41 protein-coding genes and 1 pseudogene (1 of these 42 running past the window's edge) are annotated in these 57,671 nt (G+C 41.3%); 3 read left to right on the forward strand and 39 right to left on the reverse strand.

Annotated features, from left to right (window positions below):
* From CC97_RS03240 to CC97_RS03275, 8 genes and pseudogenes are all read right to left on the reverse strand, one after another.
* Positions 1-255, reverse strand: the beginning of a protein-coding gene (locus CC97_RS03240; RefSeq protein ID WP_044973692.1) for an ATP-binding protein. It extends 1,050 nt beyond the left edge of the window; 255 of the gene's 1,305 nt are visible here — the first part of the coding sequence; it begins with the start codon at positions 253-255; the stop codon falls past the left edge of the window.
* Positions 256-428: 173 nt separating this feature from the next.
* Entirely contained in the window at positions 429-1,388 is a 960-nt protein-coding gene (locus CC97_RS03245) for a hypothetical protein (protein ID WP_044973693.1), read from the reverse strand.
* A gap of 22 nt (positions 1,389-1,410) precedes the next feature.
* Entirely contained in the window at positions 1,411-2,322 is a 912-nt protein-coding gene (locus CC97_RS03250; RefSeq protein WP_044973694.1) for a ribonuclease Z, read from the reverse strand.
* A 92-nt stretch (positions 2,323-2,414) separates the two neighbouring features.
* Positions 2,415-4,793 (reverse strand): endonuclease MutS2, encoded by a 2,379-nt coding sequence (locus CC97_RS03255; protein WP_044973695.1) that lies wholly within the window; start codon positions 4,791-4,793, stop codon positions 2,415-2,417.
* Between the two features lie 100 nt (positions 4,794-4,893).
* Positions 4,894-5,646, reverse strand: a complete 753-nt coding sequence (gene recO / locus CC97_RS03260) for a DNA repair protein RecO (RefSeq protein WP_044973696.1) — start codon at positions 5,644-5,646, stop codon at positions 4,894-4,896.
* Positions 5,647-5,718: 72 nt separating this feature from the next.
* Positions 5,719-6,618, reverse strand: coding sequence for a GTPase Era (gene era / locus CC97_RS03265; protein ID WP_044973697.1), 900 nt, complete (start codon positions 6,616-6,618; stop codon positions 5,719-5,721).
* Positions 6,619-6,633: 15 nt separating this feature from the next.
* Positions 6,634-7,140, reverse strand: a complete 507-nt coding sequence (gene ybeY / locus CC97_RS03270) for an rRNA maturation RNase YbeY (RefSeq protein ID WP_044973698.1) — start codon at positions 7,138-7,140, stop codon at positions 6,634-6,636.
* Between the two features lie 3 nt (positions 7,141-7,143).
* A pseudogene (locus CC97_RS03275) lies at positions 7,144-8,119 on the reverse strand (PhoH family protein).
* 339 nt (positions 8,120-8,458) lie between these two features.
* Here CC97_RS03275 and CC97_RS03280 point away from each other — a divergent pair.
* On the forward strand, positions 8,459-9,757 hold the full coding sequence (locus CC97_RS03280; RefSeq protein ID WP_044973699.1) for a hypothetical protein: 1,299 nt from the start codon (positions 8,459-8,461) through the stop codon (positions 9,755-9,757).
* A gap of 205 nt (positions 9,758-9,962) precedes the next feature.
* On the opposite strand, the gene CC97_RS03285 is transcribed toward CC97_RS03280, so the two are convergent.
* The 23 genes from CC97_RS03285 to feoB all read right to left on the reverse strand — a co-directional run bounded on the left by CC97_RS03285 (position 9,963) and on the right by feoB (position 46,208).
* Complete coding sequence (locus CC97_RS03285) at positions 9,963-11,141, reverse strand: iron-containing alcohol dehydrogenase (protein ID WP_044973700.1); 1,179 nt, start codon at positions 11,139-11,141, stop codon at positions 9,963-9,965.
* A 118-nt stretch (positions 11,142-11,259) separates the two neighbouring features.
* A complete protein-coding gene (locus tag CC97_RS03290) occupies positions 11,260-12,021 on the reverse strand; it encodes an SDR family oxidoreductase (RefSeq protein WP_044973701.1) in 762 nt (253 codons plus the stop codon).
* Positions 12,022-12,401: 380 nt separating this feature from the next.
* Positions 12,402-13,292 carry an AraC family transcriptional regulator gene (locus CC97_RS03295; protein ID WP_044973702.1) on the reverse strand — a complete coding sequence of 297 codons (891 nt, stop codon included), beginning with the start codon at positions 13,290-13,292 and terminating at the stop codon, positions 12,402-12,404.
* Between the two features lie 287 nt (positions 13,293-13,579).
* On the reverse strand, positions 13,580-13,777 hold the full coding sequence (locus tag CC97_RS03300; RefSeq protein ID WP_044973703.1) for a hypothetical protein: 198 nt from the start codon (positions 13,775-13,777) through the stop codon (positions 13,580-13,582).
* The gene (locus CC97_RS20810) at positions 13,764-14,321 is read right to left on the reverse strand and encodes a hypothetical protein (protein WP_044973704.1); all 558 of its coding nucleotides are present in this window, start codon (positions 14,319-14,321) and stop codon (positions 13,764-13,766) included. Before CC97_RS20810 ends, CC97_RS03300 begins: the two co-directional genes overlap by 14 nt.
* Positions 14,322-14,547: 226 nt before the next feature.
* A complete protein-coding gene (locus tag CC97_RS03310; protein ID WP_044973705.1) occupies positions 14,548-16,872 on the reverse strand; it encodes a leucine-rich repeat protein in 2,325 nt (774 codons plus the stop codon).
* On the reverse strand, positions 16,847-22,699 hold the full coding sequence (locus CC97_RS03315; protein ID WP_044973706.1) for a leucine-rich repeat domain-containing protein: 5,853 nt from the start codon (positions 22,697-22,699) through the stop codon (positions 16,847-16,849). The genes CC97_RS03310 and CC97_RS03315 overlap by 26 nt, the downstream gene beginning before the upstream one ends.
* A gap of 298 nt (positions 22,700-22,997) precedes the next feature.
* Entirely contained in the window at positions 22,998-32,552 is a 9,555-nt protein-coding gene (locus CC97_RS03320; protein WP_044973707.1) for a leucine-rich repeat protein, read from the reverse strand.
* A 24-nt stretch (positions 32,553-32,576) separates the two neighbouring features.
* Positions 32,577-34,259, reverse strand: coding sequence for an ATPase, T2SS/T4P/T4SS family (locus tag CC97_RS03325; RefSeq protein WP_347493453.1), 1,683 nt, complete (start codon positions 34,257-34,259; stop codon positions 32,577-32,579).
* Positions 34,260-34,302: 43 nt separating this feature from the next.
* The gene (locus tag CC97_RS03330; protein ID WP_044973708.1) at positions 34,303-35,016 is read right to left on the reverse strand and encodes a prepilin-type N-terminal cleavage/methylation domain-containing protein; all 714 of its coding nucleotides are present in this window, start codon (positions 35,014-35,016) and stop codon (positions 34,303-34,305) included.
* A 38-nt stretch (positions 35,017-35,054) separates the two neighbouring features.
* Positions 35,055-35,480, reverse strand: a complete 426-nt coding sequence (locus CC97_RS03335; RefSeq protein WP_156036748.1) for a hypothetical protein — start codon at positions 35,478-35,480, stop codon at positions 35,055-35,057.
* A gap of 52 nt (positions 35,481-35,532) precedes the next feature.
* Positions 35,533-36,030 carry a hypothetical protein gene (locus tag CC97_RS03340; RefSeq protein WP_044973710.1) on the reverse strand — a complete coding sequence of 166 codons (498 nt, stop codon included), beginning with the start codon at positions 36,028-36,030 and terminating at the stop codon, positions 35,533-35,535.
* 85 nt (positions 36,031-36,115) lie between these two features.
* Positions 36,116-36,958, reverse strand: coding sequence for a hypothetical protein (locus tag CC97_RS03345; RefSeq protein WP_044973711.1), 843 nt, complete (start codon positions 36,956-36,958; stop codon positions 36,116-36,118).
* A complete protein-coding gene (locus CC97_RS03350; RefSeq protein WP_044973712.1) occupies positions 36,958-37,644 on the reverse strand; it encodes a PilN domain-containing protein in 687 nt (228 codons plus the stop codon). The genes CC97_RS03345 and CC97_RS03350 overlap by 1 nt, the downstream gene beginning before the upstream one ends.
* 13 nt (positions 37,645-37,657) lie before the next feature.
* Complete coding sequence (locus CC97_RS03355) at positions 37,658-38,542, reverse strand: pilus assembly protein PilM (protein WP_044973713.1); 885 nt, start codon at positions 38,540-38,542, stop codon at positions 37,658-37,660.
* 1 nt (position 38,543) lies between these two features.
* On the reverse strand, positions 38,544-39,803 hold the full coding sequence (locus tag CC97_RS03360) for a type II secretion system F family protein (protein WP_049962659.1): 1,260 nt from the start codon (positions 39,801-39,803) through the stop codon (positions 38,544-38,546).
* Between the two features lie 251 nt (positions 39,804-40,054).
* Positions 40,055-40,576 (reverse strand): type II secretion system protein, encoded by a 522-nt coding sequence (locus tag CC97_RS03365; RefSeq protein WP_049962660.1) that lies wholly within the window; start codon positions 40,574-40,576, stop codon positions 40,055-40,057.
* 365 nt (positions 40,577-40,941) lie between these two features.
* A complete protein-coding gene (locus CC97_RS03370) occupies positions 40,942-41,214 on the reverse strand; it encodes a hypothetical protein (protein ID WP_044973714.1) in 273 nt (90 codons plus the stop codon).
* A gap of 7 nt (positions 41,215-41,221) precedes the next feature.
* The gene (locus tag CC97_RS03375) at positions 41,222-41,689 is read right to left on the reverse strand and encodes a hypothetical protein (RefSeq protein ID WP_156036749.1); all 468 of its coding nucleotides are present in this window, start codon (positions 41,687-41,689) and stop codon (positions 41,222-41,224) included.
* Between the two features lie 286 nt (positions 41,690-41,975).
* The gene (locus CC97_RS03380; RefSeq protein WP_242848106.1) at positions 41,976-42,569 is read right to left on the reverse strand and encodes a hypothetical protein; all 594 of its coding nucleotides are present in this window, start codon (positions 42,567-42,569) and stop codon (positions 41,976-41,978) included.
* 20 nt (positions 42,570-42,589) lie between these two features.
* Positions 42,590-43,540, reverse strand: a complete 951-nt coding sequence (locus CC97_RS03385; protein ID WP_044973716.1) for a DHH family phosphoesterase — start codon at positions 43,538-43,540, stop codon at positions 42,590-42,592.
* A gap of 123 nt (positions 43,541-43,663) precedes the next feature.
* Complete coding sequence (locus CC97_RS19460; protein WP_081849961.1) at positions 43,664-43,813, reverse strand: FeoB-associated Cys-rich membrane protein; 150 nt, start codon at positions 43,811-43,813, stop codon at positions 43,664-43,666.
* Between the two features lie 46 nt (positions 43,814-43,859).
* Positions 43,860-46,208, reverse strand: coding sequence for a ferrous iron transport protein B (gene feoB / locus CC97_RS03390; protein WP_044973717.1), 2,349 nt, complete (start codon positions 46,206-46,208; stop codon positions 43,860-43,862).
* 175 nt (positions 46,209-46,383) lie between these two features.
* On the opposite strand from feoB, the gene CC97_RS20815 reads away from it, so the two are divergent.
* A complete protein-coding gene (locus CC97_RS20815) occupies positions 46,384-47,043 on the forward strand; it encodes a DUF1294 domain-containing protein (RefSeq protein ID WP_049962661.1) in 660 nt (219 codons plus the stop codon).
* A gap of 110 nt (positions 47,044-47,153) precedes the next feature.
* On the opposite strand, the gene CC97_RS03400 is transcribed toward CC97_RS20815, so the two are convergent.
* A complete protein-coding gene (locus CC97_RS03400) occupies positions 47,154-48,680 on the reverse strand; it encodes a family 16 glycosylhydrolase (RefSeq protein WP_049962662.1) in 1,527 nt (508 codons plus the stop codon).
* Positions 48,681-48,849: 169 nt separating this feature from the next.
* On the opposite strand from CC97_RS03400, the gene CC97_RS03405 reads away from it, so the two are divergent.
* Positions 48,850-50,010, forward strand: coding sequence for an FprA family A-type flavoprotein (locus CC97_RS03405; protein WP_044973718.1), 1,161 nt, complete (start codon positions 48,850-48,852; stop codon positions 50,008-50,010).
* 1 nt (position 50,011) lies between these two features.
* Here the strand turns inward: CC97_RS03405 and CC97_RS03410 are convergent, their stop codons facing one another.
* The 7 genes from CC97_RS03410 to CC97_RS03440 form a co-directional block, all read right to left on the reverse strand.
* Positions 50,012-50,866 (reverse strand): hypothetical protein, encoded by an 855-nt coding sequence (locus tag CC97_RS03410; RefSeq protein ID WP_044973719.1) that lies wholly within the window; start codon positions 50,864-50,866, stop codon positions 50,012-50,014.
* On the reverse strand, positions 50,859-51,716 hold the full coding sequence (locus tag CC97_RS03415; RefSeq protein WP_044973720.1) for an ABC transporter ATP-binding protein: 858 nt from the start codon (positions 51,714-51,716) through the stop codon (positions 50,859-50,861). The genes CC97_RS03410 and CC97_RS03415 overlap by 8 nt, the downstream gene beginning before the upstream one ends.
* Entirely contained in the window at positions 51,713-52,090 is a 378-nt protein-coding gene (locus CC97_RS03420) for a GntR family transcriptional regulator (protein ID WP_044973721.1), read from the reverse strand. The genes CC97_RS03415 and CC97_RS03420 overlap by 4 nt, the downstream gene beginning before the upstream one ends.
* A 295-nt stretch (positions 52,091-52,385) precedes the next feature.
* Complete coding sequence (locus CC97_RS03425; RefSeq protein WP_044973722.1) at positions 52,386-55,283, reverse strand: hypothetical protein; 2,898 nt, start codon at positions 55,281-55,283, stop codon at positions 52,386-52,388.
* Positions 55,284-55,302: 19 nt separating this feature from the next.
* The gene (locus CC97_RS03430) at positions 55,303-55,854 is read right to left on the reverse strand and encodes a hypothetical protein (RefSeq protein WP_044973723.1); all 552 of its coding nucleotides are present in this window, start codon (positions 55,852-55,854) and stop codon (positions 55,303-55,305) included.
* The gene (locus CC97_RS03435) at positions 55,839-56,603 is read right to left on the reverse strand and encodes a hypothetical protein (protein WP_156036750.1); all 765 of its coding nucleotides are present in this window, start codon (positions 56,601-56,603) and stop codon (positions 55,839-55,841) included. Before CC97_RS03435 ends, CC97_RS03430 begins: the two co-directional genes overlap by 16 nt.
* Positions 56,604-56,769: 166 nt before the next feature.
* Complete coding sequence (locus CC97_RS03440) at positions 56,770-57,345, reverse strand: hypothetical protein (protein ID WP_044973725.1); 576 nt, start codon at positions 57,343-57,345, stop codon at positions 56,770-56,772.
* Between the last annotated feature and the right edge of the window lie 326 nt (positions 57,346-57,671).

Raw genomic sequence — 57,671 nt, forward strand, 5'->3', positions numbered from 1 at the left:
TAATACATGAGCAGATGAAAGACGCACAAAATTCGACATATACGCAAAAGCTTTCAGCACATTTGTTTTACCGGACGCATTCCCACCGAAAATAACAGCAGATTTAATAAGTTCGTTGTCATCCTCAGGAAGTATTTTTTCACCTACATTAAAAGTATTGAGTTCACTAAACGTATCATCATCAGTTGCTCGCATAGAAAGCTCAGTTTCTTCATAAAACGAGCGACTGTTACAAAAACGAAAATCAATTAACATATTATTCTCCAAAAATTAACTATTATTATAAGCTACTTCTATTATTATATTTCAAATGTTTTAGTATGTCAAATTCTATTTTATTATACATTAATTTTGTTCCGTAAGAACAAACCGGACGCCTGCTAAGGTGTCCGGTTTTTCTATAGCATGCCGAAGGCATACCGATTCTGTCAGCCGTTTACCATGATAACGCCGTTGCGTCTTAAGTTACGCAGGAATACGAGGCGGGCATTGTCGCGGCATTCGGGTTTTATCATGTAGTAGAGATAATGTTCCATGAGATTGAAAAGATCGAAAGTACGTCCTTCGATCTTGAAGTTTGAAAATCCCATCGGCACGTATTTGTTCCAGATGTCGTCCGGTGAGATGTGTGTCGGAAGGTCTTTGATTTCAAAGATCGTTCTGTGTTCGCAGGTACATTCCAGAGCTGCCTTGTATTCGGAATGCTGCCTTGCAAATTTGTCCGGATCGTAAGGAACGTTTGCAGGATTTTTCTTCATGTGTTCGTTGATCGCTATCTGTTCAAGGCCGATCACTTTGTAGTGGTCGGACCTGTTCTTACAGGCAGGAACGCAGCACGGGTTTACAAGTATCTCGCACTTATCCTTGTTTTCTATTTTTTCTAGAACGTCGAAACGGTTGTTGAAATCATAGTCAAGGACTACAAGGTGATAGTCCCTGTCCAGCTCGTTATTAAGCTTTTCCGGGTCTGTTATACGCTTGCATGTTGAGCTTGTGATCTTCATTTTCGGATAGTTCTTTCTTATGTAGTCTTCAAGAAGATCTGAGGCAACGATACATCCGTTCATTCCGTTGTTTGCGTATGAAAGGATCATGTTGCAGAAAGGGTCAGAAAGATGCTTTTCCTCGATCATCGGATTGGTAAAGGTAAAGCGAAGCGGGATGCCCTTGTCGTTAAAATATTTAAGTATTCCTCTGACAAACTGCTTGTCGCAGTTACCCGGCATTACTCTTCCGCCGTTCCAGACGGCCGGAGGAAACACACCGTAGAAGGAGGCGATCTCAACGCCCTCCCTGAAAAACTCAGGGCTGTTTTCAAGCATTGCAAGGAATACCATGTTGAATTTTGAAAGTCTCGAAAAATCCGGTAAATGAAATTTTACGCTCATTGCTCATATCTCCTTATAATGATCAAAGTGTTATCTTCTGGCCGTCGGTACTTATTACAGCGGCCGGGAAGCGTTTTTTGATCCCCTTTTCGTAAGCTGACGGGTTGGTCATTGCGGGGCTGTAGTGGGTGAACCAGAGGCGTTCGGCTTCAGCTAATTCGGCCAGTCTTACGGCGTCGGAAATGAGCATGTGGCCCTTTTCCTTCATGCTCTGTTCGTGTTCGTCGTCGCCGTACATTCCCTCGCAGATGAAAAGATCTGCTCTGAAGGCCTCGTCAGCTATCGTATCGATTGGCCTTGAATCTGTTGCGTATGTCACCTTGACCGGCTTTCTTTCGCCGTCAGTGACCATTTCCGTTGTGTATGTCTTTCCTTCAAACTCAACCGTTCCGCCGCCGTGGAGCACCTTCCACATTGGTTTCGGAAGTCCGAGACTTTCTGCTTTCTGCGGATTGAAAACAGGTTTTCTTGAAAATACGAATGAGTATCCGAGACACGGAACACTGTGTTTTAACGGAAATGCCCTTACAGATATCATATCATCTATTTCAGGCACTTTGAAATCCGTAACTTCGTTTGTCGGAAATTCTGTTATTATCAGTTCGTAAGGGAGTTTCCCACAGATACACCTGAGACTGTTTACGATCTCCGTGGTTCCCTTCGGTCCGTAAATTTTAAGCGGTGTTGTTTTGGAATAGTTGCCAAGGGAAAGAAGAAGTCCCGGGAGTCCGGAAACATGATCAGCATGGAAGTGCGTGATAAGCAGAGTTTCCAGCTTGCTTAACTTGCAGTCAGCTTCGACAAGAGCTATCTGTGTGCCCTCGCCGCAGTCAATGAGTATTGCCTTTCCGTTGTATTCCATATAGCAGCAGGTAAGCCACCTGTTATGCAGCGGCATCATTCCGCCTGTACCTGCCAGACAAATATCTACCATTTTATATCATCCTTTTTTAAGAGTGTTGTACTGAAGGATGGTAATAAGCAGGAACGTTCCTGCACCGTGCACATTTTTCTTTTTGTGCGTCCTCAGTGTTTAAGTTCAACGATGGTAACACCGTCTTCGCCCTCACCGTAAACACCAAGTCTGAAGCTTTTTACAACAGGCATTTTCTTAAGTCTTGCATGCACGGCATTTCTGAGAATGCCGGTTCCCTTTCCGTGAATAACAGTGACCAGAGAAAGTCCCGTCATTACGGCGTGATTTATAAACATGTCAAGCTCCATTACGCCCTCATCAGCAGCAAATCCACGGATGTCGAGTTCCTGCTGCACCTGGCGTGAAGCCGTGTTCTTCTTCGGAGTAAACTTTGCCTTGTTATTTTTCTGCTCCTTAGGTTTTTCAGCGAGACGAAGATCAGTTATGTTCATCTTCATCTTCATCATACCCGACTGAACAAAGACAAATCCCTTTGCGTCCTGATTTGTCACAACAGTTCCGTTCTTGTTCATCGACGGTATGAATACGTAATCTCCTGTCTTAAGAGCACGCGGAAGCTTGTAGTCATCCGTCTGTTTTTTCTTAACAACAGGGTTTGCATTGTCGTACATATTGTTAAGGCTCTTTTTGCTGATACGTTCAGCATCAGATACCATGTTTTCAAACTTTGCCTTGCTCTTCTGCTTTTTGATCGACTGAAGCTCATCAAGAAGCTCGTTTGACTTCGCCTTGGTGTTCTCGATGATGTTCATGGAAATGCTTCTTGCCTTGTCAAGCTCAGCTTCCTTTCTGTCCTCGAGTTCCTTCAGTTCACTGCGGAGCTTTTCAGCGTTTTCCTCCGCTTCGCGTCTTAATCTTTCAAGCTCGGCATTCTGTTTTTCAAGTTCCGCCCTTGCGGCTTCAAGGTTTTCAATGACCTTTTCAAAGCGCATGTTTTCCGTACTTACCAGAGACTTCGCCTCATCGATAACGTCCGAAGGCATGCCAAGGCTCTGACAGATAGCAAAGGCGTTCGACTTACCCGGTGAACCCATAATGAGCTTGTAAGTCGGCTTAAGAGTTTCGATATTGAATTCGCAGGATGCGTTCAGCGTATCCTCCGACTCGATAGCATAGATCTTGAGTTCCTGATAGTGCGTAGTCACCATAAGCTTCGCACCGCTTGACTTAAGGCGCTCTATTACAGACACAGCAAGAGCCGCACCCTCGACCGGATCAGTACCGGAACCAAGTTCGTCAAGAAGTATAAGTGACCTTTCGTCAGCCTTTGAGATAATATCGATGACCTGATTGATGTGAGACGAGAAAGTGGAAAGATTCATCTCGATACTCTGGTTGTCACCGATGTCAACGAGTATGTTGTCGAATACAGATATACGGCTGCCGTCAGCACACGGGATAAGAAGTCCGCACATGGTCATAAGCACAAGAAGGCCTGTAGTCTTGAGTGAGACAGTCTTACCGCCTGTATTCGGACCGGTAATGATAAGGGCATTATATTCCTCACCTATTGAAATATCTACAGGAACGACCTTTTCAGGGTCGATAAGAGGATGTCTCGCCTTCTTAAGCTCAATAACGCCGTCATCTGAAATGACTGGTGCAGTTGCCTTTATCTTTGCCGCAAAGTTAGACTTTGCAAAATAAAGGTTCAGTATTGTACAGACTCTCCATCCTTCTGAAATGCTGTCAGCACTTAATGCGCACTCGGCAGTGAGGGCACGGATGATCCTGTCGATCTCCTCCTGCTCCTGACTTTCCAGAATGCGTATATCATTATTGCAGTCAACAATGGACATTGGCTCGATAAAGTACGTCTGTCCCGTTGCTGAAGTGTCGTGTACAAGTCCCGGAACGGCACCCTTGTATTCTGATTTTACCGGAAGAACGTAACGTCCGTCACGCATAGTGACAACAGCGTCCTGAAGACACTTCTGCATTGATGATGACTTAACCATTTTGTCGAGTGTTGAACGGAGTTTCGCGCCGGTCTGTCTTATCTTTCTTCTTATCGACGCAAGTTCCGAACTTGCACCGTCTGAAAGTTCCTCTTCTGAAAGAATGGAATTTTCAAGCTTCATAAGAAGCGCATCGTTAGGAATAAGATTGTTGAAAAGATAGTCAAGTTCCGTTTCCGTGTCCTCGCAGTGCTTGTACCAGTCATGAAGTGACTTTATCTGCTTTAAGACCGCAAGCACTTCAAGAAGATCCTTGAGTGACAGTCTTCCTCCTGACTTTGCTCTTCTCAAATGTCCGTTAACGTCATGAAAGTCCGAAAACGGAGGTGTTCCGAAACGTACGGAAAGTTCAAAAGCCTGTGACACCTTTTCTATTTCACGCTTAACTTCCTCACAGTCAGAAGACGGCCTTATATCAAGAGCCATCTGTCTGGTAGCTGCGTTTGAAGTGTGTGCCGCCAGCATTTCAAGAACTTTCTGAAGTTCAAGTGTTTTGTAGTATTTATCCATTTTTTATCTCTCTTTTATTTTACGTGCAGTCTGCGGAATTATTCCGTGATAACCCGCATCCGCAGATCACATCCCGTCCGGGACACGATCTGCGGATAACTTACACTAATGAATTGTAGAAATCAAGTGTTCTGAATCTGCTTCTTCCAAGATGGGCAAGCAGATATTTTTCTGATATCGCGGAAAGCTGTTTCATGCTCTCTCCGGTAAGCTTAAACTTAAAAAGCCTGTCAAAATCAGTCAGAACTATATGTCTTATCGCATGAAGCACAGAAGGACCAATACACACCGCATCACTGTTACGTACAGACAGAAAACAGTTTTCACAGTAAAGGTTTCCGCTCCCGACTCCAAAATACATTTTTTCGGTCTGGTATGTATTGCACACGCAGCAGCCTGCAACAGCCGGCATGTGTCCGGTCTCGGACATGAGTCTGAATTCGAAAATGGATTTCAGAAGTGCTTCTTCCCTCCCGCCTTCGGTAAGAAAGTGAAGAATATTTAAAAACAGCCTTAAAACCGTCCGGCTGTTCTCCTCATCGGGAAACTGACAGAAAGAGATAACTTCCGAAAAATATGAAACGAGAGAGAACCATTCGAGTTTCTCTCTTACCGCATAGAATATTCTGATGGTCTCAGCACTGTCAATATAGTAACGGTCACGCTTCCGGACAAGACAGAACTTAGAATAAGCATAGAGCTGCGAGGCTGCAGCGAAGGGACATGAATATTTTTTCACGCCCTTTGCCATAACCTCCACAACTCCATTGGTTTCTGTCAGAATATCAAGAAATTTATCATTGTCGCCGGACTGGCGTTCACGTATCACAAGACCGTTTACGTTTGTCAGCATAAGTTCACATCCTAATGAAACAGTGTTAAGCTGAGATCCAGCTTCGTACCGGAACACACGCTGATCGGTGTATCAGTAATTAGGGTCTGAAAGTCCGAGAGATCTGATAATAGCATCCCGGTTTCTCCAGTCTTCCTTGACCTTTACCCAGCACTGAAGATTAACTTTTATCTGGAAAAATTCTTCAAGCTCCTCACGGGATAAAGTAGCGGCTTTTTTGAGCATTCTTCCGCCCTTACCGATTACTATTCCCTTGTGTGATTCACGTTCGCAGAATATGGTGGCATCGATATCAAGAAGATCCTTATCGTCACGCTCTCTCATTCTTTCAACTGCAACTGCGATTCCGTGAGGAACTTCATCGTCGAGCAGTTCGAGCAGCTTTTCCCTGATTATCTCGCCGGCGATTATCTTTTCAGGCTGATCGGTAATAGCGTCATCCGGGAAGAAATGAGGTCCTTCGACAGCAAGCGACATTGCCTTTTCACGTACAAGATCAAGGCCGTCGTTTTCAAGAACGCTTATCGGGATTATCGCATCCAGATTAAATTCCGCGTCAAGTTCAGCCATTTTCTGAGCAAGAACAGTTTTATCCTTAAGAAGATCTATCTTGTTGAGCAGGAGCACAAGCGGAGTCTTTGAAGCTCCGACGGACTTAAGCATATCTCTTTCCTGATCACCGATCTTTTTGGTGCAGTCGGCCATGAAGAAAACTGCGTCGATGTCGGAAGCACTTTCCCTGACAGCCTTCAGCATGTATTCGCTGAGCTTGTTCTTCGCCTTGTGAAGACCCGGAGTGTCGATGAAAACGAGCTGTGTTTCATCGATGTTCACAACACCGGTTATCTTGGTTCTGGTGGTCTGGCTCTTGCAGCTTACGGAAGCGATCTTCTCACCTATAAGCGCATTTAAAAGAGATGATTTGCCGGCATTTGTCTTTCCTGCAATAGTGATAAAAACTGTTTTTGTCATTAAATATGTCCTTCCTTACTGAGCAGCCTTGGAAATGAATGTGGCATCTCTTGAAATGCCGAGCTTTTCGAGGACTGCTTCTTCCTTCTCTCTCATGATCCTTGCTTCAAGTGTGCTTGTTTCATGATCATATCCGAGAAGATGGAGCATTGAATGAACTGTAAGGAAGCCGATCTCTCTTTCAAGTGAGTGGCCGAAATTCTCAGCCTGCTTGATGGCAGTTTCAAGTGAGATAACGATGTCGCCGAGCATTACATACCCGTTTTCCTGATTGATGTCGTAGTTTCCGTTTTCACCAAGAGGGAATGAAAGAACGTCAGTTGACTTGTCCTTGTCCCTGTAGATCCTGTTTAAGTTTCTGATCTCCTTGTTGTTGATAAAGGAAACACTTACCTCAGTATCTCTCTTGAAATTTTCAGTGATGAGTACAGCCTGGCAGCAGCGTCTGATAAGAAGTCTTATACCGACCGGTACCTTCACCTCTGACTGAGAATTCTTTATGTAAACCTTAAGCTTTGACATGATTTATTTTTTCTTCCCTTCTTCAAAATATTTCTCGTATGCTTTGATAATGTCCTGAACGAGCTTATGTCTTACAACGTCCTTGTCAGAGAACTTCTGAATAGAAATGTCATCGACATTTTTAAGGACCTTTGTTACCTCAACAAGTCCGGATTTTTTGCTTGCCGGAAGGTCTATCTGGGTAACGTCACCTGTAATGACCATCTTGCTGTTGGTGCCTAGACGTGTAAGGAACATCTTGATCTGTTCAGATGTTGTGTTCTGTGCTTCATCAAGGATGATGAACGCATCATCAAGAGTACGTCCTCTCATGTACGCAAGAGGAGCAACTTCGATCGTTCCCTTTTCCATGTGCTTCTGGAATGCTTCCGCTCCCATCATATCGAAAAGTCCGTCATAAAGCGGTCTTAAGTAAGGATCGACCTTGTCCTGAAGATCGCCCGGAAGGAATCCGAGGCTCTCACCAGCTTCAACAGCCGGACGGGTGAGGATGATCTTTGTGATCTCGTGTGCCTTGAAAGCCCTGACAGCCATTGCAACGGCCAGATAGGTCTTACCGGTACCTGCAGGTCCGATTCCGATGACAATGGTATTTTTTTCTGATGGCATCAACATACTTCTGCTGACCTACAGTTTTAGGTCTGACCACCTTTCCGCTCGTGGTAATACAGAGGCTGTCGCCGACCAGTTCCTTGAGTTCCTTTTCAGCGCCTGATGAAACCATGTTTGTCACGTAACGGACAGACTGGTCATTGAGGTTTTCGCCCTTGCCTGCGTATTCAAGAAGTGCCCTTATGGCCTTTTCAGCTTCGGAAGTATTTTCTTCAGAACCGATTATCTTGATGTTGTTACCGCGGCTAATAATTACAACTCCGTACTTTTTCTGGATCGAATCAAGATTGGAATCACAGTTCCCGAGCAGTTCCTGTATCTGATCAGAATTATCTACATTAATTATCTTCTCTGTCTTTTCAGCCATAAATATCACTCTTTTCTCTTTAAGATTTGCCTGCAGTGGGTACAGACATATTTATCTGATATTATTATACCATATTCTGCGGAAGTTTTAAAGTACTCCGGACTATTTTTATTTATGAAATATGTAATAATTATACCGTACTTTTTGAGCATATTATCTATTTTTTTTATAAGACGATACTGATCATGCCGGACGCCGGGAATTAACACATAAACAATCTGAAAAATTATTGAAAAGTGTAAATAAATGTAGTATAATATAGTTGTTAATATCAGGTCAAAGGCTGAAAATATACATACAAATAACACACACTTTTTATATTCAGAGGAATGTCATTTAATGAACAAATTTGAAACACCCGAATTCAATCCTAATAATATTCCGCTTCCTTCAAATGATTTCTTTTCATTTCTCGATAAAGAGATCTACTACATAGGAGCATTACAGGATGGAGAATACAACAGGTTTATAAAAACAGGAGAAGAAGTCCTGACTTACGACGCTTTTCAGAAAACTAAATTTCTGTTCCGCTGGAAAGAATCCGGATATGTTATCTGCACAGCTGATGATCCTTCAATGGTCATCACACTGAGAAACTCAAATGAACCCGGCAAATTCTTTATTACACTCGAGCGTTACCAGAACAGAGCCGATCAGCTCTGGGACATTCTTCCGCACATCAACGAAAACAACCAGACCGACGGCATCTGTATCCGCTCTGAGAGAAAATACAGCGGAAACCATGTTTACATCGGCTGGGACAAGTATTCCGTAATTGCAGTCAAGGGTTCGGACAAAAGCACCAACCTTGCACTCTGCCCTCTTTCCGACTGGGTGACTTTCGGTCTTGCGTGCATGCAGTATCTCGGATGGAGCTATTCCACTGACAGTGACGTGGGACGTGCGCTCAACAACTACTACAGCAACATACGTCTCAACATCTCCACGGAAAACGCTTTGATGTACAACAATGTCGGCCTTATCGTAAACCAGGCAGGCGGTAATTTCAGTCAGCTGCGCTACGCCGATGTTTACATGAACGACGTTGCCTGTGAAGTAATTGCTGTATGCAATGCGATACGTCTTGCCAGCGGCGATTTTGATGAAATGAACCTCGACTTTTTCAAGCTCTCTCTTGAATTCGAACTCAGCGGTCTTTACAAAAATTCATTAAAGAAGCTCATAGTCAGCACCGGTTCAGCCTTCGGCATAAAGAAGCTCTCATCAATAAGCACAAAAGACGGCGGATGGGGCGGAGATCCTGACAGGATCGCAAGCTGTCTCGAAGGTCACAACATAAAGTTTGAAACCGTCCACAGCAAGGACAAAACTCCTTCAAAGGATAAAAAGACTGACGGAAACGTATTAAAGTGCGATGACCTCATCAGGAACTCACTGTGTGCTGTAATTTCATACAAGTTCTCCACTTTCCATCAGGCTATACATACTTTCGCATGTACCTATGACGGTCAGGAAATACAGACGTTTAACAGACACAGCGACCACACTCCTTCCAACAACTACCTCAACAGAGGTACAACAACTGTACAGCGCGGTATTTACGAAAACCTGTCCTCTCTGTTCTCATACGACAAGGACAGCAGATTCTACGTAGGATATTTTCTAAAGAAACACTGATTAAATCGGGAATTTACACGGCTTCGCCACGAAGCCTCACGCTGATTTATGAATAAATCAGCGTTTTCCTAAAAAATACACGAAGCACTGATCGAACAAAGGTCAGTGCTTTTTTTCGTGCAAAAAGCATCCGGCATGGTATGAAACCAGTGCCGGATGCCTCCTGTTTAGGTTATGAATCATGAATTATTCAGTAGAGATCATTTTAAATATCAGCGTGAGCAGCTATTTTATAGATCGCTGCTATGTCATCAGATGAAAGATGAACAAATCCGCCTGTACGTCCGTCGCCGAGGCCGAATTTTTCCACAAGTACAGGAATATCCTTCTCCTTCGCGCCGAGTTCCGCAAAGTTTATCGGCATGCCGATAGAACGCAGGAAGTATCTGAACGCCCTTATACCTGCAATGGCAGTGTTCTCCGGCTTTTCGAAGTCCATCTGGATGCCGAACACTCTTGTTGCCATCTGGCTGAAGCGTCTTACATTATGCTTGTAGACATATTCCATCCATGCCGGCATAATAACTGCAAGTCCTGCACCGTGGGCACAGTCATAAAGAGCTGAAAGCTCATGTTCGATACCGTGGCTGTTCCAGTCCTGCTCTCTGCCTACGCCTACTATGTTGGTGTGAGCAACAGTTCCCGCCCACATTATGTTGGCACGTGCTTCATAGTTGTCCGGATCAGCGATAACTCTCGGAGTTTCCTTTATCATGGTAAGAAGAACTGCTTCACAGAGTCTGTCTGTGATCTCGACTTCCCTTGTGTTTGTAAAATATCTTTCGAAAACATGTGCCATAATATCTGTAGCACCGCATGCCGTCTGATATGCCGGAAGAGTCTGTGTAAGTTCCGGATTCATTACTGAAAAGCGCGGTCTTATAAGATCCGAACCGGCGCCCCTCTTGAGCATTCCGTCTTCCTTCGTGATAACGGAATCGCCTGAGCCTTCACTGCCTGCAGCCGCAATGGTGAGTACAGTACCGACCGGCAGAGCTTTTTCCGGCTGCCTGCCGCAGTAGAAATCCCAGAAATCGCCCTCGTACGGCACGCCCATTGCAATAGCCTTGGCAGAATCTATTACAGAACCGCCTCCTACAGCAAGTATGAAATCAATGCCTTCCTTACGTGCAAGTTCTATTCCCTTGTACACAAGACCGTCACGCGGATTAGGCTGAACTCCGCCGAGTTCGCAGTACTGAATACCGCATGTTTCAAGCGAAGCCTTCACTCTGCCGAGAAGTCCCGACCTTATCGCTGAATTTCCGCCGTAGTGAAGAAGGACCCTGCTTCCGCCGTATTTCTTTACGTAAGCGCCGCATTCCTTTTCCCTGCCTTTTCCGAAAACAAATTCCGTCGGACTGTAAAAACTGAAATCATTCATTGCTGTATCCTCCTGTAGTGAGACTGTTAGTTAAGGAACCACTGATCAGCCCGTAAACATTCCTGTAAATCACGCGCTGATTTCTGTGTTTTCTTTAAAATATTCCGGTAAGATCAGATCAGAATCCGATTGATCCTGTATAATACGGTATATCCTTTTCTGCTTTTTCCACAGCTTCTTCAATTGTCATGCCGTAGAAATCTCCCGCAGCAAAGAGTCTGCCTGATTTTCTGTCATTTATAAAAGCACCGGTAACCACACCAGGAAGTGAGCTTTCCGGTGAATTAGGAGCATTCGGTCCGCCGAGATCTGTTCTGCACCAGCCCGGATCAGTAAGATTTATGCAAATATCTGTTCCGTTGTACTTTGAAGCAAGATCCATTGTTACCTTGTCAAGTGCAGCCTTGCTTGCGCTGTATCCGGCCTGCTCAGGTTCAAGTCTGATCCCGCTCGTAGTGTTCACTATTCTTCCGAAAGCTCTTTTTTCCATCTTCGGGAGGAAGTGATAAACTATCATCATCGGTGCTGTCGTATTTACAGTGAAACTCGTTTCATAATCCGAAGCCGGGGTCTCATTGTACTTTTCTCTGTAGGCTATCTGAAGTCCGGCATTGTTGAGTACGATATCAACATCGACTTTCATATCATCGATTGCAGCAAGCATAGCTTCAACCTGTTTCAGATCTGAAAACTCCGCGCCGACAGTACGTACTTCAACGCCAAGTGCTCTTGCCTCTTCTGCAGTTTTCGCACAGTTTTCAGCCTTTCTTGCCTGAAGAATAAGATTGCATCCCTTCGATGCCATAAAAAGTGCTGCTCCGCGTCCTATTCCTCTTGCAGCACCTGTTATAAATACCCAGCGTCCTTTTACATCCAACATTAGAATTCTCCTTTGCTTAAGGGAACGCTGATTTGTTCAAAAAACATCATGTGGTCCGGGGCGGTGCCCCGCAGATCTCACCTTCAGAAATCCGGCAAAGCCGGATTTCCTGTATAATCAGTGTTTCCTTAACGATCGTATTTTCAGTTTAAATGGTAACATAAACAGCGGTCACAAATCAATAACGCACCGTCACTATTAGAGATTTGTTCTATTTTTTAATTCAATTATTATACTTTTAAAAAACAGTTTTAAAAGAACTGCTGATTATCATTTCAGGGCTCTAAAGTAACGCTGATTTAGTCATAAATCAGCGTGGGTTCCGGGTCGATGCCCCGCAAATCCCACCTCCGGAAATCCGGCGAAACCGGATTTCCGGTTTAATCAGTGTTTCCCTGATCTGACCGTTTTTTCTGCATTCTGAACTGTTTCGGAGTAAGTCCCCTGTATTTTCTGAAACTGCGTATAAGATGACTGCTGTCCGCAAAGCCCGTCCTCTCACTGATGAATGTAAGATCGTAATCAGTAAAAACAAGATATTCCTCAGCCTTATATATACGCATACGTTCAATATATTCCTTGCAGCTCATGCCGTAGCTCTCGTGAAACTTTGCCGCAAATCCGGAATAGCTCATATGGCATTTCCGCGCTATGTCCGCCACGCGGAGATCACCGTCAAGCTCGCTGTCAATAAACTCAGTTACGTTTTCTATACCGCATATATCCGACGAGGTCACCGGACACTTTCCCATATCAAGGCCGTTCTCCATCCAGTAACGCACCACGGCAAATATCAGCCTGTATATCTGGGCACGCTGAATAACGTCGCTGCCGTACCGGTAACCCGTACTCTCGTCCAGACAGTCGGTAAAAATCTCACGGCAGTGAAAACGTTCCGATTCTGCAGCACTGAAGTGTATCTGAACCTGTGCCTGAGCAGCATATCTGAAAATGCTTGAAACTGACGGTGTGTAGGAAGAAGTGCCCGGAAACTTCGCCGTATCAAATTTTATCCCTGTAAAAAGCTTAAGTTCTTCTGAAGAATGAGATATCGAATGAACTGCCGAAGGAAAAAGTATTATAAATTCATTTTTTCCGACTGTATATGTCCTTTCATCACATGTGATCTCCGCACTTCCGTCAAGTATGTACAGAAATTCCGCAAAATAATGCCAGTGCGGTTTCACCGGAAAAGGCATCTTATCAGTATCATAAACAAAGGTTTCCACCGGAGCATTAAGACTGTCCTGCTTTTCAAACAACGAATGCAATTTCACACACCCTTTCCGGTAAAATGATATTTATTCCAAAATTCCGTTTCTGCTTTCTGCGGTTATTTTTCATTATCAGCGTACAGTATTTCTTCTTATTATACCATTTTTCCGGTGTAATATCAACGGCTGAGAATTTTCTATATTTACATTGTATAACTACTCCGGATATGTTATTCTAAAAAGGATTTCTTTACTGAGGTTTTTCTTATACTTTGCTGTACAAAAAAAATTCCCCCAGCAGATTTGTTCATCTGCTGAGGAATATAATTTTATCAAAAACGGTTTTAAGCTGTTTTATCTGTAAATCGTTCAACTTCTTCTTTAGTCAGTTCGACCAGTTTCTTTCCAACGCTCTTTGCATATCTGGAAAGTTCAAGAAGATTTACATGACATTCAGGCGGATCTCTGTATGGATCCGGTGTCTCATAATATTCAGGTGCAAGAACTTCATTTTCAAGAAAAAGCGGTTTAGTTCCATTCATAGCTGTACACCTCCATTAATTTTCGGGCTGATTTTTCATCAATAAAAAACTGATACTGATGAAGCATTCCTAAATACTCTCCGCCAAAAGTGGTTATATAATGATCCAGCAGTTCTTTATTTGCTGCAAATCCGTGCATTGCGCCTTCATAACCCCATTCTGTTGATTTATCTGCTCCAATAGCAAACAAATGGCCACCTACGCCTTCATACTTTTGTTTACCAAATTCATGCTTGTTATTCCAGGGAGCTGTACATGCCCAGTGAAGATATGCGGCATGTGCGGATCTGTCATTTTTTATTGCAATCAATCCCTGAACTTTATTCAGATCATCTTTTAACGCAAGTGCATAAACTTCAACATCTTTAGGAATTTCATTCCAGTTGATATGCCATCCTTCACTTGCTTTAAACTCTTTAAGATAAGAACGGCTTTCAACTTTAAATACTACAGTTTGTTTTAGCTCTCCAGATTCAGTATCTTTCAGACATGGTACTATTTCATCAATCCAGATATCTATGCAACCCTGCTGAATCAAATTCATTTCTCATCTTCTCCATTTACAGTTTTTCTTATAATAATTTTACCATATACTGATATAATAATCAATATAAAACTAAAAAATCTTAAATGAAGGAATCTGGTTAAGTCATGAATAGTAACCTAATTTGATTACTATTTCTCAGGCAAAATCAAATAACAATTCAACAGCCGCGAAAGTTTAACCCTTCGTGGCTGTTGTTGTGTTTGGTTATCAGGATTTACAGGTATCAATAATATTCGAATGAGAATCCCGGAGATGCGTAATATATATTATTATTTGAATCCCAGCTTTTTACACTCGGTTTTGTATTGAAAATGTTATCTTTATAAGAATTGAGTGAATTATAAAGACTACGAGGAAATCGAGCTTTAAAGAAATTACAGCCACGGAACGGACCATGACCTGTTCTGGAATCAGTATCAAAACTCATACCTGCACCAGTCCATCCAGAACTTAAAGCCCACCATAATAATTGAGCATTATTAGTTAACGTTTCATACCTACCATTAACCCAACCAACAGTATATTCTTCAATAGTAAGTGTACCTGTTATATCACTATATTCTGAGCCCATAAAAGCATATCCGTCGATATGTCTAACAGAACCGCCAATTGTGACATTTTCAAATGAAGCACCTGGGAAAATATTTTTTCCTAATGTTTTATTATTGTCGTTTTCTGAATAGCCCTCGATTATAAGCCTTGGCTTTGTTACGAAATCGCTGCAGAAGTTTTCAAATGCTTTCGATCCGATAGTAGTTACAGTTTTAGGAATCTTCAATACTCTTTCTTCTCGTCTTTCGCCTAAAAGAGATGGACTTCCAAAGAATCTTGTATTTGCAAATGCCTTCTCACCGATAGACTGTAAGCCTTCATTAAGAACGAGTTTTCCACGATTATAGCTCTTACTTTCATCGGATTCAAGCTTATAGAATGCATTAGCACCGATCTTCGTAACACTTTTTCCTATAACCAGATCACCAGTTATGTACGAATATTCATTATTGCTATTATCCATGAATCCATCGCCTATCATTTTAACCTCTCCGTTTTCTTCGCCAATAGTAACATTATTGAAACGTGAATTAGCGAATATCGACTTAACAACTACTCCATTCTTGCCTGGACCTCCGATAGACTTCATGTTTGCTTCGCCGCCTGAAGCACCATAGATTTCCAGCGAAGGGAAATTATCGTTAAGGTTTTCACAAACTGATTTAAACGCATAATCACCGATCTGAGTTACATGAGAAGATATCACAAGTTTTCTGTCATCAGGATCAATATCGCTTCTTGTGTACAGTCCGCTGCAACCGTTGAATGCGCTTTCTCCAATCTGCCATACACTATCTGCGATCTTAAGAGCACCGTCAAAGTTTTTGCATTTCAGAAAAGCATTTTTTCCGACACGATATACGCCTTCGCCTATTGTAAGATTGCCTCGCACGCCATTGTATCTTGTAACAGGCTCATCATTGAAGGTTTCCGTCGTTTCGTTTTCCATGAAGTTTTCACCGATATACTGTACATTTCCGCCTTTTCCGCCTATTGTTACATTAGTAAAATGAGCATGTGAAAAGATGAGTGAATCAATGGTCTGAAGCTGTCGGCTGCTGTCGTCTGGTGCCGGCTTAATTGATGAATATCCAAGTATTGTAAGAGAACCTGTATTGGCATCACTGGCCGTACTGCCCTGACCAAAATGCTTGAACGCCTGCGTTCCGATACTTGAAACTGTTGACGGAATGAGCAGATCTCCATGGAAGCCAGCACATGCATTGAAAGCATTTTCTCCGATAGAAGTCAGTCCTTCATTCAGTGTAAGAGCGCCGTTAAAACCTGTACATAAAACGAATGCTTCTCTTCCCACCGATTTGATACTCTTTCCTATTGTAAGTGAACCGGTCATTCCTGAATAATTATAAGTATTATTTTCAGGATCCATATTATTCATGAATTTATCGCCGATAGCATTTACAGTTGCTTCCTCTTCCGTTCCGCCGATAACCACATCTTTGAATTTTGCTGAAGGGAATATCGGTTTAGGATCACCGTTTATATCATTAAGAGGAATACCGATATATCTGGTTTTTCCGTCAGAAGATGAATCAGAATAACCAAGAACTGTAAGTGTTCCCGGATTATCAGTATTTTCACCGTACTGCTTGAATGCACATCTTCCAATGCTGGTAACCGTCTTTGGTATTGTAAGTCCGCCGCCGGCTTTTGTACATCTGTTAAATGCATCCTTGCCTATGGTCTTAAGTGTGCTGCTTTCGAGTTTTACTTCCAGTATACTGTGGTTGTCTCCGAAAGCACGTGTACCAATAGTCTCAATACCGTCAAGGATCTTTAATTCCTGCGTGAAACTGCTGTAGTTTGAATTGTCATTATTGACCTTAACACCTTCCTTTGTTTCATCATATTTCAGATGCCTGTACACTTTGATATCATCTTCGGAATAACCGGACCCACTGTCGAACGCTTCATATTTCGTCTGATTGTCTTCAAATGTACTGTCTGTTTCAAAAACTTGAATTATAGAATGCAAAATTGCCGATCGTATTTACTGAACTGTTTTCACCGCCTATTTCCACTGACTTGAATCTCGCAAATGAGAACAGTCTGTAGCCGATGATATGCTGGTTTCCGTTTGATTCGGAATAGCCTTTGATTCTCAGCGTTCCGAGTTTGCTGTCCGGTGCGTTCATCGCAAACTTCTTGAAAGCTCGTCTGTCGATGTTGTGAACAGTCTGAGGGATTGTAATATCACCGTACATGTTCGGAAGATTCTCAAAAGCTGAATAACCTATTGTTTCAAGTTTACTGCTGTTCAGAGTAAGCGTTCCGTCAAAGCCGGCATCATTGAATGCCTCGCCTTCTATCTCGGAAACGTTACCTGTAATGGTAAGGCTGCCTGTTATTCCGTGATGATCGAAATTAGTGTCATATGAACCATCCGTTCTGCTGAAATCTGATTTCATGAAATACTGTCCGATAACATCTACGTTTCCGCCGATTATCACATCACGGTATCTTGCATGATTGAACAGTGTTCCGCCTGAATCCGGCTGTCCTGAATACTTATTGTCGCCAAGATATTTCTTGCCGTTTTCTATTCTTGACGCACCGAAAATAACCAGACGTCCGTTACCGGAACCGGAATTATCAAATGCATACGGGCCCATAAAGGTAACTGTAGGTGGAATAGTAAGGCTTCCGAGACTTGATGTTCCGTAGAACGCTTCTCGTTCAATTCGTTCAAGTGAAGTGTTGCCTTCAAACGTTACATCTGAAGCAATCTTATCACACTTCCAGAATGCATATCTTCCGATACGCTTAACTCCTGAAAGACCGGTAAGTTCATTAATGTGCATTTCACGGAAAGCACTGTTGTCAATTTCCTTTACGCTGTCACCTACATACAGGGATTCATCAAAACCTGTACACTGCTTAAACGCTTCTTCACCAATTTTTTCTACATCACCGTCAATTCTCAGTGAACCGACAAAACAGCTGTATGGTTCTGATCCGTTGCTCTCGGAATTGCTGAAAGCGTAATCATCGATAACTTTGATTTTTCCGCCAATGTGAACATTTCTGAAATGTGCATTTGTAAAGATAAACGGGCCAAGCTTCGTACCGTTCTCAGTATGTCCTGCGTATACAGTGAGTGAAGGATACCTGGATGAATTTTCAAGAGCTGCTGCATAATTCTCGAAAGCACCTTTTCCCATAGCTGTTACGCTTTCAGGAACTGTAAGATCTCCAGTAAATCCTGTACAGTTCTTAAAGGCTTCTATACCGACAGTCTTTAAGCTGCTGCCAAGGTCAATGTCCCCGTCAAAACCTGTACAGTTTTCAAAAGCCTTTGAGCCTATTTCCTGTATACTGTCAGGAAGATCAAGTTCTCCGGTGAATCCTGTACAGTCAACAAATGCTTCATTTTCAATGCGGTTAAGCACCTTATTCTCAGAAAAACCAAGTTTGCCTGTAAAACCGGTACATTTCTTGAAAGCATAATCGCCGATAACTTCAACGTTATTTCCTATTGTGAGCAGGCCGGTAAAATCACTATGTTCATTTGATTCATTATCAAAAGCATAATCTCCTATGTTCGTGATCTTTCCGCCGACATAAACATTTCTGAAATGTCCGTTGGTGAATATAAGGCCGCCAAGGTTAAGACCATCGTTTGAATCGCCGGCATTAACAGTAAGCGACGGATACTTTGAGGAATCCGTAAGTGCTGCTGCATAGCTGTCAAAAGCTCTTTCACCCATATTTGTTACAGATTCAGGAACGACAAGGTCACCCTTAAAGCCTTTGCAGTTTTTAAACGCACTGCTGCCAATAGTCTGAATACTGCTTCCGAGATCAAGGTTACCGGTGAATCCTGTACAGTTTTCGAAAGTGCTGTTACCTATTCTCGTTACAGTATCCGGAACGGTAAGATCACCATTGAATCCGAAACAGCCTTCAAATGCTGAATCACCTATTTCATTCAGCTGTCTGTCCGGAAGATCAAGGTTACCGTTCAGTCCTGTACAATCCTTAAATGCAGCTGTACCGATTGTGGAAATACTGCTTCCTAACGTCAGCGTACCTTTAAGTTCATTGTACGGCATTTTACCGTCAAGAGGTGCATTACTGAAAGCATTTTCATCTATGTCAGTAACTTTTCCTCCGATTGAAATATCTCTGAAATGGCCGTTGGTAAAAATGAGGCCGCCGAGTTTAGTTCCGTCAGAAAAGCTTCCGCCGTTGATCGTCAGCGAATGATAATTTGCAGAATTGTTCTGACCTGAAGCATAATCACTAAATGCGAAACCACCTATTTTTTCAACTGATTCCGGAATTATCAGATCTCCGTTTGCATTGATCCATCCGTTAAATGCATTTTCTCCGATCGATTTTACAGAACCAAGTTCAAGCACGGCTGATGATGTATTATTTTTAAACGCATCAGATTCTATTTTCTCAACGCCCGGACCGAAACTTAATCTACCGAATACTGTTCCGCCGAAAACATCCTTTGCAATGCTCTTTTCCGATGCATCAGAAACGCCGTCAATAAAGAGGCCGCCGTTACCGATCTTAAAATCAGTGAAAGCTCCTGTACCGATGGATGTAACCTTTTCCGGTACAACAAACGCATCACATGCGAAAAGTGTAGTTCCTGAGAATGAACCGTCGCCTATTGACTCAAGAAGCGAAGTACCTGAAGCTTTTACTACTGAACCGTCATCAGCCACACTCTTACTGATATTGCCCGTAATGATATTTCCGATGTTCAGTCCGCTGAATGCATTTTTTCCGATTTTTTTTACGCTGTCCGGAAGAACTATTACAGCTTCGCCCCATTTAAACTTATATCCATAGTTATGGAATGCTCCGGAACCGATCTCCTTTACACCGCTGCTTACAGTGAAACTGGTTATATTATCAGTTTTCGGAAATTCGAACGAATACTCATCACCGTCAGGATCTTTTCCGATTCTTGTAATGTTATAGGTTTTCCTGTCATCAATATAATAATAGTCTTTATTGTTTACAGTTCTCTTTATAAAACCGCTGTTCACTGAAGCGTCAGGGGCTGTCTCTGACCAGTAACCTTCATATGAAGGTTCAACAGTTACAGCTTTACTGTTTCCGATATAGGCAACAGCGTATGCATCCTGAGTACCGCTGAAAGGAATGTAAACCACTTCAGGAGGATTTATCTCAGAAGTACTGTCAACATATATCGAAGCTTTCTTTGTTACCTTATTACCATCAATATTCTTATCGTTGAATGCAACAAATGTTTCGCCTTTATAATCGCCGTAAAGCTGAGAAAGGAACGCATATTCCTGTGTCTGAAGTTCCTGCAGAGACGGATCATGATGCTGCATAGTCATGTAGTAGCGGAACTTGTTATCAGCTTCTGAATCATGACTAAGCTCAACAGAATGATCAATTGTATATACAGGTGACTGACCGTAATAATGGCAAAGAGCGATCCTGTAACCAGCTTCTGCCTTTATCTTTTCAAAGTCAAAACTGCTGCCGTCATTAGTATAGGTCGCCTTAACACTGTCAAAATAACTTATAATATCACAAAGATGTTCATTTACTCTGTTAGGATAGTCACTGTTATAATATTTGCAGTAATCGATCCTGACTTCTACAGCTGCATAACGGTCGTTAAGTTCGCTGTAAAGTCTGCTGTCATTATCAGAATTCCATGAAGTATCTCCGTTTTTCGTGACAAAATAGAAGCCATAGCTGTCTGCATCAGTTTTATGACCATACTCGTATGTGATCCAGCCGGTGCTGACAGGTGTATCGCTCTTGTCACGGACATTCACTTTATATTTAACCGTTGCTGTCAGTTTATTAATATCAAACTCAGTATCATTTTCCTCTTTGTCATAGTTCCATTCCAGATATCCGCCGTGTTCATATGTTTCAATACGTCCTATCTGTTCGTAATTATATTTATCAGACGGATCTAAAATATAAATAAATCCCTGTCCGTTGCCATGGTTTATATGATCAACAGAATTATCCTCTGTTTCCTTGTTATAGATATAATTCGCTGGCTGAGTCTGCGGGTAGTTTCCGTTTACAAAAAATCCAACTTCCCCTTCAGCTGCTTTTGAAACATGAGGTATCTCTTCACCTACAAGAGCCTTGCCGACTGTATCACCGTTTGTGTTTTTTATTACATATTCGGCAGTTCTCTTTATTGAAAGATCTTCAACTCTGAATACATCGCCCTCTAACAAAGCACTGTCAAAAAAGATATTATAGTCTGAAGTTTTTCCGGGAACTGCTTCAATAGTTGCGATCACTTCATCTCCGGTCTTTATTTCTTTTACCCCGTCAGCTCTCTGGGACATTACGATCTCGCTGAAACAGGTTACAGGTTTTACTTCATAACGGTCAGTTGTCTTATTATAGACCTTATTATATTCCTGATAAGCTACGACCAGTTTATTTGTTTTACCCGAAAAAAAATCCCTGACAAGAGTATTTTCTTTGCCAAGTATTTCTTTTCTTGTATTAAGCTCGGCAATCGCTTCAGGTGATGTGCTGTCAGCGTATACTCCTGCCCATTTTTTATCTCTGTATTCTTCTTCCGAAGAAACAATAACAAAGCCGTTTTTTACTGTACTTCCGTCTTCAGAGGCTTCCATACGTAAAAATTTAGTCGTACCTGTCTCGTTTTTATACGAGACATTAATAAGCATAAGATTTCTGGTATCAGGAGCAAGTGCTTCTGAATCAAGCAGTGATTCGACTGTTATACTTTCAGGTATTTTTCTGCTTATGAGAATATGTTCCTCCGGATTTTCCGGACGGCTGTTTTCAAGATCGTCGATACCTTTTGAATAATCAGTTTTTTCGACATACCAGTCCCCGTCTCTCTGGATCCAGCTGATCATTTCCGGATGATCAACACCTGCCACCTGATATGTCTGTCCGTTCGAATAGGAAAGCTTTTCAGAGTAAATGTATGAACCGCTGTTTCCTTCTGCAGGAGGCCATTTTTTCTTGTCTTTATAGTCTTCCTCGCTCATTTCAAAAATTTCCATTCTGTCTTCGGAAGGATAATAAACAAAAAACTTGTGTGTACCCGGTTTATTCTCCGGATCATTTGCGTCATAATCCTCATGATGATCGACCAGCATCCATTCAACATTGTTTTCACCGTTGATTTTCGGATTCTGGCTTACAGTCATACCCAGGATCTTATACTCTGAATTTTCGTTTATTTTATCAACTATATCATCAACAGATGCCGGATCAAGATGGCTGTTATCGGTATTGTACTTTTTCACCAGCTTTTCGATTTCGGTCTCATATATCTCCTCCGGCGCACGTCCCGATTTTAAGTATTCTGAAGTATCGATAAGCGCTGCTGTAAATTCGTATGAACTACTGAGCTGGACATGTTCATCAATACAGTCACATTCACACTTTCCGATTTTCACCTTTGCTGTGTTCGGATCATCGCCCGGTTTTATTGTCCACTCAACAGTATACTGTCCGCCGTTAGGGCAGATTCCGGCCGCCTCTTTAATTTTTTCTTCAAGGCGCTGAAACTTACCATCTGATGTTATTACATTCGCATCAGCATTTCTGCTGTCACTTACCGCTTCCACCAGACCAACAAGTTCGTTATTCAGTTCATTTACATCATAATATCTTTTCGAAACGATCCTGTACTCCAGATCATTCACGAAATCATTCATTGTATGCTGGCAGTTATTTGTTTTTGAACGCTTTATGTACCCTGAAATATTCGGTACAGCGATCGCTGCCACTATTGCTATTATGACGAGCACAACGATCACTTCTACTAAAGTGAACCCTTTTTTCGCTCTTTTCATAATTACCCCATCCCTTTCTTATCATAAATCAGAACAGAAAGCCGCATTACGTAAACACTTATCACACTCTTTACGAGCGTTTTTATCCCCTGTCATCTGCGTTTTACATTCGTTGTCATCCATTATAAACGCAATATATTCTTCTTATATTATACCATTTTTTCAGTACAACTTCAACACCTGAAAAAATACAATCTCAAGGGAAATAAACAGAATGGGTGCACCTCCGGCGTAATTAAATAAACAGCCGCGAAGGTTTTTGAACCTCCGCGGCTGTTGGTAGTTTAATAGATATTCTTTAGCCTACAGCCGTAAATTTGAAATTACGTCCGTCACCTCTACCATCCCAGGTATCAAACAGATCCCACTGATTATTGACAAATATATCGTACAATCCCTTAGGGAATACTGCTCCACTGAATTTAACTCCCAGGAATGGGGCGAATCTTCCGCCGTCTTCATGTTTACGGAAACTCATTCCTCCGCCAATTACTGTACCTTTATCGTTCTTTGGCTGTAAAGGAATATAATTTGTACCATTATAGCCTACTGTCTTCGGAAGGATTGTTAGTATACCGGTTATTCCACTGTATTTATTCTCGTCCTCAGCATCATAGAATGCAAGACCTGAAATATTAGTTACATTTCCACCAATAGTAACATTATTGAAACCTGCACCTCCGAAAAGATTTGAAACAAGTATTATCCCGCCATCACTCTGTTTATTTCCTCCCAGTATGGTAAGGCTTGGCTTGGTTCCGAAATTACTACAGAAGTTCTGGAAAGCATTTGTTCCGATAAATGTTACACTTGCAGGAATTGTCAGAGCTCTTTCGCCTGTAACGCCACCGAAGAATCTCGTATTTGCAAATGCACTTTCTCCGATTGATTCGATTCCTTCGTTAAGGATTAGCTTACCGCGGTATTTACTGTCATCAGATTCCATGTAACTGAACGACTCTTTACCGATGGTCTTTACTGTTCCTTCAATTTCGACATCACCGGTTATGCCGGTATAATCTGTACCGAGAGTAAATCCGTCTTTGTCCTTGAACGCGTGATGCTGACTCTTATCGCCGTTTTCTGCATTCTTCATGAAGTAATCAGCTATAGTTGTTACATCTCCGCCGATCTTCAGGCCGTTGAAATGTGTTGCGATAAATGCCGGATATTTTCTCTCTGCTTCACCAAGAGTATGATTATCGACAGTGCCGCTGTAAAGAGTAAGCTTTCCGTTGCCGGTTCCGGCAAACTTGAATGCTGCACGTCCGATTTTCTTGATTCCGCGTCCGATATAGACATCATCAAACTGAATATGTCCGAATGCATTTTCACCGATTTCCTCAACGGTATTGTCCTGAATAGTCAGGTTTCCTCCGATAAATGAAAACAGTTCATCTCTTGATACATCCTGCGCATTTTCATCGGTAGTATAGATATTCGACCATTTCCAGTTATTCATGAAATCATTGCTTATTACTTTGACATTTCCGCCTATCGTTACATTCTTGAATCTTGCATTTGAAAAAATTCCGCGATTGTTCGATCCGCCAAGTGTCAGTTTATTGTTTTCACTGTGTGATGATCCGTAGATCTCAAGCGATGGGAAACTGTCACTTATCTGATCACCAAGATCTCGTGCAACGCCCTTGAATGCGAAATTTCCAATGTAAGTAACTGTTGAAGGAATAACAATTTTTCTGTCGTCTTTTTCTATATTGTTTCCTGAATACAGACCGCCGCATCCGCTGAATGCACTCTGTCCGATATGTTCAACTGTGCTGCCCAGCTTAAGTACGCCGTCAAAATTATAACAATTCCAGAATGCATCTGTGCCAATCTTTTTAACGCCATCTCCAATAGTAAGGTTTCCGGTAACATATTCAAATCTGTGCACGTCTCCGTAACCGAAATTATCAGTTGGGTTATTATTCATGAAACCATCAGCAATGCACTCTACATTACCGCCTATTGTTACATTGTTAAAGTGGGCATGATTAAATATGTCCTTGTCAATCGTTTTATAATTATCATTTACTGATGAGTAACCAAGAATGGTCAGTGAACCGGTATTGTCTCCGCTCGTTATCATTCCCTGACCAAAGTGCTTGAACGCATACGGCCCAATAGATGTTACTGTTGACGGAATAGTAAGGTCACCGTGGAAATTATTGCAGGCATTGAATGCATCCGCTCCTATTGTCTGAAGGTTTTCATTAAGAGTAAGTGCTCCGTTAAAACCAGTACATTTTACGAATGCTTCTCTTCCAACTGATTTGATACTCTTTCCTATTGTAAGTGAACCGGTCATTCCTGAATAATTATAAGTATTATTTTTAGGATCCATATTATTCATGAATTTATCGCCGATTGCATTTACACTTGCTTCCTCTTCCGTTCCGCCGATAACTACATTTTTGAATTTTGCTGAAGGGAATATCGGTTTAGGATCACCGTTTATATCATTAAGAGGAATACCGATATATCTGGTTTTTCCGTCAGAAGATGAATCAGAATAACCAAGAACTGTAAGTGTTCCCGGATTATCAGTATTTTCACCGTACTGCTTGAATGCACATCTTCCAATGCTGGTAACCGTCTTTGGTATTGTAAGTCCGCCGCCGGCTTTTGTACATCTGTTAAATGCATCCTTGCCTATGGTCTTAAGTGTGCTGCTTTCAAGTTTTACTTCCAGTATACTGTGGTTGTCTCCGAAAGCACGTGTACCAATAGTCTCAATACCGTCAAGGATCTTTAATTCCTGCGTGAAACTGCTGTAGTTTGAATTGTCATTATTGACCTTAACACCTTCCTTTGTTTCATCATATTTCAGATGCCTGTACACTTTGATATCATCTTCGGAATAACCGGACCCACTGTCGAACGCTTCATATTTCGTCTGATTGTCTTCAAATGTACTGTCTGTTTCAAAACTTGAATTATAGAATGCAAAATTGCCGATCGTATTTACTGAACTGTTTTCACCGCCTATTTCCACTGACTTGAATCTCGCAAATGAGAACAGTCTGTAGCCGATAATATGCTGGTTTCCGTTTGATTCGGAATAGCCTTTGATTCTCAGCGTTCCGAGTTTGCTGTCCGGTGCGTTCATCGCAAACTTCTTGAAAGCTCGTCTGTCGATGTTGTGAACAGTCTGAGGGATTGTAATATCACCGTACATGTTCGGAAGATTCTCAAAAGCTGAATAACCTATTGTTTCAAGTTTACTGCTGTTCAGAGTAAGCGTTCCGTCAAAGCCGGCATCATTGAATGCCTCGCCTTCTATCTCGGAAACGTTACCTGTAATGGTAAGGCTGCCTGTTATTCCGTGATGATCGAAATTAGTGTCATATGAACCATCCGTTCTGCTGAAATCTGATTTCATGAAATACTGTCCGATAACATCAACGTTTCCGCCGATTACAACATCACGGTACCTTGCATGATTGAACAGTGTTCCGCCTGAATCCGGCTGTCCTGAATACTTATTGTCACCAAGATATTTCTTGCCGTTTTCTATTCTTGACGCACCGAAAATAACCAGACGTCCGTTACCGGAACCGGAATTATCAAATGCATACGGGCCCATAAAGGTAACTGTAGGTGGAATAGTAAGGCTTCCGAGACTTGATGTTCCGTAGAACGCTTCTCGTTCAATTCGTTCAAGTGAAGTGTTGCCTTCAAACGTTACATCTGAAGCAATCTTATCACACTTCCAGAACGCATATCTGCCGATACGCTGAACACCTGCCATACCTGTAAGACCTTCAATGTTCATCTCCTGGAAGGCACTGTTGTCAATTACCTTTACGCTGCTTCCTACAGACAGGGTACCTCTGATCTTTGAGTAGTCGGCAACTACATTTCTTGCTGTCGCGGAATCCTCACCATCTGAATCAGTATCTGAAGCAGGCAATGGTGTCATATCATGCTTGAATGCATTTACGGATACAGTTTCAACCAGGCCGCCGACCGACATGCCGTTAAACTTCGAACCATTGAAGATAAATGCGCCGAGAGTTTTGCCTGCTCCGGTTGAACCGGAACCAATAGTAAGTTTTCCTGCATCTGTATCAGAAACTGCTGAAGCAAAGTTTTCAAATGCGTAAGGTCCTATTCCTCCTGTTACTGTTTCAGGGATTGTAAGTCCGCCTTTGATCCTTATACAGTTTCTGAAAGCTTCCGCACCGATTTTTCCAAGATCACTGCTGAGTTTAATGCTTCCGTCAAATCCGGTACAGCCTTCAAATGACTTGATGCCTATCGTCTGCACACTGTCAGGAATGTTAAGACCTCCTGTAAATCCGGTACAGCCTTCGAAAGCTTCATTACCTATAAGGCTTAATACCTGATTCTCTGAAAAATCAAGTGTATCTGTAAATCCTGAACATTTCTTGAATGCTTCATTGCCGATCTGTGAAACATTATTTCCTATGTTAAGCTTTCCGATAAAATTGCTGTACGGAATCGCTGCATCTGATTCCGGAGTTTCTTTTATCGGCTCATTGCTGAATGCATAAGCACCGATATTAACAATTTTACCGCCGACATAAACATTTTTGAAATGTGAATTGGTGAATATTAAACCGCCAAGGTTAAGGCCGTTATTTGAATCACCCGCATTTACAGTAAGCGAAGGATACTTTGAAGAATCAGTAAGTGCTGCCGCATAACTGTCAAAAGCTCTTTCGCCCATACTTGTTACAGTATCAGGAACAACAAGACTTCCCTTAAATCCTGTGCAGTTTTTAAATGCCTTTATGCCTATCTGTTGAATACTGCTTCCAAGATCAATGCTGCCATTAAATCCTGTACAGCCTTCAAACGTGCTGTTTCCTATTCTCTGAACTGTAGCCGGAACATTAAGATCTCCCTTTAATCCTGAACACAGTCTGAAAGCTTCGTCACCGATATCAGTCAGTCCGCCTCTTTCAGGAAGGGCATTCGGCAGACTAAGGTTACCGTTAAATCCACGACATTCGTTAAAAGCCTGCGTTCCGATGACCTCAGTACCGTCCGGAATAGTAAGACTACCGGTAAATCTGAAGCATCCGCTGAATGCAGAATTATCAATTGTTCTGAAGTAACCGCCGTCAGGGAATGTTAGTTTTCCGTCAAATCCGGCACAGTTTTTAAATGCATTTTCGCCGACTCTCGAAACCTTATCGGAAATAATAAGATCTCCTCTGAATTCAGTATAAGGATTTTTTCCGTTAAGCGGTGAGTTATCGAACGCCTTGGTATCGATCTCGTCTACGTTACCGCCTATTGATACATTTCTGAAGTGGCTGTTTGTAAATATTAAAGATCCAAGTTTAGTTGTATTATCAGCTGTAAAGCTTCCACCGTTTACAGTCAGTGAAGGATACTTCAAATGATTATCCTGAGCAGAAGCGTAACTGTCAAATGCATATGGTCCGATAGTCTGTACTGAATCCGGAATAATGAGATCTGCATAAGCATTTTCCCATCCGCTGAATGCGTTTCCTCCTATAGCTTTGACATTGCCAAGATCAAGTGAAGCAGCTGAAGGATTATCCATAAACGCCTTCGGTTCAATCACATCTACAGCAGGTCCGAAGCTAAGGCTTCTGAATCTTATTCCATCGAATATGTTTGCTTCGATAACATTGCCGTTAGGTTTTACAGCTGTTGCACCGTTGATCTTAACTGCCGGACGTTTATCAGCTGATGCATCTGACGCATAATTCTGAAATGCATGTCCTTCAATGCTTATTACTGATTCAGGGATCTCCAGATCGCCTGTCGAGGCACTCCAGCCGCTGAACGCACCCGGTCCGATGGTTTTTACGCTTCCAAGGTCAAGCTTACCGCTCATTGTGGTTTTAAAGAATGCGTTTCCCATGATGTGAACAACATTCGGACCAAATGTAAGGTTTTTAAAGCTTGCGCCGTCAAATATGGTATGGTTGATCGCCGGTCCATTTTCATGGGCATGAGCGAATTCATTTGAATATCCGTTTATTCTGAGTGAACCGTTCAGTTTGAAGTTTTCAAATGCATCAGGTCCGATTTTTGATACGTTTTCCGGTATTGTAAACTCATAATCGCTGCCGCTTCCGCTGAGTTCTGCTCCTTTAAACGCAAGATTATCAATCGTTTCAAGACTTGACGGAAGTGATACGGTATTAGGTTTCAGATCCCTAAACACAGATTTACCGAGAATTGTTACGCCTTCAGATATATTTATGCTTTTAAGACTACTTTTTACATTAGTGTCTGTAAATTTAAGCATACCCTTTATTGTTAAGTCTTTTAATTCAGCAGCACTAAAGAAGCCGTTACCATCAAGAGAATGCAATATAGCAGCGGACGAAGGAACATCCTCTATTCCAACAGATTTAACTTTGTATGTTTTTCCGTCATTCACATAGTATATTTTTTTATCGTTATAAGTTATACTGTCGGTATTATTCGTACTCCACCGTGAATCAGATCTTTTACTACTGTAAGTCCAGTATCCTGTTACTGTTGATGGAATAGTCATATTGATGTCGTTACCAATATAAGCAACTAAATATACCATTTCATTATTGTCCAATGATTTCTGTGTAGAAGTATTACTACCGAAATAAATAAAATCAGGAAACTGCTTAGCTGTAAATTTAAAACCGACTGATTTGGTGATTTTATCAGTGTAGTATACATATATCATGCTACCTTCAGCAATAGTTTTTCTGGAACTGAAGTTATCATTAATAAATGTATTTTCCTGACTCTCTGAAGGAGATTTACCGGAATCCAGAAGTGAATTATAAAGGATATATTTTTCGGGATCATTAGCTTTATGATTAAGTTCCTTAGAGAAATTGATTAATGTATAATCATCATTACTGCTGATTTTTATTTCATAATGAGCATCAACTGATAAATCCATACGATGACTGGAATTTTCAAAACTTGTTACTATTTTACCACCAAAAAACTCACTAATGAAATCATACCATTTCTTTTCATTAATGTCATGTATTTCAGTAAGTGAACTTAACTGCGTTTTAACATCAAAAAGCTTAATGTCTCTTGAACTGCCATCGCCGTCAATATAAAGCTTCACTACTGCTTCAGACGCAGAACTGTTGACCTTTTTTAAAAGGGTATTTTCTGCTGTGGCTCCAAGATACTTCGTACTGTCATTTGTAGTCAGATACCATCCGTCTTCCGAATCACTGGTTTTTCTTTTGAACTGAATTTTAACTGAACCCTCTGATTCAGTTTTAATATTTCCGTAAGCATCACCACTGTTGCTATTTGCAAGTATTACAACAGGATATTCAATCCACGCACTAACCTTTTTCAGATCAAATTCACTGTCATTTTCTCCGGCATTATACGAACACTTTACCTGATCATTGCTTATACCTGCTGAGATCATTGCGATCTGCCGGTACTTATAAGTATCAGACACGCCGGTAAGATATACATTATAAAATTTAGTACTGCCGTTATTTACTGCTTTTACAGAATCTGCAGTTTTTGACGCTGTAAAGTTAGTGTCAGAGCCCAGATAATATCCGTCTTTCTGATCTGTCGATGATGCCGGTTTAAGAATGGTATCAGTCGAATAAGTCTTAACAAGTTCTCCTGTTTCATCACGAAGAGTATATATCTGTGATCTTTCAATTACGAGATCGTCAACCGAAAACTTATCACTGTTTTCAGCCTGCTTATAAGTTATATTGAAATCAGCTTTATTTGGAACAAGCTTTGCGATAACGGTATTATCTTCTTTTATCTCTATTGTTCCATCCGGCTTTTCTTCCTTTGTGATCTTGTCATTATTGCTGCCGTTATTATCCGGTATATCCGAACCTGGTACTGTTTCCTTGTCATATGGCTTTATCGGATCGCCGTTCGGGTCTTTGACAGGTTTTCTGTTATCCGGATCAACCACGTCATAATAAGTTGTTTTTTCAACAGTGATATCCTCAAAAATATCATCTGCGTTTTTGTACTCTGTTTTATCATCATCACTGGTATCATCATCTGCAGGATCATTATCATCATCTGCTGAAGGCTCTTTCGTGATCACAGAGTATTCTTTCTTATCAGGTACCAGTATTGCAACAACATCGTTGGTATCATCATCTATGACCTTGATCGTTCCGTCAGCTTCAGGAACTTTTCTGATTTCTACCTCTTCTTCATTGATAACAGTAATAGGATCGCCGTCAGGATTATCTATTACCTGCTTTACCGGCTTTGTGACAATAATATCCCCTTCTTTTGCTGTTGAAGGTTCAATTTTGTAATCCGGCTTTCCGTCACCGTTGGCGTCTATTATTTCTTCCTGAGCCCCAGAAACTCCGGCATCTCTTTTTATTGTTTTTATCAGTGTTACCGGTTCGTATTTAAGAACGCCGTTTTCATAATATTTATTGTATTCCTGGTAAACAACAAGCAGTTCATTTTTCTTACCTGAAAAGAAATCACTTAACAGCTTGTTTTCATTATTCAAAATATTTTCAAGATTCTGCTTATCATTTATAGCTGTTTCAGAATCACTGTCAGAGAATATTCCGCTCCATGTCATGTTTTTAACTGTTTCTCTCTGAGCTGGATCTATTAAAACAAAACCATTTTTAATAGTATAGTTTTCATCTGCAGCAGATGACTTTTCAAGATGATCAAAAACAGCAAATGATCCATCATTATAGTTTACCCTTATCTTAAGTTCGTCTTTAAATTTAGCTTTGCTGACTGAAGTGTCCGGAGCAATGACTATTATACCTGAGTTGTCATTGTTTACATCAGTATCAGTCTTAGGAGAGCGCACACTGCCCAGCGGCTGATATCCTGATTTTTTATCAGCTTCTGACATAGTATAACCGATACCTTTGATATTATCATTACGCTGAACATACCAGTTACCGTCACGCTGGATCCATTCAGTATCACTGTCTTTTACATCTGCTACGCAGTGTGCAGCATGATCATCATAATTAAGTCCTTCAAGATAAAGATATGAACCTTCATTACCTTCTGCTGAAGGCCAGTTATCTTTGTTACTGTAATCCGTCTCACTGAGTTCAAGAATCTCCATTCTGTCTTCAAGCGGATAGTACATGATAAACTTATGGGTACCCGGTTTGTTCTCCGGATCACTGGCATCATAATCTTCGTGGTGATCAACAAGGATCCACTCAACATTCTGCTCTTTCTTTATACTGCTGACCGTCATTCCGACGATCTTATATTCTGAATTAACGTTTATATCCGATACGACATCATCCACCAGTGCCGGCTGACGTCCGTCATTGTTGTACATATCGAGAAGTTTTTCTATTTCTGTCCTGTATATATCTTCAATTGTACGTCCGGACTTCACATATTCCGAAGTATCGATAAGAGCAGCTGTAAATTCGTAGGAACTGCTGAGCTGAATGTGCTCGTCGTCCATACAGTCACACTCACACTGCTCGATCTTAACTTTTGCAGTGTTAGGATCTTCCGCACTGCCTGGTGTTATAGCCCACTTTACAGTATACTTTCCGCCGTTAGGACAGATACCGGCTGCATCGGTTATTTCTTCTTCAAGACGCAGAAATATACCGTCTTTATTTTTTACGTCTACTGACGGGGTAAAGCTGTCACTCGCCGCTTCAACCAGCCCCTCCAGTTCATCGTTAAGTTCCGTCACATCATAATATCTCTTCGAAACGATCTTATACTCCAGATCGTTTACGAAATCATTCATTGTATGCTGACAGTTATTTGATTTTGAACGTTTTAAGTACCCCGAAATATTTGGCACAGCAATTGCTGCCACTATTGCAATTATGACGAGAACAATTATCACTTCAACAAGAGTGAACCCTTTTCTGGCTCTCTTCATAAGCACCCCAACCCTTTCTGATCATCAATCCGAATAGAAAGCTACCTTGAGCACCTCTTCCGGTGTCGTGATACCTCTCCTTACAAGCTCTATTGCACTCTGTCCGAGCGTTTTCATCCCCTGATGTTCCACTGCGTAGTTGAACATATCCTGACTGTCTGCTCCGGCCGTTATCATTCTCTTAAGAGTCTTGTCAATAATTACCATCTCATGAATGGAAACTCGTCCCTTATAGCCGGTATTGTTGCAGACGTGGCAGCCATGTCCTTTCTTGATCACCTTTATATCCGGTCCGATCACCGCACTTTCCTCCGGTGTCGGTTCACATTCGTAGGCACAGTTAAGGCATACCTTACGTACCAGTCGCTGTGCGACTACGCCTACCAGTGAGTTGGCTACCAGATACGGTGCAAGTCCCATATCTTCCAGTCGTACGATGGAAGATATCGCATCGTTTGTATGAAGTGTCGACACAACAAGATGTCCCGTGATAGCCGCTTTTACCGAGATCTCGGCTGTTTCGGCATCTCGTGTTTCACCGAGCATGATAACGTCCGGATCCTGACGGAGGAGGGCACGGAGGCCGACTCCGAAAGTGAGTCCTGCCGGAACGTTTACTGACATCTGGTTGATCTTCGGAAGGCTTCGTTCAACCGGATCCTCGATCGTTGAAATGTTTACCGGTCTCTTTGCAAGATACTCGAGCACCATGTAAAGTGTTGTCGTCTTACCTGAACCTGTCGGTCCGGTTATATAGATAATTCCGTTCGGAGACGAAAGCATCTTCATTATCTTTTCATATGCCTCCGGCTCCATGCCGAAATGTCCTGCCTTGTCGATTGCCGTATCGGTGGACAGATAACGCATTACGACCTTTTCCCCGAATATAGTCGGAATGCATGAAATACGTACCGATATATCAAAACCCTCGACCTTGGTCTTGAAGTTACCGTCCTGCGGAACACGCTTTTCAGCAATGTCCAGGTTACCCATGATCTTTATACGGGCTACAACTGATGAATGGAGGTTCTTGGCCAGGGTAACGTATTCAACGATCTGGCCGTCGATTCTCATTCGTACCTGCGTATAGGTCTCGAAAGGCTCAATGTGGATATCGGATGCACCGGCACTGTATCCTCTTGCAAGAAGTGAGTTTACGAGCTTGATTACCGGTACTTCGTCTTCACCTTCCTCCAGTTCGATGGAAGGTACTTCAACGTCTTCAACTGAAGTATTTGCCTGCTTGGCAGCCAGTCGTGCACCTACTTCGGCATAAGTCTGGTCGATGAGTCGCTTTATCGTGTCAGTTTCAGCAAGATAGATCTCAAGCGGCATGCCGACGATCTGACGTATGTCTTCCTGTGCGTAGAAGTTGAGCGGATCGGACATTGCGATCTGAAACCTGTTGTCGCGCTCTGAAAGCGGCAGCACATTATACTTGACAGCAAGCGGTTTCGGAATCTTTTCAGCCGCACCGAAGTCAGTAACATAGTCGTCAAAATTGATCATAGGAAGTTCAAGTTTTCTTCCCAGACTTTCAAGTACCTGACGCTCAGTTACGAATCCCAGTTCCTGAAGAAGCGCACCAAGTCGCTTACCTTTTCCGGCATCGGTCTTCTGATAGTCAAGTGCCTGTTTTATGTGATCATCGGTAATATATCCGTACTCTTTGAGCACCTCACCGATAGGTATGTTCTTCATTGCCATATTTCAGTGTTTTCCTCCCTGATTATTCTTTCCCGGTTTTTCCTCACCAGATATATGTATAAAAGATCTCTATATTACCGATATTATCTGAAATATCATTACCGATATCTATATGATCCTTTAATTTCTCATTCAGAATTGGTATGCTGCCGGACTTTTCATAAAATACTTCGTCGTCGCGTTCGATGGTAACGGAAAATTCTATTGTATCTGCTCCGCTTACATATTTTTTAAAAGAAACAACACAGTCACATCCGTTCATCGTGCTTTTAAATGCATTTTCGTTTGTTCCTGTGCCTTCTCCGGATTCCTTTTTTCCGTAAATATATACGTCATCAGCATTTATTCCTTTTCTCTTTACAGACATTTTTTTCCTGTCTGCTTTGATTTTCTCATAGTAAGGTACTATAACAAAATCAGGATCCGGAATACTGCCTGATTCGTTCGGTTCCGTTATCACCTGTACAGCATCGTCACCTTCACCGATAAGAGAAAGCATACTATCCTTATTATTTATATCGACACTTTGATCAATTTTTAAAGCTGTAGCATATGACAAATGGTCATAAATATAGTTATAGACATTGTTGCCGTTATTCTGAGCTGCACGCCTTACTGCGCTGCGCCCGAATATATCGAAGGTAACCATTATAACGCCCGAAGCAACTGCTATAAGTATTGTCATTATAACAAGCGAGGTCATGACCTCCACAAGGGTAAAACCCTTAAATCTTTTTTTCTTCAATGCTGCTTTCATTCTATCCCCCCGCCCGTATCTGAAACGCTGACAACGAATCATTTTTTCGGAAGATACATCTGATATTCTATATCATTGTATTCTGCTTCTATAAGTTCTGCATCAACAGAATTATCATCCTTTATCACATTTGTTACAACAGCCGTCACATCAGCTCCTCCGGCTACCTGACTGTAAACTATCTGGTTTACATCATACTTAACCTGTACTTCAGTTACTGGTGCAGCTGCTCCTTCGGCAGGATTTTCGACCTTGTTTCTTGCTTCCTCCAGCATGCTTACAGCCGGACCGTCAGCATTTCTGAGATCCACTCCGCGCTGTGAAAAATTCGCCGAAGCACTTACTCCCATATATGCAATTACCGTTACGATGATTATTATCGCCATTCCTACAGTTACTTCAATAAGAGTCATACCGCAAAGCACTGCTGATCTTTTTCGTGAACTACATAATGGTATGTTCATAAGTGACCTCTGGTTTTTCCGTAGTTTTAAAGCTACGGATAACTTTATATTATTAGTTAGTGGCATATCCATCAAACCCCCAGGTTTTACCCATGTTATCATATCTCATTATTCCGGTCAGAGTTCTGTTCATATAACCTGCTTCCGCATATGATTTCAATGAAATCACTTCATCACCGGCACGTTCTATCAGTACTGTTACTTCATTCCCGTCAAAATCAAATGTTACTTCAAGTTTTTTCTCTTCGGGAGCTTCGCCTCCGTCATATGTGCCGTCTTCTCTTTTACCTGTCTGTGAAGAAATGACATAGTTCAATATACTGTCACCGCTGCCGCCTTCAGCTCCCACAAGATTTCCTTTTATTATCATATCCGCCGTAAGTTCAATGCCGGATCTGGCATAGTACTCTGCTCGTCTGGCTGCTATGTTGTTTATTTCCTCTTCAGCATAGGCCTTATTCAGTGCAAGCAGCCCGGTTAGCACGAAGACCACAATGAGCAGTGCGCACACTGACCAGAGCAGGGCTGAGCCTTTTAGTTTCTTTTTCATATTATAAATACCCCCATACACAAGCAGCGCAGGGAGATGAACATTTTCCCTGCGCTGTTTACGGCAGGGTCCCCCGTCCTGCTGATCAGTTCTGTGCCGATACAAGGTCGAAGCTTCTGTCGTACATGTGTACTCTTATTCCGACGCCTGCCTTGTATATTGAATTGTCTATTATGCTGTCTGTCTTTTTGATGTTTCCGATAGTCGGAAGTGATTTTTCATTGTCACCTTCAGCAGAACCACTGTCTCCGGATGCTGTACTTTCGTTTTCCTGTTCCCCGGAATTTTCAGCTTCATCGGCTGCGATAAGTGCATCAATGTCACCGCTGTTGAAATAGAAGCGGCTGATCTCCATTCCCTTCAGACTGTGTATGTGTCTTAAAAATCCGATTATGTCGCTGTATTTGCCTGAAATGTTGTAGTAGATCTCGCGCGAGCACTCACCGGTGTCATATTCCAGTGAAACGTAGTCTCCCTCATCGGAAACCACTCTGCCGCCTCTCGGATACATTGAAATGGATGAATATCCTTCAACGCTGTCCTCGTTTTCCTTGTCAACTGCACATTCAACCCGTACCTTTTCCTTTTCAAGCTTTTCGATCTGTGAAGACTCGATGGAAAGATGATGTGCAACGAGCATGTCGGTAAGGAGCTTGTCCTGCGCACTGTTACTCATTACCTCGCGGAGCTCGGAGCGCTTTTTATGAAGTTCTGCCTTGGCTTCCTCATAAGAAATGTTATCAATGCTGTATACTGCAGCAAGCATCTTCATGTCGGCATAGACAAGTGACATGCTTGAGACCTTGTCATTCAGAGTTTTCTTTTTCTCAATAAGCGGACGGTAAAAATACTGTACTGCTATTACAAGTATAAGTACAACTACAAGAACGATAAGTGTTATCATCTGTTTTTTAGTAATGTTTTTCATCACTCATCATCCCCCGTTTCTTCAGTTTCTCCGGCTTCCTCATTTTCCCCGTCTTCTTCGCCGGAATCTTCAGTTGTAAACGACTTGTATGTCGGAGTATCATCCTCAGTTTTAAAATATCCTGTTGCCGAAAAAGCATAGACATTACCCTGACGGTTATATCCGGTATAGTTTACATAACTGAAAATGCCTTTGTTTTCAAGCTCACTGACAAATCCGGATGCATTTTCCGCATCTTTCGCTTCACCGTTTATGAAAACTATTCCCTGATCATAGGAAATATTTTTTATCCATGTATCTTCACCGCGGCAGTCAAGTATTTTTTTGATAAGATCAATATCCAGTTCAGCAGTTTCCTTGTTTTTCTGCTCAATGGTATCCATGTTGGAAATGAATTTTTCGGAAATGAGTGTCAGAACTTCGTTTTCATATTCGAGCTGGGTCACGTTGAAAGTCTGCTCGGCTGCGTCTTCGGAATAAATCTTGCTGTAAAGATCGTCATACTGTTTCTGAACGCTTCTGGTCTGGAAGAACAGTATCAGGTAAACGCCGGTCAGAACTGCGAACAGCGCAGATCCGTACAGTACATACAGCGTCTTTTTATTCAGCTGTTTTCGTGTGGATTTTCCCACGGCCTTTTCGTACTGCTCGAAAAGGTTAATGTTTTTCTTTTTCATTTTCCTCATAGTGCGCACCCCGTTATAAACTTATAAGATTCCCTATAGCATAAACAAAGTCATTTACATTTTCAGTTCCCTTATACTTTATTTCATCAGGAGGCGAAGCCGCTGATACATTTACCCCGACAGCGTCTGCCAGCTGATGATAGAAATCGTGTCCTTCAGGAAGAAATCCGCTGAAGTAGAAATCAGTAATGTCGTGATTGGTTTTTTCAGACTTGTTGAACTGTACAAGGTTCAGCAGTACTCTGACTATCTCATCGAAAAGTTCTTCCTTGCTGTTGAGGTCGGCCATGAGTCTGACTCTTCTTGAAAAGCGGTAGTTGCCTTCAACGAAAAGTGCAAGCGTAAGCGTGTTCTTGTCCATTACGGCATAAACAAATGTCTCTTCAAAAAGTTTGTTTATGTTCATGATATATTTTATCATGCAAGCAAGCGAGATATCGATGGAATCGATCTTAAGACCGACCGACTGGAAAAGTTCAATGTATTCCGCAAGGAATTCACGTTCAACCATTGTGGCAAGCACCGTAGCACCGCCGGATTCATTCTTCTGATCGAGAACCATGTAGTCGGTTATCATTGTCTCACGGTTTTCAGTTTCCTGAAAGCTGTCTGCAATGATCATCAAAAGACTTTTCTGGTCACGGAGCATCGGCACGTCGATGAGCTTTGTCATAACGCTCGTTCCGTCAATAACTATGCTCACGCTTTTTGAATCTATACCCGCATTTTCAAGGCTCTGCTTAAGTGCTGCCGGATCTGTTATGACACCGTTGATTATACATCCTTCAGGGATATCCGTTTCGCTTATGCTCTGAACATTCACCTTCTGTCCGACTGCATTCCCCTTTATAACATGTATTGATCCGTTTGAAATGAAAACTGATGTTTTTACTCCCATATCATATTTCCTCCCAATCCGAAATATCCTTTGTTACAACAGCCTGCGACTCGAGTCCGGCACCCGGATCGGATGACTTTTCAATGTTGCTGTACATACTGAATATCGGAAGCATTACTGAGCCGATGACTACAAGTACAAGACCTGCAAGAATTACGATCATTACCGGCTGCATTATTGTTATGAGCTTGTTTATGGCAGCCTGCGACTCGTACTCGTAGGAATCGGCTGTGCTGTTGAGCATCTTGTCAAGCATACCGGTCTCTTCACCGACTTCAACGGTCTGTGAAAGCTTGATGTCAAATCCGTCAATGTTCTTTATCGACTCGGAAAGCGTGTTACCTGAACGGACACTTTTTATAACGTCATCGAACTGCTCTCTTATATAATAGTTGGTGACTGTCTTTTTTGAAAGTGAAAGGCTGTCAACAATATTGATACCGCTGGCGTAAAGTGAAGCAAGCGTTCTGCCGAAACGTGCTGTATGGATGATCTTTATAAGCGGGCTTATCTTCGGTATTTTGACGCTTAATTTGTCGATCTGGTATTTTACCGGATAAAGCTGCAGGATAAATCCGATTATCATTACCGAGATAACCGAAAGAAGTGCAACTATGATCACATTTTCACGGATGAAAGTACTTAAGTTCATTACTACCCTTGTGATAGCCGGTACTTCCATACCATCGAAAAGTTCAAAGAATTCCGGAAGTACGAAGGTGAAAAGTCCCATCATTACGACTACTATGAGTACGAGAAGGATTATAGGATACGTCAGTGCGCTTTTTACTGCACCCGTCATTCTGTATTCCTTTTCGTAGTGGACCGCCATCTTGTCGAAGGTCTGTGCTATGCTTCCGCTTTCCTCACCTGCTCTTATCATGTTTACGAGCATATCAGGAAACATTCTGCCCTGCATTTCCATCGCATCTGAAAGCGGAACGCCTCGCTTTATCTGTGTGGTAATGTTTGTGTACGCTTTTTTCAGCTTCGGTTCAATGTCACGTCCGCTGATTATAGTAAAGGAACGAACGACTGATACGCCTGAGTTCAGAAGTGAACCAAGTTCACGGCACAGTTCAGAAAGTTCGTTTGCCTTGAGTTTTCGTCCGAAAGTATCGCTTGCCTTTTCATCAAAGCTGATGAGAAAGAGCTTCTGCTGCTTAAGTGCATCACGAAGCTGTTCAGGTGAGCCTGTAGTTATCTGCCCTTTGGTTATCTTACCGTCCATGGTGGACGCTTTGTAATGGTAAACTGCCATAATCCCATCCCCTGATAATCTGTTTTTTTCACATTCCTGTTTGTTTTTCTAAGAATAAATATTTCCTTAATGGTGCTTCTGTAAAATTTCCTGTCATCCAAATTCAAACTAATTGCACCATAAATGTTTATATACGCTAATTTCCTATAAAACAGTTCAAGCATTCAGCACTCAAATGAAGTGCTGAATGCTTGTTTGTTTCAGTTATTTATTAGAGGTAAAAATGAAGTAAAAATCGTGTTGCATTAATCTCATGGATTTGCTGGTGCTGCTGGAGCTGTATAACCTTCATCATTAGCTTCTTTACCTACGAAGAATTCTCCATCTTTATAATAAACCTGAACGTTGCTAGCGGTTGTATACTTAATTTCAATAATCTTCGCCTTAGAATCATCATCAAAAGTAACTTCATCTAATTTTGCCTTAGTGGTATCAACATCAGCTAAAGTTAATATCTTATTACCAAAATCCTTAGCAAATGCTTTATCTGTTGTTGAAGTACCGCTTTTTAAACCATCCGTACCATGCAAACCATACTCTTCACTTGCCAGCGTCTGAGCTGCTGTGAGAACATTTCTTGCTTCAGCGACTGCGGTTCTTTCCTTAGCCTTATCGATGTACCCCGTAAGTGCCGGAATCATTGCTGCTGCGAGAATTGCGAGAATTACGAGTACAACGATGATTTCAACGAGTGTGAAACCTTTAAGTGCCCGTCGGCCGTTCCTGCGGTTTTCGTTCATCTTAGCCATTGTTTTGCCCATAAACTTTTTCATAAAAAATCCACCTTTCTTAAAATAAAAAATTAAAATTTTACTTTGAGATATAATCCCTTATCTCATGATCTTATTATAGCACCTTCTCCGCTCATTGTCAATAGTTTATCTAAAAAAATATAATATTCATTTCACTTTTTTGTGAAAATAAATAAATTCGAACCACTGATTATAAGCAACAATACTGTAAAAGATTTATTAAAGCGGTTTTTTTATGATTTTTATTGAAAAAACATATGATTTTTGAAGGAAAATTCATTTTATTACGGGCATCAGGATTACCCGAAGCGTCTGTAAAAATGGTTGACTGCATTCAGCAGTCAATTATAACTGCGGGCGTCCGTATGGACGCCCGCTACCTTTTATTATGATACCTTACCGATTCCAATATACTTTTTGGTAAACTCAGTCTCTTCAAAAATAAGCTTTCCTTCAGAATCACGTTTTATCCATAGAACTACTGGCATAGGTGTTTCATCTAAAAGTCCGTTTTTACCCAGTTCTTTATCATAATGCTGAAGAACAAGATCATTCTTTCCCCAGCACTGAGAAAGTTTTCTGGCTTTTTCAAAGCTGAAGTTATTATCAATACAATATCTCTCTATTTCATCAGACCATTCATCAAAAAGTTTACACATAATATCACTACCTTTCAAATGTACGAAATTCACCTTTTGAATTGTAAATAACACTCGTTTTATGAGCAAAGCATTCAAGTATGGCCTTATCACCAGCCGAAGCTATCAGGCAATTTGTATCAAAACCAGGATGTGTATGCCCGCTCCATTTATATCCTTCGCCAGCCAATCTTTCTGCTGCTTCAATATCAACATCAACCATTATTTCATTTCCTCTGATAACAAGCCTCTCCTGCCCCTTAGTAAACATTGCGTATTCATGACCCGTTATCGCAGTCAAAGCAGAAAGATCGGTCATACTCACCTTTTCTTTTGATACGATTACGGAAGTATTCGGTTCCGGCAGCTGTTCCAAAATAGCCTTTTGCCTGTTATTTAGCTCTGTACCGAATGTAATGATGGCATTAGGGTTTCCTTTTCCTGTGTGTTTACGCTCAATTGGCGAATCTATTGAATTAATTACTATTTTTCTCACTCCTCTGTTATTATTATACCACTATTGTCATAATTGTCAACTATTATTTATGTGAAATATGAAAAGGGTAATTTGAGTATTTTGTATTTTTTAAAATTCAAAGGGAGAATACCCGCCGCGGCTAAAGTATTCTCCCTTTACGACTGATTTATTATGTTGTCCGCCAACGACCGTTCCATACGCACGGCTTTGATATCAGGTTTATTATGTTGCCTGCCAACGTCCGACCCACATGTTCGGAATTAGTATCGGATTTTTTTACGTGTCAGCCCACGTCAAACCGCTTTCACCGTTCCAGATAGTCTTTCAGATCAGTAAGCCACTTCGGAATGTTTTGTCCTTTGGTAATAAGCTGCCCGTTACGGTATTCTGCTTTTTCCGAAAAGCCATTTTCGTTATCGAAAAAACGGACTTCATTACAGTATGGCAGTATTTTGGCGAGATCATCAAAACGATTCTGATAGCGTCTTTCAACATCAGCTGAAGGTATATCATGCCCGCCTTTTTCAACACGGTTTTTTATACGTTTGATGCTCTCCTCCGAAGAACTTATTCCAACATAGTAAAGTCGGATAAAATAATTATAATTTCTGGCTCTCTGAATAGTTTTAAGTGTTCTGACACCTGAAAGAGTCGTTTCCTGTGTAAAATTTATTCTTTTATTCAGACAGTCTTCTATCAGAGCTATAGCAGCTTTCCCGCCTCTGATACGGTCACCGCCGGTTTCAGCAGTTATTTTATCGGTGTCTATTATTATTCCAAGTTCAGAACTTTCAGCTGAAAGAACCCCTGAAAGACTGCTCTTTCCGGAACCATTTACTCCTCCGATTATTGTATAAATATTCATGGTAATTATCTCACTTCCTGCAGTTGATCTCATACTATTATCTGATCCGGTGGTCAGTGCAGCTCGCCGCTCAGCAGCTTCACTGCAGTTTCCTCAAGCTTCTTCCGTGCTTCATCCGGCGGGCAGTCAAGGATACAGCCGGCGGCGTTGAGATGGCCGCCTCCGCCGTAGACTTTACACATTAAATCGGCAGCGAGAGTGCCGGTTGTACGTACCGAACACCTGGATGTACCGTTTTCGAGTTCGCGGATGGTTATGCCGATCTTTACTCCTTCTATCTGTTCGACAAAGGAGTTGATGCTTTCGAGTTCGGAAAGAAGGATGCCGGCTTTTTTCAGTTCCTCCTGTGTGATCACACCTGTTACTATCTGTCCGTCGTTTATAAAGTGAAGACTGTCCTGAAGATACTTTTCAATTTTTATTCTGCCCGGCTTCTTTGTGAACATGTGCCGGCGGCCGAGGCCGTATATATCTGCTCCGAGTTCAGCAAGTTCAGCAGCGGTCATGAAGGACTGGGCGTTTGTATCGGTGGTCCTGAAACACATTGTATCCATTACAAGGCCTGTGTAGAGAAAATCAGCTATCTGCTTTGTTATCTTTATACCGAAAGCCTTTATCACCTTGAAGATGATCTCGGCACAGGCACCGCAGTCCTCTTCTATATATTTAAAATCCGCATCAACATTGTTGTTTCTGTGATGATCGATGCAGAATTTATAATGTCTGTCTGAAAATGTCCCCGTTCTCTCCTGAGTGGCAGTATCGACAGATATCCAGACCGGATCAGTTACTTCGTCCCAGGTAACTGAATCAGTCATGAAATGATGATCAGGAGGCACATCGTCCTGGCCTTTTACCACGCACTTTTTTCCGAGCGCCTGCAGTGCAAGGCCAAGTGCGTAGGACGAACCGATGCAGTCGCCGTCCGGTCGTATGTGGTATACAACGACAAACTGATCATATTTTTTTATTTCCTCAGCCATCTGTTTTGCTGTTAAATCCATGTTTTATCCTTTCGTTACTATGTTTTCTGTTATATTTCCTGATTGACTGCTTTCTGATAAGTCCGGATATCCGGCAGAGAGACTGCAGCGCTTTGCACTGGTCTCCTGTTCTGCAGCCGTTTTTTATTTTCTGTTACTGCAGTTTCTGCTGCATTCCGCACATCCGCAGCCGCAGTTTGATTTACCGCTTCGTTTGTTTAATATCATTTTCCTTACGGCCGCTCCGACTGCAAGGGCAACCAGCAGGATTATTACAATATCCCATATATTCATTTTTTCACACTCCTGCTGTTATTCTTGGCCGATCCTACTTCCCGTATCACACGCCCATTGCTGTAAGCACAAGCCGAACAATGAAGGCTGCGATCCATGCCACTGTGCACTGCCATACAACGACAGCCACAGCCCATCTGTTTCCGAGTTCACGTCTTATCGATGCAATAGCTGCTACGCACGGGGTGTACAGTAGGCTGAACACAAGGAGTGCCGCTGCTGAAACCGTAGTAAGAGCCGAGTGTATATCATCGGAAAACAGGATCTGGAATGTGGAAACAACGCTTTCCTTTGCAATGAATCCCGTGATGAATGAAGTGCATATTCTCCAGTCGCCAAGTCCGAGTGGCCTGAATACAGGAATAAGGAACCCCGCAAGTGCTGCAAGAATGCTGTTCTGTGAGTCATCGACCATGTTGAACCGGAAGTCAAAGCTCTGGAGAAACCAGATGACCACTGTCGCAACGAGAATGACTGTAAACGCCTTCTGAAGGAAGTCGCGCGCCTTTTCCCAGAGAAGCTGTGTTACGTTCTTTATTCCCGGCAGGCGGTAGTTCGGAAGCTCCATAACGAACGGAACAGCCTCGCCGCGGAAAAGTGTGTTTTTATAGAGAAGTGACGCGAGAATACCGCATATCACGCCGAGCAGATAGAGTCCCGACATGATGAGTCCACCCCGGCCCGGGAAAAATGCACTTACAAAGAATGCATATATCGGAAGCTTGGCACTGCAGCTCATAAACGGTGTGAGAAGGATCGTCATTTTACGGTCACGTTCACTCGGCAGTATTCGTGTGGACATTACCGCAGGAACGGTACATCCGAATCCGATAAGCAGAGGAACTATGCTTCGTCCGGAAAGACCTGTCTTACGAAGCATCTTGTCCATGACGAAGGCTACTCTGGCAATGTAGCCGCTGTCCTCGAGCAGCGACAGGAACAGGAACATTATTACGATTATCGGCATGAAGGAGAGCACGGAGCCGACGCCTGCAAACAGTCCGTCCATGACGAGGCTGTGGAGCACCGGATTGACACCGGCTGAATCAAGAAGTACGGAAACCTCATTGCCGAGCAGTTCAATGCCGCTTTCGAGCAGTTCCTGAAGCCATGCGCCTATTACGTTGAAGGTCAGATAGAAAACTATCACCATTATCAGAATAAAGCACGGTATTGCCGTATACTTTCCGGTAAGGACACGGTCAATCTTTTCACTTCGCCTGTGCTCACGGCTTTCCTCAGGCTTTACAACTGTCTCACGACAGACTTTTTCGATAAAACGGAAACGCATATCCGCAATGGCGGCACTTCTGTCAAGGCCTCTTTCCTTTTCCATCTGGATAATGATGTGTTCGAGCATTTCCTTTTCATTGTCATCGAGATCGAGCTGGTCGATGATCAGGCTGTCACCCTCAACGACCTTTCCGGCCGCAAATCTCACCGGAATACCGGCGCTCTGGGCGTGGTCGGAAATAAGGTGTTCCACGGCGTGCATGCATCTGTGGACCGCACCGCCTGAATCGGCAGTGTCACAGTAGTCCTGGTTGTCAGGCTTTTCCTGATATTTCGCTGTATGGATGGCATGCTTTACAAGCTCGTCAACGCCTTCATTTTTCGCCGCCGAGATAGGTACAACCGGAACACCGAGCATTTCCTCCATCCCGTTTATATCAACGGAACCCGAGTTTCCCGTCATTTCATCCATCATGTTGAGTGCAACTACCATCGGAATGCCCATCTCAAGCAGCTGCATGGTAAGATAAAGATTACGTTCTATGTTAGTCGCATCGACGATATTTATTATCGCCTTCGGCTTGTCCTTAAGCACAAAGTTTCTTGAAACGATCTCCTCGCTTGAATACGGCGACATGGAGTAAATTCCAGGAAGATCAGTCACCAGTGTATTGTCGTGTCCTCTTATCGGTCCGTCCTTGCGGTCAACGGTAACACCCGGAAAATTTCCGACGTGCTGGTTCGAGCCCGTAAGCTGATTGAACAGTGTGGTCTTGCCGCAGTTCTGGTTTCCCACCAGTGCGTAGGTAAGCACCGTTTCGGCCGGAAGCGGATTTTTATGATCCGAGGCGTGGCACATGTGATAGCCTTCCTCACCAAGGCCCGGATGATATTTATGCTTTTTCTTTTCAGTTATATTTTCATCGTTCTGAGGCGTTTCAGCAGGTTCAATTTCGATCTGCGATGCGTCGTCAAGTCTGAGAGTCAGTTCGTACCCCCTGATACGTAATTCCATCGGATCTCCCATAGGTGCCAGCTTTACCACCGTAACGTTCGTTCCCGGTATAAGCCCCATGTCAAGAAAATGCTGTCTGAGCGCCCCGTTTCCGCCGACAGTCCTTACCACAGCTGATGAACCAACTGACAGTTCATTTAATTGCATTGCCAAAAAACTCCTTCCGGATCTTATCATAGATGTATTCACTATAAATTATATCACAATAGCGGCAGAATGTATAGTATTATCGAAATAAGCGTTTCCCATATTGAAAACGCGGAAAAATTATGATATACTGAAAAACGGCGCATGCGCACATTAAAGATATGAGGTGTAAATAATGCTTGATATGATCAATAATCTCGGCAGTCTTAACATCGGCAGTTTTCAGATACCATATCCTGTCGTTTACCTGGCAGGTATAAACCTTCTCACATTTCTGCTTCAGATAATAAACGGAGCGATAAAAAACAAAAAGGAGGACGGAAAATATTATCTGAGTCCTGTGCTCATCATTCTTTCCGTACTCGGCGGACCTTTGGGTGTCCTTCTCGGCTCTCTATGCACAGACCGAAAGGGCTGCAAGGAAAACATGATGCTCAGAGTCACTGCATTCTGCATGACACTCATCTGGGCGATCACAGTTCTCATCTGGCTCGGTCAGATATCCGAAACACATCGTTTCGCGTTCTGGCAGATATTCGTCCAGCACCGCATTCCGCTCTACGTTCTCGGCGGTATTAATCTTATCACACTGATAATGTTCGGCATCGACAAGTTCAAGGCGGTTAAGGAATCCGGAAGCAGGATACCGGTCGCTGTTCTGCTCATTCTGTGCGGCATCGGCGGATCGGTCGGCGGACTTCTCGGAATGTTCATTTTCCGTCACAAGATCAGAAAGTCATATTTCATTGTGGGAGTGCCGCTTATCATCTTAACTCAGGTGGCTGTACTGCTCTACCTGATCAACTCACCGTGGTTCCCGAATATTTACGTGTGAATTTAACTTCAGCATCACCGGCACTGACCATTTCACTGATCAGTGCTTTCACGATATGATAACAGAAACGGACAGCGTGAAACTTTTACGATTCACGCTGTCCGTTTGTTTTATACACCTTTATACGAAAGGATCTTCCATTTAAGTGTAATGAGATCTCTTATATCAGTTTTTCCGTTGTTGTCAAGGTCATAAGGCATGGTAGCTTCCGGATCTCCGAAAAGATACTTCTGAAGTCTGATCACATCTGTCGCATTTAAAAACGCTTCATAAGGCGGGTCAGGAAGAAGAGGCTGACCGTGAGTTGCTTCTGCATCGCCTTTCGCCTGATATACACGGACGTAATCGACCTGCATTTCAGATGGTATAAGCGACGCATCCGGGGCTCTGCCCTCGTCGAAATTTCCGCCTGCCGCAAGGTTCATAATTATGTAGAACTCCCTGTCAAACGGCGCGTACGGATTACTCTCGTCAGTCGCCGAGTACCATTCCGTATTCGGAATAACGCTGTAGCAGGTACCGTCAACGTACCAGCTTATCTGTTCCTTTTCCCATACGACGCTGTAGATATGGAATCCGTCGTCATAGGTCTTTCCGTCCTCAAACACATACTGATCGCCGGAATATCTGTTTGCAGGCCACTGTCCGCCGTAATGAATGGTTCCGTAAATGGTATTGTTCAGTCTGCCCTTTGCTTCCATGACATCTATCTCGCCGGAAGCAGCCCATGTTCCGTAGCTCTCATCCTGCGGAAGCAGCCAGAGTGCCGGCCAGATACCGGTACCGGAAGGCACTTTCGCACAGAAATCTATTCTGCCGTACTTAAACGCAAATGCGTCTTTTGAAACAAGTTTTGCCGATGAATAAGGCGCTGTTCTGTTCGGATCTTCCGGGAATGACTTCGGCTCGTCAAGAAGCTTAAGTGTCAGTTTTCCGTCAGATACAAAAGAGTTCTCCGGACTTTCTGTATAGTATTCAAGTTCGGCATTTCCCCAGCCCCATGTGTTCGGATCTTCATTAAGGTAATATCCGGTCTGGTGCCTCCAGTTCCGGCCTTCGATCTCCGTACCGGAAAACTCGTCGTTCCAGACAAGATCCCAGCCGTCAATTTTAAGATCGTCACCATCGGCGAAAACGAGCTTTTCCCTTTCCGCAGGATCAGGACGAGGCGCCACCTTGTCCGCATTTATCGTATAGTCAAGATAAACTGACGGGTCGGATGCCGACTGAAGCCTTACAAAAGTCTTTTCCTTAACGTGGAACCAGAATCCCCCTGGTCCGTCCCAGAAATGTCCGAAGTTCTGGTCATATATCCAGCCGCTGTCGGCATTGTTGTCGATACTCACCCAGTCTGTCTGTTTTTCAGTCTTCGCAAAAAGTCTTATATCAGCGGCCACCTGCTCGTACTTTACCGATTCATCGCCGTTGAACACCGGAAAAGTAAATCCGGATCCGCCTGTTTCATTGGCTTCCACAACCGGTCCCTGCGTCGGCGTCATGGACTTAACGGTAAGTGTTTCAGCTTCCGCATATGCGTGATCTGTCACAAACGAAGAATAATACTGCGTTCCTGCAAGCAGCAGTGCACCTGAAAGTATGCAGGCAGACACAGCCTTTCTGTTCTTAAAGATATTCATAAAAAATCCTCCCCCGAGAGTTCATTTATTATAGTATACCGTATTTCCGGAAGTTTCACAATACCTGTCGAAACTATTGCTTATGAGTGCTAAAAATGTTATAATCATATTGTGTATCCCGCACGAAGAAAACATATTATTTTAACAATACCGCAAGGAGAATCTAACCATGACAATTACAAACGACATCAGATACATCGGCGTGAACGATCACGTTACTGACCTTTTTGAAAGCCAGTACATCATTCCTGAGGGAATGGCTTACAACTCATATGTTATTTTCGACGAAAAGATCGCCGTAATGGATACGGTTGAAGGAAAATTCGGTGATGAATGGCTCGGAAATCTTAAAAACGCACTTGACGGAAAAACTCCGGACTACCTCATTGTCCAGCACATGGAGCCGGATCATTCCGCAAACATATTAAACTTCATTAAGGCTTACCCTGAAGCAAAGATCGTCGGAAACATCCAGACTTTCAATATGATGGGACAGTTCTTTGAAACTCTTCCTGAATTTGAAAAGGTAACTGTCAAGGACGGCGAAACACTTTCACTCGGTAAGCACGAACTTGCATTCGTTTTCGCACCTATGGTTCACTGGCCGGAAGTTATGCTCACATACGACAGCACTGACAAGGTACTTTTCTCAGCTGACGCATTCGGAAAATTCGGTGCTCTCGACGCTGAAGAAGATGAATGGGACTGCGAGGCTCGCCGCTACTATTTCGGTATAGTAGGCAAATACGGCATGCAGGTACAGAAGCTTCTGAAAACTGCTGCAGATCTTGACATTCAGACCATCTGCCCGCTCCACGGCCCGGTGCTTTCAGAAAACATTGCATACTACATAAACAAATATGACATCTGGTCATCATATAAGCCGGAAGACAGGGGCGTATTTATCGCATACGCATCTATCCACGGAAATACAAAGAAAGCTGCTGAACTCCTCGCTGAAATGCTAAAGGAAAAGGGATGCGAAAAGGTTGCCATTTCCGATCTTTCCAGAGAAGACTGGGCAGAATGCGTTGAAGATGCATTCCGCTACGACCGTCTCGTACTTGCAGCTTCCAGCTACAACGGCGATGTTTTCCCGGCTATGAGATCGTTTATCACACATCTTACAGAACGCAGCTACCAGAACCGTACAGTTGCTTTCGTCGAAAACGGAAGCTGGGCTCCGACAGCAAAGAGAACTATGGCAGCACTGCTTGAAAAGAGCAAGAACATTACTTACTGCGAAAACAGCGTAACTATCAAATCTTCACTCAACGCTGATTCAAAGGCAGCACTTGAAGCGCTTGCAGAGGAGATCTGCAGAAAATAATTTACGCTTTCCTTCTTCCCGTCAGTGAGGAGCGAAGCATCAGTAATGCATAAACCAGAAATGCGGCGAGAAATACTATAAAGCAGTCCGATAAAACGGATATTACACAGTCTGAATAATCCACAAAATAAGACATACGAGGATCAGGGTACAGTGCATATTCAAGCTCACCGATACTGCGGTTTAAGAGTAAAAAGTCCAGAGCATTTGACAAATAACCTGAAGAAGAGGCGTTCATACGATAGAACAGATATATCAGAAAGCACGATACAGCCGATGAAAGAAATGCTGCAGCCGTATTTATCTTCTGTTTTACTGCTGCAAATATAACAGCTGCCGCATAAAAAGCAAGTAACAGATAAAAACTTATGCATACATCAAAAAAGATAACTCTCGGATCAGATACAGCTTTGCTGCGAAGCGCATCTTCAATAAATGCCACTGCGTTTATATCAAGTTTCAGTCCGAACCGGCCGTAAATGATACTTGTTACAAGGCAGGCTATGTTCAACATCAGAACTGTAACGGCACTGTATCCAATGGCGATAACACCGGTCCCGAGAACCATGTTCACCCTGGATGTTCCGCCGTTTACCGCCACCGGAATGATCTTTGCAAGAACATATGCAAAAGCAATACCTGCAAACACCGCACCGATGTTTTCGTAATAATTAAACACACGGTAATGTTCTGCTGTGGAAGGTGAGGTTACAATAAACGGCTCACCAACATACGAAAGCGACGGAATGATAAGCATGTGGATAATGAAAAGCACCAGAAATCCGAGCCCGGACCACTTTAAGTAAGTACGCAGACCCTCTCGTCCGCAGAAAGCATATTTAATATATTCACGCATTGCTGCCACCTCCTGTTAATGATACTATAAGTTTCTGTAATGAAGGACGGGAAAAGCTGAGTGTTTCCGGTATATCTTCCGGTTCGCCCTTTATGCATACGCTTGCAAGAGAACCTGCAGAGTTCCTGTTCAGAACTTCCTTTCCTTCTGCATATCCGTCAACGTCTACGGCATTGCCTTCAACAACATAAGCACTTTCCATGAGCGCTTCACATTCATCATCTGCAATTATTTTTCCTTTTTTCAGAACGAAACAATGTTCGAGAAGTCCCGCGCATTCGTCGATAAGATGAGTTGCTATGATGAATGCTGATTCTGTTTGCAAAAAGCGCTCAAGAAGCAGGCGGTAAAACATTTCGCGATTGTTTGCATCGACACCAAGTGTCGGTTCATCAAGGAAAATGAAATCTGCTCCGCTTGCCAGTGCGAGAACCGCTCCTGCAAGAGTATACGACCCTGTCGAAAGTTCTGAAAAACGCTTTCCGGAATCTATTCCGAAAGAAGCAAAAAGTTTTTCTGCATAAGCCTTATCCGCATTTTTATAGAAATACTTCAGTGAATCGACAGCATCACGTAAACGCATGCCTGCCGGCAGAATGTTTTCGGCACCCGTAAAATACATTTTTCTGAGCAGGTCACTGCTTTCTTTTACCGGCTGACCGTCAAGCATAATGCTTCCCGAAGACGGGATCTCACGGTCGGAAATAATGTTGAAAAGAGTTGTTTTTCCTGCTCCGTTGCCCCCGAGAAGTCCGTAAATATGTCCCTTTTCAATGGTCAGTGATACGTCATCAAGAGCTTTTACCGACTTGAAAGTCTTTGAAACGGACTGTACATTTATTACGCTCATCTGTCCCCGTCTCCTTTCAGCATTTCTATTATGTCCTTCTTTTCAAGTCCGAGACGATGAGCCTCTGCAAGAAGCGGTGCAATATAGTCATCGTAGAACCTTACCTTACGGTCATCAAGAACATTTTCATTAGCATTTTTCGCAACATACATACCCATCCCTCTTTTCTTGTACACCAGTCCCTTGTCGACCAGAATGTTTACACCCTTGCGTATCGTGGCCGGATTGATCTTCAGGCTCACGGAAAGCTCTGTCGTACTCGGTATCTGTTCGTCTTCCTTAAGCTGACCCGTGACGATCTTGTTTTCGAGCCATTCGGCTATCTGTATATATATCGGCTCGGAATCGCTGAAATCAGAATAATTCACACTCATGTCACCACTCCTTCTTTAAGATTATCCGGATAAAGAGAAACGTAAAGTCTTCAATTTTCCCATGTACCGACTGATCAGATCAGTACATTCCGGTAAATATTCCACACCAAAGCAGCAAACCGGAGATCTCTTATGTTAGTCGGTTAGTTACTTCTGTAACTAACTATATCAGTAAAAAGATGATCCGTCAAGGCTTATGCCGCCTTTTCGGATCATTTCACAATTACTTATAATATTTTTAGTGGACAACGCACAAAGTTTTGTACGGTTTCATCATTGCAAAGTATCATTTCTCTTATTTACGCTCATTCATATATAGCGATACCCTTTTCCGAATTGAGTTTATTGTTTCGTCTGCCGTCTTGGCGTCAGAATAATATTCATTTGCTTCTTCGAGTATAATTGATTTTATTATGTTATCACTTAAAGAGCCTTTTATAACAGTTTCTAAATCACGATCAAGGTTTTCTATAATTTGTTTTGTTTCAGAAGTAACAGAGCATTCATTTTTCGCTTCTATATTACTCTTACGCTCAACCGAAAAGTACCCATTAGCACTATAATCAAGGAACATATCTTTAACTATTCTCCATGCTTCATCTTTTTCTGAGCATTTTTCTGAAATACTAAAACATATACACGGATCTATAAACATAGTCTCACCGCTTTGAGACGGAAACATTCTGATAGTAAGCGGCACATCACTATCATGACTATTTTTGTTTATACTATCAAAACCAATGGCTTCAAAAGGCATTATAACATCTTTATTTTCATTTAAAACTTCAAAATACTTTTGTTCAGTGCAGTCTACTATTTTTTCTTCATTCTTCATTAATTCGAGCAAATTTTTGAAATAATCTGATCCTATTGAATCATTCATAGCATTTGCATCATTACTATCAATTATATACTTAGCAAAATCATAGAATAATTCCTCTTTTGATTCAAATTGGCTTATAATTTTCGTCTTAGATAATTTATCCCAAAAATCATTTATACTATCTGTGTTAGATATTTCTCCTTTGCACGCCATCAATTCAATAGTGAATGCTGGAAATATCTTATATACATTTTCATTATAGGTATAGTAATACAGCAGATTTAGATAATAATCTTTTTTTCTAAATTCAGAATCATTTTCAATAATCGTTTTCAAATTCGAAAACATATCCATTTCAGCATAATTATCAATATTAAAATCCGATGTAGAGATTATAATATCTGGTATTCTGCCTGCTGCTATATCAAGATTTAAGCTATCTGTTGATTTATAACTGTTCGTACTTATTCTATACAGTTTACTGCTGTTATTATAATCCTGTATCTTATTATAAACAGAAGTATTGGATATTTCTCCGCACATAGCAAGATTAATTGTTTTACAATCGCTAATTTCTTTCGCTGGTTTTATAAGAAATATTTTACCGGAATAATCTATGCAAGCCATTGTTCCGACATTATCAAAGACAATTATTCCAGAACTTCTTTGAACTGCAATTTGGCTAATATCAGATATAACTTTTTCAATATTTCCGTTTGTTAAATCATATGTATAAAGTGCGCTCTCTGTTTCAATATAAATATCATATATTCCACCATCATAATATATATTTGAATAAGCATTGGCACACAATTCATTTACTTCCGTTATTTCCTTTTTTTCATCTGTATTTATATTATACGAATAAAACCTGTGACTATTGTCGGTATAATAAACTACTTCATCTCCTGATTTATCTGAAAAAGCAATGAATTCATCAATATCAAGGAAGAATTCATTTATTATTTCCCCTTGCTTATTATAAAGTCTAAAAGAACTTATATTTTTACTAAAAAATAAATAGTTTTCGGTAACACCACAAAGCTCATACCCCGGGAGATCTGAATACAAAGCAATCATCTCGTTACCATTCTGACTGTTCTTATTAATACTCATATTCAGCATGACGGTTCCACTTTCAGGATTGAATGCTTCATTCATCCATTCTTCTGATAACGAATAAACATTTCTGTCATCATCAAATATGTACCTGTAGTTTATCTCCTGACCATCAATTGAAAACATTTCAGAAACTGTTCCGTTTTTATCCGCAGAATACAATTTGGAATAATATTTTTCTTCAGGCAACACTACGCTATAGATCCTGTCTTCTGTTAAAACAGCTTTACCCCATTTTAAAGATTCCCAATCATCATAACTAAATTCAGAAACCGCATCGTCATTTCCAAATTTATACATTTCAACCTTTCCGTTGCTAAAAAGGCAGTAATCGCACTTTTCAGATCCATTAATAAAAATATCCTTTCCCTTTTTCTCTAATTCATAACGAGATTCTGTTTTCCCATCATATGCATCTATTGTATTTATATAATAATAATCCAAATCCTCAGAATAAGCCAATACACAACCATCAGCCAGTGTTCCGATTTGTATACTGGATTCTCCCATATCATCTATAGTTATATTCCAATCAAGAGTATACAAACCGCTTCTTCCAAATTTTAGAATTGTATTATTAAGCGAAACATATAAATCTCCAGATTCAGATACAATTTTTACATTTACAAGATCACTACCATATGAGCCTGCATTTTCCTCAATTGAGTCATACACATTATACATTTCAATAATATCCAATGTATCATTCAAAACATAAATGTCATAATCATTTGTTATACAAATAATTTCTCCAGTTGACTGAATCAAAGATAATTCTTTAATATACTCATCTTCTATTAAATTAGTCTTAATTTCTCCGTTATTAATATTATATAAAGCAATGAGCGAATCTGAGGTTTTTTTTCCATATTCAGCTGAAGCCGGAACATCACACGAAAAAACTATTGTATCTTCACTTTTCCTTACGTTCACAATGGAGCCATAAACGTCCTCGTTTAACTGTATTTTGCTTTCGGCACCAGACATGGGATCTAATACAGATAAGTATGAGTCAGAATAAAATATCTTTTCCTCCCCTTTATAGAGCAGTTTATTGTCACCAGAGTATATCTGTGTAACGTTTTCGCTTTCAATACTTTCAATCTCATATTCTAAAGTATCAGTCATACCTTTATTATTCTCTAGTTTACCTGTTAATCCAATCATATCAGTGTTACTGGTCTTGTTCAATGAACACGATGTAACCATAGTCATGCATAAAAGCATTATACATGTAATTTTAAACTTCAAAACAGCATTCTCCTTTTATTTAAATATCATTATAATTCAAATTTATGGTAAAGACTTCATTCCATTTTGGATAATAATTTTTTAAATACAATGTGAAACCTTTCCCTCTTACATGATCAAAATCATTTTCAAACTTTTTTAAATATAAAAATGGAATTGTCAGCGTTCCGGAATGTCCTGGAAGCACTTTCACCAAATAAGACTCAATACTATTAATCGAATAAAGATCATTCAAATAAAAATATTCATACCATTTACCTTGAAGTAATCTCATTTGAGTTAAATCTATATCTTTATCTTTATCAGTCGGATTAGTAAATCGCATATTCAAAACAACATATATCAGTGCATCACTGTTTTTTTCAGCTTTTGGATATTTGCTACAATATTCTTCAGCAGATAAAAAAGAATAGTCTTCAATATCAATTTCTATATCGTTAATTGTAATGCTTTCACTAATATTTTTTTCTATATAATCGTAACCTGGAAATTTAATGTTTATATAAATCGTCCTTAAAATTCCACATAACACACTCAAAGATATTATTACTGCAATCACTTTTTTACGCATTTGTTTACCCTCATTTCAATTGCGCCAGCAACTGCATTCAAAATAACAACCAAAAAAGAAACTATTAACAGATTTAGTAATAAAACCTTATAATTAAAACTAAATAACGCCTGACTTGGACGCAATTGATTAGTAATCATATAATAACTTACCAACTCAAATTTGTTTTCAGTTTTATACAGTGCCAAAGCAACTAATATAGGAATTGCTAAAGACTCTAAAGTGGTTTTGCACATTCTTGATACAGTAATATAAAAAGAAGATATAAATCCAGCGCAAACAGTATTAATTATAAAAAAAAGAAATAAATACAGCATAGGATGGCAAAGATACAATTCCCCAAATGTATTTTCTATTATAGGAAAATAACCTGAAAACAGTTCAGGCTTAGCCAAAGGAAGGAATAATAAAGATGACGAAATAACAATTAACATCATAGCACTACAAGTTATCGCTCCGCTAAGAAAAGCTTTTCTTAAGACACATACAGTCGCCTTAATATCAGTAATATGCTTGCATTCTTTCCTAAGCATTACAATTGAAGACATCGAGACCAAAAACGGAAACATACGATAAAATAAATCAGGAGCTGCTGAATAATTACTAAGTAATAACGATCCATTGTAAAATGAAACTGGATAATACTCTTGAAAAAAATTGGCGTTATATTCTAGTTGAGTCATCATACATTTCTGTTCTTCAGTGCTCACCACAATCTGCCAAACAGATAATATCAAAGCAACCAGCAAAGGGAATGCTGTTATCTTACATATATACTTACTTATAACAAATCACCTAATTCCATTTTTGTTTGTATATGTATGAATTAAACCGGATAAATATAATATCCGGTTTAATCCATACAATCAATAACAGTTATTAAAAATCAGAATTTTTTAATGTTTTTAAGCAAGATTAAAGAATTGTGTAATTTCCAACGCTATCAGGACTCCAATAACCACCAAGAGTATATCCATACCCTTTTCCATTTGTAAACTCCAGAAAAGTTAGAGTATTTCCGAACTGTTCATAAGCCCAATTAGTTAAAAAATACTGCTTTCCAGTGGAAAACTCTCTTCTTCTCTCTGTATTTGTGGCTTTATTATAACCGCAATACACTTCTTTTCCGTTTTTGTTCAAACATTTCGTATCTACATACAACTTGTTACACCATGATGGTGTATCTCCCCTACCAGGTATTTTACTGCCCTGTTTACAATCAGTAACAAATACATACACATATGAATTATTAGTCTTTTCACGTTTTTCAGAAGAAGCTTTCTGCCAGGCGCACTTTGTGTTACCATTTTCATCTTTATACGTATACGCTGGGTTTACATATATTGTTCTTCCTCCATAATACTTTGTTCTTTCTCTCGTATCGCCAAAATTTGAGTCATATGTATTTGCAGCTTTAACAATGCTTATACCACTTGTTCCTATCATCATAACTGCAAGAGCAGTGTAAAAAAACTTTCTTATGCTTTTCATAACTCATAAGTCCTCTCTATAATTTGTACTATTTTTTTTATTATGCCTTAGAGAACAACTTTGCGCAAAGATTTTCATCTATAAAGCTTTTTTATTATATCATATATATATATATATGTCAACTATTTTTTTATATTCAATTTCAGATTTTTTTATGTCGATATTTCATTTTTAGATGCATGGCATTGCATTACTCATCGTTTATAAATATGACAATACAATGCGTATAATAATAATCAGGGCTGTCAATGAATTACTCTTAAAAATGTAAGAAGTATAAAAACTTTTTTATACTTTGAATTAATGTTCTAAAATACTAAAGGAAA

The sequence above is a fragment of the Ruminococcus sp. HUN007 genome, from assembly GCF_000712055.1.
In the GTDB taxonomy this organism is placed as follows: Bacteria; Bacillota; Clostridia; order Oscillospirales; family Ruminococcaceae; genus HUN007.

What these genes read in the sequence shown, in the direction of transcription:
- CC97_RS03245 (WP_044973693.1), bottom strand. Translation starts at nt 1,388, where the DNA reads ATGAGCGTAAAATTTCATTTACCGGATTTTTCGAGACTTTCAAAATTC.
- CC97_RS03250 (WP_044973694.1), bottom strand. Translation starts at nt 2,322, where the DNA reads ATGGTAGATATTTGTCTGGCAGGTACAGGCGGAATGATGCCGCTGCAT.
- CC97_RS03255 (WP_044973695.1), bottom strand. Translation starts at nt 4,793, where the DNA reads ATGGATAAATACTACAAAACACTTGAACTTCAGAAAGTTCTTGAAATG.
- recO (WP_044973696.1), bottom strand. Translation starts at nt 5,646, where the DNA reads ATGCTGACAAACGTAAACGGTCTTGTGATACGTGAACGCCAGTCCGGC.
- era (WP_044973697.1), bottom strand. Translation starts at nt 6,618, where the DNA reads ATGACAAAAACAGTTTTTATCACTATTGCAGGAAAGACAAATGCCGGC.
- ybeY (WP_044973698.1), bottom strand. Translation starts at nt 7,140, where the DNA reads ATGTCAAAGCTTAAGGTTTACATAAAGAATTCTCAGTCAGAGGTGAAG.
- CC97_RS03280 (WP_044973699.1), top strand. Translation starts at nt 8,459, where the DNA reads ATGAACAAATTTGAAACACCCGAATTCAATCCTAATAATATTCCGCTT.
- CC97_RS03285 (WP_044973700.1), bottom strand. Translation starts at nt 11,141, where the DNA reads ATGAATGATTTCAGTTTTTACAGTCCGACGGAATTTGTTTTCGGAAAA.
- CC97_RS03290 (WP_044973701.1), bottom strand. Translation starts at nt 12,021, where the DNA reads ATGTTGGATGTAAAAGGACGCTGGGTATTTATAACAGGTGCTGCAAGA.
- CC97_RS03300 (WP_044973703.1), bottom strand. Translation starts at nt 13,777, where the DNA reads ATGAATGGAACTAAACCGCTTTTTCTTGAAAATGAAGTTCTTGCACCT.
- CC97_RS20810 (WP_044973704.1), bottom strand. Translation starts at nt 14,321, where the DNA reads ATGAATTTGATTCAGCAGGGTTGCATAGATATCTGGATTGATGAAATA.
- CC97_RS03315 (WP_044973706.1), bottom strand. Translation starts at nt 22,699, where the DNA reads ATGAAAAGAGCGAAAAAAGGGTTCACTTTAGTAGAAGTGATCGTTGTG.
- CC97_RS03320 (WP_044973707.1), bottom strand. Translation starts at nt 32,552, where the DNA reads ATGAAGAGAGCCAGAAAAGGGTTCACTCTTGTTGAAGTGATAATTGTT.
- CC97_RS03325 (WP_347493453.1), bottom strand. Translation starts at nt 34,259, where the DNA reads ATGGCAATGAAGAACATACCTATCGGTGAGGTGCTCAAAGAGTACGGA.
- CC97_RS03330 (WP_044973708.1), bottom strand. Translation starts at nt 35,016, where the DNA reads ATGAAAGCAGCATTGAAGAAAAAAAGATTTAAGGGTTTTACCCTTGTG.
- CC97_RS03335 (WP_156036748.1), bottom strand. Translation starts at nt 35,480, where the DNA reads ATGAACATACCATTATGTAGTTCACGAAAAAGATCAGCAGTGCTTTGC.
- CC97_RS03340 (WP_044973710.1), bottom strand. Translation starts at nt 36,030, where the DNA reads ATGAAAAAGAAACTAAAAGGCTCAGCCCTGCTCTGGTCAGTGTGCGCA.
- CC97_RS03345 (WP_044973711.1), bottom strand. Translation starts at nt 36,958, where the DNA reads ATGAAAAACATTACTAAAAAACAGATGATAACACTTATCGTTCTTGTA.
- CC97_RS03350 (WP_044973712.1), bottom strand. Translation starts at nt 37,644, where the DNA reads ATGAGGAAAATGAAAAAGAAAAACATTAACCTTTTCGAGCAGTACGAA.
- CC97_RS03355 (WP_044973713.1), bottom strand. Translation starts at nt 38,542, where the DNA reads ATGGGAGTAAAAACATCAGTTTTCATTTCAAACGGATCAATACATGTT.
- CC97_RS03360 (WP_049962659.1), bottom strand. Translation starts at nt 39,803, where the DNA reads ATGGCAGTTTACCATTACAAAGCGTCCACCATGGACGGTAAGATAACC.
- CC97_RS03365 (WP_049962660.1), bottom strand. Translation starts at nt 40,576, where the DNA reads ATGAAAAAGTTTATGGGCAAAACAATGGCTAAGATGAACGAAAACCGC.
- CC97_RS03370 (WP_044973714.1), bottom strand. Translation starts at nt 41,214, where the DNA reads ATGTGTAAACTTTTTGATGAATGGTCTGATGAAATAGAGAGATATTGT.
- CC97_RS03380 (WP_242848106.1), bottom strand. Translation starts at nt 42,569, where the DNA reads ATGAGATCAACTGCAGGAAGTGAGATAATTACCATGAATATTTATACA.
- CC97_RS03385 (WP_044973716.1), bottom strand. Translation starts at nt 43,540, where the DNA reads ATGGATTTAACAGCAAAACAGATGGCTGAGGAAATAAAAAAATATGAT.
- CC97_RS19460 (WP_081849961.1), bottom strand. Translation starts at nt 43,813, where the DNA reads ATGAATATATGGGATATTGTAATAATCCTGCTGGTTGCCCTTGCAGTC.
- feoB (WP_044973717.1), bottom strand. Translation starts at nt 46,208, where the DNA reads ATGCAATTAAATGAACTGTCAGTTGGTTCATCAGCTGTGGTAAGGACT.
- CC97_RS20815 (WP_049962661.1), top strand. Translation starts at nt 46,384, where the DNA reads ATGCTTGATATGATCAATAATCTCGGCAGTCTTAACATCGGCAGTTTT.
- CC97_RS03400 (WP_049962662.1), bottom strand. Translation starts at nt 48,680, where the DNA reads ATGAATATCTTTAAGAACAGAAAGGCTGTGTCTGCCTGCATACTTTCA.
- CC97_RS03405 (WP_044973718.1), top strand. Translation starts at nt 48,850, where the DNA reads ATGACAATTACAAACGACATCAGATACATCGGCGTGAACGATCACGTT.
- CC97_RS03410 (WP_044973719.1), bottom strand. Translation starts at nt 50,866, where the DNA reads ATGCGTGAATATATTAAATATGCTTTCTGCGGACGAGAGGGTCTGCGT.
- CC97_RS03415 (WP_044973720.1), bottom strand. Translation starts at nt 51,716, where the DNA reads ATGAGCGTAATAAATGTACAGTCCGTTTCAAAGACTTTCAAGTCGGTA.
- CC97_RS03420 (WP_044973721.1), bottom strand. Translation starts at nt 52,090, where the DNA reads ATGAGTGTGAATTATTCTGATTTCAGCGATTCCGAGCCGATATATATA.
- CC97_RS03430 (WP_044973723.1), bottom strand. Translation starts at nt 55,854, where the DNA reads ATGCGTAAAAAAGTGATTGCAGTAATAATATCTTTGAGTGTGTTATGT.
- CC97_RS03440 (WP_044973725.1), bottom strand. Translation starts at nt 57,345, where the DNA reads ATGAAAAGCATAAGAAAGTTTTTTTACACTGCTCTTGCAGTTATGATG.